At 64.0% G+C, this 56,004-nt stretch carries 53 protein-coding genes and 6 pseudogenes (1 of these 59 cut by a window edge); 34 read left to right on the top strand and 25 right to left on the bottom strand.

From position 1 onward, the window contains the following. The 7 genes from RE429_RS24540 to RE429_RS24510 all read right to left on the bottom strand — a co-directional run. Positions 1 to 97 carry the 5' portion of a DUF4142 domain-containing protein gene (locus RE429_RS24540; RefSeq protein WP_414474378.1) on the bottom strand. The gene continues 470 nt to the left of window position 1, outside the view, so only the first 97 of its 567 coding nucleotides appear in the window; its start codon is at positions 95 to 97; its stop codon lies beyond the left edge, outside the window. A gap of 60 nt (positions 98 to 157) precedes the next feature. Beyond that, positions 158 to 1,384, bottom strand: coding sequence for an IucA/IucC family C-terminal-domain containing protein (locus RE429_RS24535; RefSeq protein ID WP_414474377.1), 1,227 nt, complete (start codon positions 1,382 to 1,384; stop codon positions 158 to 160). A gap of 75 nt (positions 1,385 to 1,459) precedes the next feature. Then, positions 1,460 to 2,470, bottom strand: a complete 1,011-nt coding sequence (locus RE429_RS24530; protein WP_414474376.1) for a YncE family protein — start codon at positions 2,468 to 2,470, stop codon at positions 1,460 to 1,462. A 9-nt stretch (positions 2,471 to 2,479) separates the two neighbouring features. Next, complete coding sequence (locus tag RE429_RS24525; protein WP_414474375.1) at positions 2,480 to 3,400, bottom strand: DUF1259 domain-containing protein; 921 nt, start codon at positions 3,398 to 3,400, stop codon at positions 2,480 to 2,482. An 86-nt stretch (positions 3,401 to 3,486) separates the two neighbouring features. After that, positions 3,487 to 4,614, bottom strand: coding sequence for a chromate transporter (locus RE429_RS24520; protein WP_414474374.1), 1,128 nt, complete (start codon positions 4,612 to 4,614; stop codon positions 3,487 to 3,489). Between the two features lies 1 nt (position 4,615). After that, the gene (locus RE429_RS24515; protein WP_414474373.1) at positions 4,616 to 5,440 is read right to left on the bottom strand and encodes a chromate resistance protein ChrB domain-containing protein; all 825 of its coding nucleotides are present in this window, start codon (positions 5,438 to 5,440) and stop codon (positions 4,616 to 4,618) included. A 375-nt stretch (positions 5,441 to 5,815) separates the two neighbouring features. Next, positions 5,816 to 7,126 carry an NRAMP family divalent metal transporter gene (locus RE429_RS24510; protein WP_414474372.1) on the bottom strand — a complete coding sequence of 437 codons (1,311 nt, stop codon included), beginning with the start codon at positions 7,124 to 7,126 and terminating at the stop codon, positions 5,816 to 5,818. 119 nt (positions 7,127 to 7,245) lie between these two features. On the opposite strand from RE429_RS24510, the gene RE429_RS24505 reads away from it, so the two are divergent. The 6 genes from RE429_RS24505 to RE429_RS24480 all read left to right on the top strand — a co-directional run bounded on the left by RE429_RS24505 (position 7,246) and on the right by RE429_RS24480 (position 11,079). Next, the gene (locus RE429_RS24505) at positions 7,246 to 7,662 is read left to right on the top strand and encodes a VOC family protein (RefSeq protein ID WP_414475907.1); all 417 of its coding nucleotides are present in this window, start codon (positions 7,246 to 7,248) and stop codon (positions 7,660 to 7,662) included. A 31-nt stretch (positions 7,663 to 7,693) separates the two neighbouring features. Continuing rightward, positions 7,694 to 7,900 (top strand): VOC family protein, encoded by a 207-nt coding sequence (locus RE429_RS24500; RefSeq protein WP_414474371.1) that lies wholly within the window; start codon positions 7,694 to 7,696, stop codon positions 7,898 to 7,900. Positions 7,901 to 8,469: 569 nt separating this feature from the next. Beyond that, positions 8,470 to 8,958: an Hsp20 family protein gene (locus RE429_RS24495; RefSeq protein ID WP_414474370.1), complete on the top strand. Its 489-nt coding sequence runs from the start codon at positions 8,470 to 8,472 to the stop codon at positions 8,956 to 8,958. A gap of 76 nt (positions 8,959 to 9,034) precedes the next feature. Beyond that, positions 9,035 to 9,301, top strand: coding sequence for a hypothetical protein (locus RE429_RS24490; protein WP_414474369.1), 267 nt, complete (start codon positions 9,035 to 9,037; stop codon positions 9,299 to 9,301). Positions 9,302 to 9,312: 11 nt separating this feature from the next. Then, positions 9,313 to 9,705, top strand: a complete 393-nt coding sequence (locus RE429_RS24485; RefSeq protein ID WP_414474368.1) for a hypothetical protein — start codon at positions 9,313 to 9,315, stop codon at positions 9,703 to 9,705. 303 nt (positions 9,706 to 10,008) lie between these two features. Beyond that, positions 10,009 to 11,079, top strand: a complete 1,071-nt coding sequence (locus RE429_RS24480) for a sensor histidine kinase (protein WP_414474367.1) — start codon at positions 10,009 to 10,011, stop codon at positions 11,077 to 11,079. Between the two features lie 460 nt (positions 11,080 to 11,539). Here RE429_RS24480 and RE429_RS24475 read toward each other — a convergent pair whose 3' ends face one another. From RE429_RS24475 to RE429_RS24460, 4 genes are all read right to left on the bottom strand, one after another. Next, complete coding sequence (locus RE429_RS24475) at positions 11,540 to 12,034, bottom strand: hypothetical protein (RefSeq protein ID WP_414474366.1); 495 nt, start codon at positions 12,032 to 12,034, stop codon at positions 11,540 to 11,542. A gap of 128 nt (positions 12,035 to 12,162) precedes the next feature. Next, complete coding sequence (locus tag RE429_RS24470; protein ID WP_414474365.1) at positions 12,163 to 15,237, bottom strand: efflux RND transporter permease subunit; 3,075 nt, start codon at positions 15,235 to 15,237, stop codon at positions 12,163 to 12,165. After that, a complete protein-coding gene (locus RE429_RS24465) occupies positions 15,234 to 16,313 on the bottom strand; it encodes an efflux RND transporter periplasmic adaptor subunit (protein WP_414474364.1) in 1,080 nt (359 codons plus the stop codon). The genes RE429_RS24470 and RE429_RS24465 overlap by 4 nt, the downstream gene beginning before the upstream one ends. After that, positions 16,310 to 17,416 carry an efflux RND transporter periplasmic adaptor subunit gene (locus RE429_RS24460; RefSeq protein ID WP_414474363.1) on the bottom strand — a complete coding sequence of 369 codons (1,107 nt, stop codon included), beginning with the start codon at positions 17,414 to 17,416 and terminating at the stop codon, positions 16,310 to 16,312. The genes RE429_RS24465 and RE429_RS24460 overlap by 4 nt, the downstream gene beginning before the upstream one ends. A 384-nt stretch (positions 17,417 to 17,800) precedes the next feature. On the opposite strand from RE429_RS24460, the gene RE429_RS24455 reads away from it, so the two are divergent. After that, positions 17,801 to 18,445 carry a TetR/AcrR family transcriptional regulator gene (locus RE429_RS24455; RefSeq protein ID WP_414474362.1) on the top strand — a complete coding sequence of 215 codons (645 nt, stop codon included), beginning with the start codon at positions 17,801 to 17,803 and terminating at the stop codon, positions 18,443 to 18,445. Positions 18,446 to 18,497: 52 nt separating this feature from the next. On the opposite strand, the pseudogene RE429_RS24450 reads toward RE429_RS24455, so the two are convergent. Beyond that, a pseudogene (locus RE429_RS24450) lies at positions 18,498 to 18,801 on the bottom strand (SDR family oxidoreductase); the annotation flags it as partial. Between the two features lie 397 nt (positions 18,802 to 19,198). Between RE429_RS24450 and RE429_RS24445 the strand changes: the two are divergent. Continuing rightward, on the top strand, positions 19,199 to 20,182 hold the full coding sequence (locus RE429_RS24445; protein WP_414474361.1) for an ABC transporter substrate-binding protein: 984 nt from the start codon (positions 19,199 to 19,201) through the stop codon (positions 20,180 to 20,182). 112 nt (positions 20,183 to 20,294) lie between these two features. Next, a complete protein-coding gene (locus RE429_RS24440) occupies positions 20,295 to 22,040 on the top strand; it encodes an adenylate/guanylate cyclase domain-containing protein (RefSeq protein ID WP_414474360.1) in 1,746 nt (581 codons plus the stop codon). Between the two features lie 30 nt (positions 22,041 to 22,070). On the opposite strand, the gene RE429_RS24435 is transcribed toward RE429_RS24440, so the two are convergent. Continuing rightward, the gene (locus RE429_RS24435; protein WP_414474359.1) at positions 22,071 to 23,048 is read right to left on the bottom strand and encodes an ABC transporter substrate-binding protein; all 978 of its coding nucleotides are present in this window, start codon (positions 23,046 to 23,048) and stop codon (positions 22,071 to 22,073) included. Between the two features lie 191 nt (positions 23,049 to 23,239). Between RE429_RS24435 and RE429_RS24430 the strand changes: the two genes are divergently transcribed. Then, positions 23,240 to 24,220, top strand: a complete 981-nt coding sequence (locus tag RE429_RS24430) for an ABC transporter substrate-binding protein (RefSeq protein ID WP_414474358.1) — start codon at positions 23,240 to 23,242, stop codon at positions 24,218 to 24,220. Positions 24,221 to 24,586: 366 nt separating this feature from the next. Here the strand turns inward: RE429_RS24430 and RE429_RS24425 are convergent. After that, a pseudogene (locus tag RE429_RS24425) lies at positions 24,587 to 25,894 on the bottom strand (alkaline phosphatase family protein). Positions 25,895 to 26,398: 504 nt separating this feature from the next. On the opposite strand from RE429_RS24425, the gene RE429_RS24420 reads away from it, so the two are divergent. Then, positions 26,399 to 27,031, top strand: a complete 633-nt coding sequence (locus RE429_RS24420; protein ID WP_414474357.1) for a tyrosine-type recombinase/integrase — start codon at positions 26,399 to 26,401, stop codon at positions 27,029 to 27,031. Positions 27,032 to 27,310: 279 nt separating this feature from the next. Here RE429_RS24420 and RE429_RS24415 read toward each other — a convergent pair whose 3' ends face one another. Together RE429_RS24415 and RE429_RS24410 are read right to left on the bottom strand one after the other, a co-directional pair. After that, positions 27,311 to 27,721 (bottom strand): hypothetical protein, encoded by a 411-nt coding sequence (locus RE429_RS24415; protein WP_414474356.1) that lies wholly within the window; start codon positions 27,719 to 27,721, stop codon positions 27,311 to 27,313. A 285-nt stretch (positions 27,722 to 28,006) separates the two neighbouring features. Then, entirely contained in the window at positions 28,007 to 28,480 is a 474-nt protein-coding gene (locus RE429_RS24410; protein WP_414474355.1) for a pyridoxamine 5'-phosphate oxidase family protein, read from the bottom strand. Positions 28,481 to 28,814: 334 nt separating this feature from the next. Between RE429_RS24410 and RE429_RS24405 the strand changes: the two genes are divergently transcribed. The 12 genes and pseudogenes from RE429_RS24405 (at position 28,815) to RE429_RS24350 (ending at position 37,010) form a co-directional block, all read left to right on the top strand. Beyond that, complete coding sequence (locus RE429_RS24405; protein WP_414474354.1) at positions 28,815 to 29,681, top strand: peptidyl-prolyl cis-trans isomerase; 867 nt, start codon at positions 28,815 to 28,817, stop codon at positions 29,679 to 29,681. Beyond that, on the top strand, positions 29,678 to 30,661 hold the full coding sequence (locus RE429_RS24400; RefSeq protein ID WP_414474353.1) for a HupE/UreJ family protein: 984 nt from the start codon (positions 29,678 to 29,680) through the stop codon (positions 30,659 to 30,661). The genes RE429_RS24405 and RE429_RS24400 overlap by 4 nt, the downstream gene beginning before the upstream one ends. Positions 30,662 to 30,726: 65 nt before the next feature. Beyond that, a complete protein-coding gene (locus RE429_RS24395) occupies positions 30,727 to 32,661 on the top strand; it encodes a DUF3604 domain-containing protein (protein WP_414474352.1) in 1,935 nt (644 codons plus the stop codon). A gap of 597 nt (positions 32,662 to 33,258) precedes the next feature. Continuing rightward, entirely contained in the window at positions 33,259 to 33,468 is a 210-nt protein-coding gene (locus RE429_RS24390) for a cold-shock protein (RefSeq protein ID WP_414474351.1), read from the top strand. Positions 33,469 to 33,579: 111 nt separating this feature from the next. Then, a pseudogene (locus tag RE429_RS24385) lies at positions 33,580 to 33,807 on the top strand (hypothetical protein). A gap of 399 nt (positions 33,808 to 34,206) precedes the next feature. Continuing rightward, complete coding sequence (locus tag RE429_RS24380) at positions 34,207 to 34,416, top strand: cold-shock protein (RefSeq protein WP_134499935.1); 210 nt, start codon at positions 34,207 to 34,209, stop codon at positions 34,414 to 34,416. A gap of 108 nt (positions 34,417 to 34,524) precedes the next feature. Next, positions 34,525 to 34,725, top strand: a complete 201-nt coding sequence (locus RE429_RS24375; RefSeq protein ID WP_414474350.1) for a hypothetical protein — start codon at positions 34,525 to 34,527, stop codon at positions 34,723 to 34,725. Between the two features lie 45 nt (positions 34,726 to 34,770). Then, entirely contained in the window at positions 34,771 to 35,118 is a 348-nt protein-coding gene (locus tag RE429_RS24370) for a DUF6481 family protein (protein WP_414474349.1), read from the top strand. A gap of 65 nt (positions 35,119 to 35,183) precedes the next feature. Continuing rightward, complete coding sequence (locus RE429_RS24365; RefSeq protein ID WP_414474348.1) at positions 35,184 to 35,393, top strand: hypothetical protein; 210 nt, start codon at positions 35,184 to 35,186, stop codon at positions 35,391 to 35,393. Continuing rightward, positions 35,390 to 35,683, top strand: coding sequence for a hypothetical protein (locus tag RE429_RS24360; protein ID WP_414474347.1), 294 nt, complete (start codon positions 35,390 to 35,392; stop codon positions 35,681 to 35,683). Before RE429_RS24365 ends, RE429_RS24360 begins: the two co-directional genes overlap by 4 nt. A gap of 51 nt (positions 35,684 to 35,734) precedes the next feature. Next, a complete protein-coding gene (locus RE429_RS24355) occupies positions 35,735 to 36,040 on the top strand; it encodes a hypothetical protein (RefSeq protein WP_414474346.1) in 306 nt (101 codons plus the stop codon). A 289-nt stretch (positions 36,041 to 36,329) separates the two neighbouring features. Then, positions 36,330 to 37,010: a hypothetical protein gene (locus RE429_RS24350; protein WP_414475906.1), complete on the top strand. Its 681-nt coding sequence runs from the start codon at positions 36,330 to 36,332 to the stop codon at positions 37,008 to 37,010. Between the two features lie 48 nt (positions 37,011 to 37,058). Here the strand turns inward: RE429_RS24350 and RE429_RS24345 are convergent, their stop codons facing one another. The 3 genes from RE429_RS24345 to RE429_RS24335 form a co-directional block, all read right to left on the bottom strand. Beyond that, on the bottom strand, positions 37,059 to 38,711 hold the full coding sequence (locus RE429_RS24345) for an ATP-binding protein (RefSeq protein WP_414474345.1): 1,653 nt from the start codon (positions 38,709 to 38,711) through the stop codon (positions 37,059 to 37,061). Continuing rightward, positions 38,708 to 39,532: an alpha/beta fold hydrolase gene (locus RE429_RS24340; RefSeq protein ID WP_414474344.1), complete on the bottom strand. Its 825-nt coding sequence runs from the start codon at positions 39,530 to 39,532 to the stop codon at positions 38,708 to 38,710. The genes RE429_RS24345 and RE429_RS24340 overlap by 4 nt, the downstream gene beginning before the upstream one ends. Positions 39,533 to 39,959: 427 nt before the next feature. Then, positions 39,960 to 40,883 carry a LysR substrate-binding domain-containing protein gene (locus tag RE429_RS24335; RefSeq protein WP_414474343.1) on the bottom strand — a complete coding sequence of 308 codons (924 nt, stop codon included), beginning with the start codon at positions 40,881 to 40,883 and terminating at the stop codon, positions 39,960 to 39,962. A 119-nt stretch (positions 40,884 to 41,002) separates the two neighbouring features. Here RE429_RS24335 and RE429_RS24330 point away from each other — a divergent pair. From RE429_RS24330 to RE429_RS24320, 3 genes and pseudogenes are all read left to right on the top strand, one after another. Beyond that, positions 41,003 to 41,413, top strand: a pseudogene (locus tag RE429_RS24330) (tautomerase family protein); the annotation flags it as partial. Continuing rightward, entirely contained in the window at positions 41,405 to 41,815 is a 411-nt protein-coding gene (locus RE429_RS24325) for a cupin domain-containing protein (protein WP_414475905.1), read from the top strand. The pseudogene RE429_RS24330 and the gene RE429_RS24325, both read left to right, overlap by 9 nt. Then, positions 41,812 to 42,384, top strand: a complete 573-nt coding sequence (locus RE429_RS24320) for a DUF4865 family protein (protein WP_414474342.1) — start codon at positions 41,812 to 41,814, stop codon at positions 42,382 to 42,384. The genes RE429_RS24325 and RE429_RS24320 overlap by 4 nt, the downstream gene beginning before the upstream one ends. 35 nt (positions 42,385 to 42,419) lie before the next feature. Here RE429_RS24320 and RE429_RS24315 read toward each other — a convergent pair whose 3' ends face one another. The 3 genes from RE429_RS24315 to RE429_RS24305 form a co-directional block, all read right to left on the bottom strand. Continuing rightward, entirely contained in the window at positions 42,420 to 42,575 is a 156-nt protein-coding gene (locus RE429_RS24315; protein ID WP_414474341.1) for a hypothetical protein, read from the bottom strand. 93 nt (positions 42,576 to 42,668) lie between these two features. Beyond that, positions 42,669 to 43,322: a cysteine hydrolase family protein gene (locus RE429_RS24310; RefSeq protein WP_414474340.1), complete on the bottom strand. Its 654-nt coding sequence runs from the start codon at positions 43,320 to 43,322 to the stop codon at positions 42,669 to 42,671. Positions 43,323 to 43,456: 134 nt separating this feature from the next. Continuing rightward, on the bottom strand, positions 43,457 to 44,401 hold the full coding sequence (locus tag RE429_RS24305; RefSeq protein ID WP_414474339.1) for a LysR family transcriptional regulator: 945 nt from the start codon (positions 44,399 to 44,401) through the stop codon (positions 43,457 to 43,459). 31 nt (positions 44,402 to 44,432) lie between these two features. Between RE429_RS24305 and RE429_RS24300 the strand changes: the two genes are divergently transcribed. The 4 genes and pseudogenes from RE429_RS24300 to RE429_RS24285 all read left to right on the top strand — a co-directional run bounded on the left by RE429_RS24300 (position 44,433) and on the right by RE429_RS24285 (position 47,461). Next, a complete protein-coding gene (locus RE429_RS24300; protein WP_414474338.1) occupies positions 44,433 to 45,410 on the top strand; it encodes a quinone oxidoreductase family protein in 978 nt (325 codons plus the stop codon). Between the two features lie 52 nt (positions 45,411 to 45,462). Continuing rightward, entirely contained in the window at positions 45,463 to 46,386 is a 924-nt protein-coding gene (locus RE429_RS24295) for a DMT family transporter (protein WP_414474337.1), read from the top strand. A gap of 98 nt (positions 46,387 to 46,484) precedes the next feature. After that, positions 46,485 to 47,206 (top strand): annotated as a pseudogene (locus RE429_RS24290) (GNAT family N-acetyltransferase). A 9-nt stretch (positions 47,207 to 47,215) separates the two neighbouring features. Then, positions 47,216 to 47,461, top strand: coding sequence for a DUF1272 domain-containing protein (locus RE429_RS24285; RefSeq protein ID WP_414474336.1), 246 nt, complete (start codon positions 47,216 to 47,218; stop codon positions 47,459 to 47,461). Here RE429_RS24285 and RE429_RS24280 read toward each other — a convergent pair. Continuing rightward, entirely contained in the window at positions 47,458 to 48,411 is a 954-nt protein-coding gene (locus RE429_RS24280; RefSeq protein ID WP_414474335.1) for a LysR family transcriptional regulator, read from the bottom strand. The two genes, RE429_RS24285 and RE429_RS24280, sit on opposite strands and share 4 nt — an antisense overlap. A gap of 157 nt (positions 48,412 to 48,568) precedes the next feature. Here RE429_RS24280 and RE429_RS24275 point away from each other — a divergent pair, with 157 nt between their 5' ends. The 4 genes and pseudogenes from RE429_RS24275 (at position 48,569) to RE429_RS24260 (ending at position 51,399) form a co-directional block, all read left to right on the top strand. Next, the gene (locus RE429_RS24275) at positions 48,569 to 49,201 is read left to right on the top strand and encodes a glutathione S-transferase family protein (protein ID WP_414474334.1); all 633 of its coding nucleotides are present in this window, start codon (positions 48,569 to 48,571) and stop codon (positions 49,199 to 49,201) included. Positions 49,202 to 49,268: 67 nt separating this feature from the next. Next, complete coding sequence (locus RE429_RS24270; RefSeq protein WP_414474333.1) at positions 49,269 to 49,841, top strand: cysteine hydrolase family protein; 573 nt, start codon at positions 49,269 to 49,271, stop codon at positions 49,839 to 49,841. 121 nt (positions 49,842 to 49,962) lie between these two features. Then, positions 49,963 to 50,332: pseudogene (locus RE429_RS24265) on the top strand (RidA family protein). A gap of 128 nt (positions 50,333 to 50,460) precedes the next feature. Further along, complete coding sequence (locus RE429_RS24260; protein ID WP_414474332.1) at positions 50,461 to 51,399, top strand: alpha/beta fold hydrolase; 939 nt, start codon at positions 50,461 to 50,463, stop codon at positions 51,397 to 51,399. Positions 51,400 to 51,917: 518 nt separating this feature from the next. Here the strand turns inward: RE429_RS24260 and RE429_RS24255 are convergent. Then, entirely contained in the window at positions 51,918 to 53,828 is a 1,911-nt protein-coding gene (locus RE429_RS24255) for a response regulator (RefSeq protein WP_414474331.1), read from the bottom strand. Positions 53,829 to 54,553: 725 nt separating this feature from the next. Next, positions 54,554 to 55,549 (bottom strand): phasin family protein, encoded by a 996-nt coding sequence (locus tag RE429_RS24250; RefSeq protein WP_414474330.1) that lies wholly within the window; start codon positions 55,547 to 55,549, stop codon positions 54,554 to 54,556. Between the last annotated feature and the right edge of the window lie 455 nt (positions 55,550 to 56,004).

The following is a 56,004-nucleotide window of genomic DNA, read 5'->3' as shown; positions in this document are numbered from 1 at the left end:
CCGCAACCGCAGCAAAGGCAAGACCTGCACGCAACGCCCGAGCAAGGAATCCGTAGCGGCTGTTCATGATGTCACTCCACTTGGCGACCTCGATCATGGTGGCGTCCTCTGCGCTGTTCATCGATAGCCCTTGTCAACGGCGACGGCGATATGGACGCTATCGCCAGACAGATGGCTGCTGCATGTCTTCGAGCATGACATTCCGGCCCGGCGGGACTTCGTTCCGGAACTTGAACATCGTCCGGGCCGGAAAGGACCGGCCCGCGTCCGGGAAGGAGCGGTGAAAAACCTCGCGGACCTGTGCTCGCACGATTTCCTCATCGACTCCGTAGTAGCTTTTGAGGATGCCCGCGACGTAACCGAAGAAGTGATGACCGATGAATTGGTCATAGACGAGGCTGTAATGCTGCTTGACGGCCTCGTCCGTATCGGCCGCCATGCCTCGTCCGAGGAACGGTATCTCGAGGCCTGCCCGATGCCTCGCGCCGGGGTCGACCCACACATCGAAGTCCCGATGGACCACTCTGCGCGGGACGAAGTCCCGATCAACCTCGAGAAGCGTGTTTTGCGCATGCGACTCCAGGAGGATACCCCGCTCGCGGGCGACCCTGGCCCAGCATTCGACGACGGGAGCGAATACCCGGTTGATAACGAATGGCACGGGTTCCGCAGCCAGCCGGTCGATCATCTGCACGAGCAGAGGCGGTGCATCGGGATGGTTCAGGTCGCCGGCGTACAAGGCGAAGCACGGAATGAGAAACCTGCCCGTGACGAAGGGACGGGGCCACGTCTCCCTTATCAGGAACCCCCACGATTGTTCGTCCGCACCGAACGCGATGCCGAGCGTGTCGGGCAGGTACGCGAACTTATCGAACCGCAGGTTCGCGAGATCGCGGGACACCGCGACGCTGTTGTGAATGTTCTTCAACCGAAGCTCCCGGTTGAACCGCGAGATTCGGACCGGGTAGTGAAGCTTGAGGAAATGACCGGGAACATTCTTCGGAGGCTCCAAGGCGAGCACGGTTCGGGTCGAGGCTGTCGGGGCGACCCGAATGGGCGTATCCCGCGGGAGCGCGCGGATGTCACCGAGGCCTTCGACGGTGTCATTCGCCCATGTTTCCGGGTGCACTGCAAACAGCACTCCTTCCGGCCTGATGAAATGGTGCAGAAGTGCGGGTGCCGGATCGGCCTGGAAAACCGAGACGCGATCCCGTGGGGCATTGAAGGTCACGAGGTCGAACCACGGCGTGTCGCTTTCGGGCCGATAGCGCGGTGCCGCCTCGGTCCGGCCTGCAAGCGGGCTGTAGGTCCTGGCGCCCTCGTCGACATATCTCTCCATGTAAAGGAGCGCTTGATCACCCTGGGTGACAGATGCGAGGTCCAAGCGATGTCTCCCCATCTCTCATGGGATATTTCTCGCGTCACGTCGTAGGACGGACGCGGGCCATGGCCGCCCCCCTCAGGAATCCGGCCGGTAGACCCAGATCGCCGCCGGCTCGTGAGCGCTCGCGCGCACGGCGAGGAACAGGCGATCCAGTTCGGGAACGAACAGCACTGTCCGCGCTCCGGACGCGGTAAGCAGATGGGCGGTCCGCCGGAAGCTGCCTTCATCCCGCTCGAAGATGTCGAGATAGCCTTCGCCACAGCTCACGTAGACTCGGTGCCGCTTTGCATCCACGAACACGTCGTCGGCATCCCCGCATGTCGTCGCGCTCGCGGCGGAAGCCCCATCCTGCATCGAATAGGCCGTCAGCAGGGCCGGATTGCGGAACACCACGAGGACCTGCCATGAAGCCTCGTCGAGGATCATCGGGAAATTCGCACTTGAGCGCCCGGTCCGCCACTTGGCGACCACCTTTCTGCTCTCGCGGTCGGCCACCTCGATCGCATGCGCATCGGGGACGTTGACGAAGATCCGGCTGCCGCCGCTCTCGAGCCTGAAGCTCTCGGGATTTCCATGCAATGCGATCTCGCCGACCTTTCGGTTTTCTTTGGCGTCGATGATGGCCAACGCTCCTGCGCCGTAGCCGACGATCACCCGATTGCCGGGACTGTCGATCCGGACGTTATCCGCGTCGTCGCCGAGTTCCAGACGCTTTGCCTCCTTGAGATCCTCTCCGTGGAACAGCCGCACCGATCCGTCGCCGGCGTTGGCGACGTAAAGGGTGTCGGTCGAAGCGTCATAACCGACACCCTGCGGCTCCTTGAGGCCTCGAATCCGACTCGCCACCTTCGAGGCGCCCAGGTCAATGATCCCGACGCTGTCGTTGCCGAGCTCCGCCACGAAGAGGCGCTGCCGGGCAAGGTCAACCGCCATATGGTCGATCCGCCCCTTAACGTCGCCGAGTGGGATCTTCGCCTCAAGTTGCAGGGGCATGGGCTCGGCCGCGTGTGCAGCCTGTGGCATGACCGCGGTCGAGACCACCGTCCCCATGAGGGTGCCGACGACGTGAAGGAAGATCCCTCTCACCGGTCCCACCTAATCCTTCGCGGTCTTCACCTGGTCGAGGGCGGCCCGCAGTCCCTTGGCGACTTTCGCGGTGTCGTCATTGGCCCAGAAGTGCATGAAGAACAGGCGCGGCTCGTCATTGAGCATGTGGTTGTGCACGGCCGTCACCTCGATCCCGTTCGATTGCAGGGCCTTGATGACCGGGTTCACCTCGTTCGCGGTGAGCACGAAGTCACCCGTGGTCGCCGCTTTGCCCGGTTCAGTTGGCTGGATGTTGATAGCGATGGCCGAACCCATGGATTCCGGCACCTCCATGCCGCTGTCCTTGACCGCCTCCGCCCGGCGCACGTTCACCTGATAGACGCCGCCATTCACTTTGCCCTTGTGCCCGAGCGTCTGGTCGAGAACGGCCGTATCGAGATCGACCTTCTGTGCGATGGACCCCGTTGTTGACGCCTGTTCGGCCGCTTGCGGCGAGATGCCGGCGGTCTCGGCCCCGAACGGCGTCTTGCTCGCGCCAAGCGCCTCCTTCAGGGTCGCGGTCAGCTTCGCGGGATCACCTTGGCCGTGCACGTGCATGTACATCGTGGCGGGCTCGGCACGCAGGAGATGGTTGTGGAGGGCCGTGATCTCCACGCCACCCTGCTCCAGGCGCATCAGGACCAGGTTGATCTCCTCCTGCGTGAGAACGAGGTCACCCATGACCATGACCTCGTTACCTATCGGCTTGAACGCAAGCCACGACCCGAGGGCCAGGGCGGGCTTGATCGCCACCCCATCGAGGGTGACGTTGAGGTCGGTCCGCGGCAGGCCCACACGGTACACGCCGCCGGGCATCTCGGTGCCCTGCTTCCCGAGACCGCTGGCGATCTCCTGCTGCCAGCCTTCTGCGCTTAAGGCAGGCGTGCCGACAAGTAGTCCAAGAACTGCAACGCTGGTCAGGATCCGCATCGTGCTCTCCCTGTGTCGCCCCCGTTTCTCCCGCCCATGGGCGGCCTGCGCCCGGACGGGCTCTCATAGTCGTGTTTCGTCTCCTCTCATGAGATCGCTCCCAGCAGGTAGAGAACGATGCCTGCGGCGGAGGTCGCCGCGAGGGTCGGCACCATGCCGACCTTGAACCGGAACATCGCGATCACCGCCACGACCGAGAGCAGGAACGCCCAAATGTTGACGCTCTGGAAGACGGGAGCATCGAACTGCACCGGCCCCCAGGCAACCGGGTGCACCTGGGTGATGATCGTATGGATGGCGAACCAGATCGCCAGGTTGAGGATCACCCCGACCACGGCAGCCGTGATGGCCGACAGGGCGCCGCTCAGGGCCTTGTTGTCGCGCAGCACCTCGATGAACGGCGCCCCCACGAAGATCCAGAGGAAGCACGGCGTGAACGTCACCCAGGTTGCCAGAAGCCCGCCGAGCGTGCCGGCCACCAGCGGCGGCAATATCCCGGGATCGCGGAAGGCCGCCGTGAAGCCCACGAACTGGAGCACCATGATCAGCGGGCCCGGTGTGGTCTCGGCCATGCCGAGGCCGTCGAGCATCTCGCCGGGCCTGAGCCAGCCGTAGTGCTCGACCGCCTGCTGGGCCACGTAGGCCAGCACCGCGTACGCGCCACCGAAGGTGACCATGGCCATCTTCGAGAAGAAGATTGCGATCTGGCCGAAGACGTCTCCCCGACCGAGGCCGAGCATGACGCGGTTCTTGAGCGACCGTCTGCCGATCCGCACCAGCGCCTCGAAGACGATGGCGAGGACGGCCGCCTTGAGGCCGAAGAACAGGGCCGAGACGATCCCGACCTTGCCGAACAGGGCATAGATCCAGCTCAGGGCCATGATGGCCACGATGCCGGGCAGGATGAACAGGCCGCCCGCAATTAGGCCCCCGCGGGTCCGGTGCATGAGCCAGCCGATATAGGTGGCGAGCTGCTGGGCCTCGGGGCCGGGCAGGAGCATGCAGTAGTTCAGTGCGTGCAGGAACCTGTGCTCGCCGATCCAGCGCTTCTCCTCGACCAGGATGCGGTGCATGACCGCGATCTGGCCCGCCGGTCCGCCGAAGCTCAGAAGGGCGACGCGGGTCCAGACCCCGAAGGCCTCCCGCAGGCTGACGCCATGCGAGGGCACCTCGCGCCGCGCACGGGGCGGCGCGACGATCGAAGCGTCATCCATGTCAGGCTCCCGACTTCCGAACGGGCCAGTTGTGGGTCTCATCGGTCGCATCGCGGCACCAGCGGTAGAACGCGTCGTAGAGAGCCATCCCGGCCTCAAGCTGCTCGAGGTCGTCGGCGTACATCCGCGACAGCCCGAGCGAGGCCGCCAGTAAGCCTGCCGCCTCGGGTGCAAGGTCCGGTCGCGCCGTGTCGGCACCGCGCACGATTGTGGCGAGCCGCAGCAGGGCTTCTGTCGCGAGCCCGAACTCCTCGACCATGGTATCGAAGGTGCATCTCTCGCCGCGATGGCTCCAGAACACGTCTGCGCCCTCGATGTCAAAGGGGGCCGCCCCGAAGCGCTGCGCGACGCCGGGAACCTCGGACGGGGTCACGAACAGGAAGACGGCCTGCGGATCGACGAAGCGGCGGATCAGCCACGGGCAGGCGATCCGGTCGACCTTCGGGCGCGCTCGCGTCACCCACACGGTGCGGCCCTGTGCATCGCGCGGCGGTAGCACCGCCTCCGGTACCATCGGCAGGCCGGCCTGTGCCCACGCCAGGGCACCGCCTTCCAGGGAATCGGCCGGGATGCCCTCGTGCCGGAGCCAGGCGGCGACGCCCTCACTGAGCTTCTGGCCCTTCTGGCAGATGACGATGGCCGATCGGCCGCTGAACTCATGGGCCCAGTCGGCGGCGGCCTGCCACGGGCGGCGGATCGCGCCGGGGATCAGGCGCGGGTCGGCGGCGAAGTCCTCCTCGGTTTGGATGTCGATGAGGGCCGGGCACCGGGGCGTGCCGATCAGGCGGGCGAGCTTGTCGGTGGAGATGGTGGTGATTGATGGCATGGCAATGCGTCCTTGCTGAAGGTGAGCCGGACGCGATGCTTGGGCTGTCGCCTCATGAGGGGATCGCTACCCCCATGAATTCAGTAGATGTCCGCAGATGGCATTTTGTCAACAACCTCGATCCGGCGCGACAGCGAGTAACCCGAGACGCAAGCACCTCTTGATTCCGACCATCGTTCTCGTTGTTCGACAACCAGAAGGCCGAGAGTCCGGAATGGGTCAATCTGAGCCGCAACCGTGGACGTGTGAATGTCAGCTTACGCCATGATCCCGGAAATACGGCTAAGGTTGGTCCAGTGCCAATTTGAGAGATTCCGGCATCGCAGGGTAAGCATTGTGCGCAGATCAACCCCGGCGGCGACTCGCCTCTTCCTTTCAGAACGATGTGACCACCATGGCGACGGCGGCCAGCGCCATCACAGCCGTTGCTGCCCAGCCGAGCCCTTTGAGCCAGCCGTTCACGGTGAACGCGCCCATCACCTCGTGCCTGGCCGACAGGAGCATCATGATCGCCATCAACGGGACCGCCACGATGCCGTTGATGACTGCGCTCCAGTACAGGGCCGAGATCGGGTTCACGGGCGTGAAGTTCAGGATCACGCCCAGCACCGTGGCGACGACGACCATGGCATAGAACGCTTTGGCCTCCATCGGCTGTCGCGCCAGTCCGACCGGCCACTTGCGCGCTTCGCCGATGGCATAGGCGGCGGACCCCGCCAGAACCGGAACCGCCATCAGCCCGGTGCCGATCACGCCGAGCGCAAAGATGGTCTCGGCCGCGGCTCCCGCGATCGGCCGCAGCGCCTCCGCCGCCTGGGCCGAGGTCTCGACGTTCGTGACCCCATGGGCATGCAGGGTCGCCGCCGCGGTGATCATGATCGCCAGCGCGATCAGGTTGGAAACCGCCATGCCAGCGAGGGTATCGAGTTGGATGCGCCCGAGGGCCCACTCCCCCTGCTCGGGTGCCCTGACGAGCGGCTTGCGCCTGGAGACCTCGCGCACGTCTTCCGCCTCCTGGCTCGATTGCCAGAAGAACAGGTAGGGGCTGATCGTGGTGCCGAACACGGCCACGATGGTCGTGAGAGAATCTTTGCTCCAAGGGTTCGCCGGGACGATCAGACGGGTCAGCGCCTCGCCCCAGGACACCTTCACCATGAACAGCGTCGCCACATAGCTGAGCAGGACCAGGGCCAGCCACTTCAGGACTGCCACATAACGTGTGTACTGGAGGAACACCTGGAGGCCCGCCGACACCGCCGCGAACAGGAGCACGTACAGGAATACCGGACCGCCGAACACGAGTCGCGTCGCGTCGGCCATGGCACCGAGATCCGCGCCGATGTTGATGATGTTGGCGATCAGCAGCAGCAGCACGATGCTTTGCAGCAGCCAGTTCGGGTAGTACTGGCGCAGGTTCCCGGCGAGGCCCCGGCCGGTCGTGCGGCCGATGCGCCCGCTGATGATCTGGACGGCGCTCATCAGCGGGAAGGTGAGCAGCAGCGTCCAGTTCAAGCCATAGCCGAACTGGGCTCCGGCCTGGCTGTAGGTGGCGATGCCGCTCGGATCGTCGTCGGACGCGCCGGTGATCAGCCCCGGCCCGAGAACCTGGAGAAGACGCGGCTTGCTCGGGCCAACGACGGGGCTTGGAGCGACTTGGTCCGAGGACCGATCCACTTTGTCCTGCATGCCACGCCTACGCTCACGCTGTCGGGGAGAAACGCCCAACAAGCTTGATCGTTGCACGACACCTGCATTTGACGACGGATCTGCCAAATGCGAAGCGCGGATTGGCCCAGCTCTCAGTAATGGTCCAAAGCAGTGCAGACGACCAACGACGGAAGGTCAGCAGCAGGGTCAGCACTGCCGATCTTATGTATGCCACTGACGTCGGCTTACTCCGGACGAGCAGACCTCAGCCCGGGCTCGACAGCTATCTCGCAATGGCGAGTTGCTGGGGCGGTCCAAGCTTCGTCATGGTGGCAAGTAGACGCCCAGCCCTCGCGCACTTCGAACGGAGGGCGTCCACTCAGGAGATGATCATGGAAATCGACAGCCTCAACCATGTGGCGCTCCCGTGCACGGACTTGGAGCGCTCCCGTCAATTTTATCAGGAAGTCTTCGGTCTCGTGGAAATCCCCCGCCCCGCCCCGCCCTGCCCTGCCGATTGCCGGAGCCTGGTTCCGGGTCGGCGATCGCCAAGAACTGCATTTGGTTGTTGGTGATCGGCAGGCAACGTTCCGAGGCACGAAAGGGATGGATACCAATGACATCCCCTTCGCCGTTCGGGTGAACGACTACGGGGAGGCTCTGGAAGCGCTCAGGGCCAAAGGGTACCACGAGGACGCGAGCCCTGGCGATCCCATGGGCATCAGGACCTCGGTGCGTGTTGGATACCCGCAGATCTACATTCTTGATCCTGACCGCAACATCATTGAGATCAATGCCCCGAGCGCCGACTAACAGTCCCTCCACCGCTATGCATTTGCGAGGTTTGAACTGTCATGATGCTTCTCTGCATGCTCAATCATGCAGGGCAGCTTGGGATAACGGGAGGTACGGCAAGCGAAGTGAAGGTCCGCTCACGCCGGGAATTCGGAAATATGGCTAAGGTCGGCCCGGTGCCATTCGCGGTCGTTCAGGAGGATTGCATGTAGGCCTTTCTGGCATTTGCCGTTGCGACAGAAATTGTAGACAGAAAGGCTTATCGGCGCGCCTTAACCCCACTGATCCGGACTCCTGGACTTTACTCCAGTCCCCGTCGAGCCAGGGCTCCTAGATTGCAGCGCTGGAACCACGAGTGCATCCGCCTCACCATACCGCCTCCGTGGGATCTCGATGAGCCGTGTGATCCGTTCGAGTGACCCTAAAAAACTCAGGAGGCTTGGCGTTGTGTCGGTAGGGTGGACGGGCTTGACGACGCAAAATCCCGTTCCTAACTTGATGAGCGCCAAGGCTCAGACGAGCTTGGCACACGGGCGCCGGCGGTGTCCGGCGCTCTCGGATCCATGTTGCTCTAAGAGGATGTGGCTATGAGAACTTTCGACTTCTCCCCCCTGTACCGCTCGACGGTCGGATTCGACCGCCTGTTTGACATGCTCGATCAGACCACCCGGGTCGAGCCCATGACCAACTGGCCGCCTTACAATATCGAGAAAGTGGGCGACGACCAGTACCGGATTACCATGGCGGTGGCCGGTTTCTCCCCGGATGAGATCGAACTCACCCAGCACGGCTCCGCCCTCCGGGTGACGGGACACAAGGGTTCCGAGGAGGACAGGCAATATCTGCATCGCGGCATCGCCACCCGCGCCTTCAAGCAGACGTTCAACCTCGCTGACCACGTCAAGGTGACGGGCGCGAGCCTGGAGAACGGGCTGCTCACGGTCGACCTGGTGCGCGAGGTGCCGGAGGCCTTGAAGCCACGCCGGATCGAGATCGCCACGAACAATCAGCCTGTGATGGCGCAGGATAACGCGAAGCAGATCGAGCACGGACCACAGGAGACCAGGGCCGCGTAAGCGAGCTGGCAGCAAGAAGTAACCTCGGGCGCCTCCTGCCCGAGGCTGGACTGTTGGCAGAACTCAGGAGGAATCGATGCAACAAACCTTCAGAGACGACATCGCGAGCGAACTCACGGTTCCCCGTCACAGACCCAGCCGCGGGTTCACGCATCCGCACCAGGTGCTCGGGCATGCACTCCTGTCGAGAGGCCAGAAGCGGGCCTTGCTTGCCGAATGGGCGTCGGACGCCTGTTCGGTCGAGGGCCGACCTGGATGGCGGCAGATCCCTGGTTCCGGCGCCGCTGTCGTGATCGACGACATCCTCGATGCCCTCAGGGCGCTGGACCAGAGCCACAGTTGACGGAGCGTGGGATGAGAACCGAATTCTCTGTCCCTCCCGCCCCAGGCGCCATCACCCGGTTGCCTTGGCTCCGCGCCAACGCTCGTCGACGCGAAGTCCGTGCCCCGCCCGACCTGGATCGCGCCCTGGTGACCCCCGCGTCCGTGTTCGCGTCACCCGCCGATGTGGTACGTCATCCCCGTCTCACCCTCGATGGCAAGCGTGAGATCCTGTGGCGCTGGGCCTGGGACGAGTACCTCCTCGACCTGGCTCTCGCCGATGGCATGCCCGAAGGCGAGCCGCCGCGTCTGCCGGAGGTGAAAGCGGCCTTGCGCCTGCTGAACATCGAATGGAGCCCGGATCCGGCCGCGCCAGCGATGCCAATCCCGCAGGTCGAGCAGCACGAGCTTTGCCTGGCAGCCTGAGCTCAAGGCTGCGTGTTAGAGCGCCCAAGCAAGCACCGTGCTCGACGTACGCTCCTCCGAGGATCGCCGGCTCGGTCACTCGCGCTATGTTTGGAACTCGGACGTTACATTCAGAAGCGCCCGATCGGGGCCGCCGCTGATTGGCGCTCGGAACAAACTTCTCTATTTCTGAGTTCTCGGACTGCCCAGGTTCACCCTTGCGACCGGGGCAGGAATCGATGTGTATACACCAGAGCACCCATGCCGGAGCCTACACCACCTTCCAAGCGCACCAGCTCCCGCCGCACGCCCGCGGGAGACCTAGTGAATGCTATCGAGCGCCTGGCGAGCGCGGGCGAGATCGAAGATGTGGTCGAGGTGGTCCGATCGACGGCGCGCCGATTGATTGGATCGGATGGCGTTGCGGTTATCCTGCGAGAGGGCGACGCCTGCCACTATGTGGAGGAAGACGCGGTCGGCCCGCTCTGGAAAGGCCGCAACTTTCCGCTTGCCTCGTGTATCAGCGGCTGGGCCATGCTCCATCGCCAGACGGTTGTGATCGCCGACATTCGCCGTGACGAGCGGATCCCGCAGGACCTCTACCGTGAAACCTTCGTGCGCAGCCTCGTGATGGCGCCTGTGCGGTCTGAGGACCCGATCGGCGCGATCGGCGCTTACTGGGGCCAGGTCTATGAGCCAACACCTGACGAGGTCGAGACCCTGGAAACCCTCACCCGGGCGACCGCGACCGCGATGGAGAATGTGCGCCTGGTGAAGGCACTGTCGCGAGCCCTGGAGGAGGCGGAGTTCGCGCGTGACGAGCTTCGGCACCGGGTGAAGAACGCCTATACCGCCACCGAGGCACTCGCGAGGTTGACCTTGCCGCCGGAACATGCGCGAGCGCTCTCTGCGCGGATCGCCGCTCTGGCTCGCGCACATGATCTGCTGGATCGGAAACTGGCGCACCAGGACCAGATCACGTTGGGCGAGCTCGTAGAGGCCGAACTCGAACCCTATAAGGTGGACGCCCCCGGACGGTTCACCGTAGTGGGCCCGGTGGTCACACTAGCGGGCCCGCAGGCGCTGGCTCTCGGCCTTGCTCTCAACGAACTCGCGACGAACGCGCTCAAATACGGCGCGCTCTCTGTCCCGACGGGCCGGTTAGAGGTGAGCTGGAGACGGGATGCTCAGCATCTGGTGCTGGAGTGGAGCGAAGCCGATGGACCGATGGTGAGAGGCGCCGCGCTCGAGAGCTTCGGCTCCCGATTGCTGAGGCGGTTGGTGGAGGGTCAGCTCGGCGGTTCATTGCGTCGGCACATGGAGAGTTCCGGCGTGACTTGTGTCATCGAATTTGCTGCACCACTTATGATCGGCTCCGACCGAGTCGACACGTAGCGGCCACAGTCGACCAACGGGACGGGAAAAGCAGCCGTGGCATAGCGCAATCAGCGGCTCCACGGCACCCGAACAACGGGGCATTCCGTCCACAACGGGCTGGACTTCGGCGACAGTCTGCGCCCCAAGGTGGCGCTCGTATTGCAACGGCCAGTCTCATCCTGGAGGACTGGCCAGCCGGTGCGTCGCTGATGATCATTGCACGCAAAAGGGTCCACATGCCTTCAATCGCAGGACAGAACCGTGGTCTGGGAAGGTCTCCTTCGGGTCAAACTGAGCCACTGGACATGACTGTCTGAAGGTCCGCTTGCCGCAGGAAAGCGGTTCCTCGATCTACTTCCGCCCCGTGCCAGCTTCGGACCTTCGACTATGCCATAGCGTTCAATGCTGTGCCCATACCGGCACTGGGACCGATCTCAATGGGCCGCAAGCGTCGGGTGTCCTCCTGCGCTCCAGTTATCTACTCGCCCCGCTTCACCCGAACCCACTCCCGTTTGAGGATCGCTTGTGAGAGCTGGATGATGTCGCGACTGATGACATCGATGCACTCCTCGATGTCCCCGCCGGGCGAGGATGACCGAAGCTGGTCGACCGCCTCGCTCATCAGCGCCTTGAGCTGCTGATGATCCTTCTCCAGCGGGTTCAACATGAGCTCGGTCTTGGACACGGTCCGCAGCAGGCTCTCCACCCGTCTGAACAGCTCGGGATCCCGGGCGATGACGGTGCCGATCGGCTCCTCCACGGTGTGGCGCACGGCTGCCGTGGTGAGAAGCTGCGAATTGAGGTTCGCCACAAGGTCGCACATCGTCTCGATCCACCTCTGGCGATTGACCGACAGCACGTTCGCCTTGAACTCGATTTTCGCGTTCCTCGTGTTGACGAACGCGCCAGCAATCGAGGCGATCATCGCATTGCTGGCAAAGACCAGGGTGATCCACTGTGGGTTGATGTCCATGTTCGTTGTCCTCGGGTGTGGGCTTTCGTAGTTCCTTCAGCCTGGATGTCGGGCGTCGGCTGGCTGGGCAACCGGACCGGGAACGAAGGGCCGCGGTCCGTGATGTCAGCCCGTTGGCTCATCGTGCCCTATGCCGCCTCCGCCAGCGGTTCTTTCCGGGACAGGAAGGGCGCCTTGATGCGGAACCAGGCCACGTACAGCGCCGGCAGGAACAGGAGGGTCAGCAGCGTGCCCACGATGATCCCACCCATCATCGCGTAGGCCATCGGGCCCCAGAACACCTCACGCGAGATCGGGATCAGCGCCAGGCTCGCCGCCGCTGCCGTCAGCAGGATCGGCCGTGTCCGGTGCATGGTCGCCTCGATCACCGCCTCCCATGGAGCCCAGCCCTCACGCCGCAGGTCCTCGATCTGCACGATCAGGATCACCGAGTTGCGGATGAGGATCCCGACCAGCGCCAGCACGCCCAGGATCGCCACGAAGCCCAGAGGAGCTCCGCTGGGCAGCATCGCCGCCACCACGCCGATCAGCCCAAGCGGCGCGACCGCCACCACCAGGAACAGTCGCGAGAAGCTCTGGAGCTGAACCATCAGGATCGTCGCCATGATGAACAGCATGAGCGGTACCACCGCTGCGATGGGCCCCTGGGATTTGGCGCTCTCCTCCACGGGACCGCCCACCGCCAGCCAGTAGCCGGCCGGGAGCGTGCGGACGAATTCCTGCACCTTGGGCTCGAGCTGCCGGACAACCGTGGCCGGCTGGGTCGCATCGGCGATGCTGCCCCGGACCGTGATCGTCGGCAGCCGGTTGCGGCGCCAGATAACGGGTTGTTCGAGCTCGTAATGGAAGGTCGCGACGGCCGCCAGCGGCACGGACTGGCCGTTCCGGCCTGGCAGTTGCAGGTTCTGGAGCGTCTCGATCGACTGCCGCTCCGCGGAGCGCGCCCGATCCACCACGTCGACCAGATAGATCGAATCACGCACCTGAGTGATGCTGGTGCCACCCACGATGCCGTTGAGCGCGCCGGCGATGTCCTGCGAGGTGACGCCGAGCTGGCGGGCCTTGTCCTGGAGCACGTCCACCTTCACCACGCGGGCGGGCTCGTTCCAGTTGAAGCCGACGTCGGTAACCAGGGGATGCTCGCCGACGACCGCCGCGAGCTGCTGGGCCAAGCCCCTCACCTTCTGGACATCGGGTCCACTGATCCGGTACTGCACGGGGCGTCCGGCCGGCGGCCCCAACGCCAACAGGTCCACGTACACATCCAGACCGGCAAAATCCTGTCGGGCCAAGGCCTTGATTTTGGTCCGGACACGCTCCCGGGCCTCGATGCTTTTGGTTACGATGACGATCTGGCCGTAATTGGCGTTCGTCGGCTGTGGGTCAAAGGAGAGGATGAACCGCACAGCGCCCTGGCCGACATAGGATGACCAGTGATCGATGTCGGGGTCGCCCGCGAGCTTGGCTTCGAAGCGGTCCATCTGCGCCTTCGTCTCGGCGATCGAGGCGTTCTGCGGCAGGGTGAAGTCGACGAGGAGCTCGGTGCGGTCCGAGGACGGAAAGAATTGCTGTTCCACGAGCCGCAGGCCGTAGAGCGAAGCGCCGAACAGCACGACCGCCACCGCGATGGTCATCCAGCGCCAGCGCATGGCGCCGTCGAGAACGTGCGAGAACATCATTCCAAGGCGGCTTGGCTCGCCGTGATGCTTCATCATCGTTTTCGGAAGCAGCGTCACACCGAGCAGGGGCGCAAACAGCACCGCGACGATCCACGACAACAACAGCGAGACCGCGATCACCACGAACAGTGTGAAGGTGTACTCGCCCGCATTGCTGCTGTTGAGACCGACCGGGATGAAGCTCGCAACGGTGACGAGCGTTCCGGTGAGCATCGGGAACGCGGTGGAGGTGTAGACGGCGGTGGCGGCCTTGCGCAAGGTGTCGCCGGCCTCCAGCCGCGCCACCATCATTTCGACCGCGATCATGGCATCGTCGACCAGAAGGCCGAGCGCGATGATGAGGGCGCCGAGCGAGATGCGCTGCAACGAGATGCCGAGATACTGCATGACCATGAAGGTCATGGCGAGCACGAGCGGGATCGACAGCGCAACCACGAGCCCGGCCCGCAGCCCCAGGCTCACGAAGCTGACCACCAGCACGATCGCCACGGCCTCGAACAGGGCCTTGGTGAAGCCGCCGACCGCCTCCTCGACCACGACGGGCTGATCGGCCACGAGGTGCACGCCGACGCCGATGGGCAGCTCACCGACGATCCTGTCCATCTGCTCCTCCAGCGCCTTGCCGAATTGCAGCAGGTTCGCACCGGTCTTCATGCCGATCGCGAGTCCGATCGCGGGCTGGCCGTTGAACCGGAACAGCGCCTGCGGCGGGTCGACGGTGCCGCGGCTGATGGTGGCGATGTCGCTGAGGCGGAAGAAGCGGTCGTTGATGCGCAGGTTGAGGTTGCGCAGGCTCTCCTCCGAGGTGAACTGTCCCGTCACCCGGACGTTGATGCGCTCGGGGCCGGCCTGGATGACGCCGGAGGGCGTGATCGCGTTCTGGGCCTGGAGCGTGCGGACGACGTCCTGCTGGCTGATGCCGAGGGCGGCGATCTCGCGCGTCGAGAACTCCAGGAAGATCACTTCGTCCTGGGCCCCGATCAGGTTGACCTTGCCGACGTTGGGGACTGTCAGCACCTTGGCCCGCACGTCCTCGACGTAGTCGCGCAATTGCCGCTGCGTCAGGCCATCAGCGGTGAACGCGTAGATGTTGCCGTACACGTCGCCGAAGTCGTCGTTGAAGAAGGGTCCGACGACGCCCTGGGGAAGGTCCCGCCTGATGTCGCTGACCATGTTGCGGACCCGCACCCAGATGTCCGGCACGTCACGGCTTTTGACGGTGTCCTTCAGGTTCACGTAGATCACGGTCTGGCCCGGCGTGGTCTGGCTGCGGGTGTAGTCGAGCGCGTCGAGCTCCTCGAGCTTCTTCTCGATCCGGTCGGTGACCTGGCGGGCAGTGTCCTCGACCGTGGCGCCGGGCCACTGGGCGGCGATCACCATCGTCTTGATGGTGAATGACGGATCCTCCTCGCGCCCGAGGGTCACGTACGCGAGGATGCCGGCGATGGCCGACACGATCATGAAGTACCAGACGAGGGAGCGGTGCTCGAGCGCCCAGTCGGACAGGTTGAAACGGCGGTTCATGGCAAGGCCTCGTCGGCGATCGTGACTGGCTGGTTGGGGGTCAGGTTGTTCGCACCGGCGGTGACCACGCGCATGCCGGGCGTGAGCCCGTCCAGGATGCGAATGGTGGATCCGCCCCGTGCGGCGACCGTCACCTCTCGGGTCGATACCGTTCGGGTGGCCGGGTCGACGGCCCAGACCATCGTCCTACCGTCCCGCTCCAGCAGGGCCGAGGACGGCAGGTCGATACCCGGCGAAGCCTGCGTCGTGGCGGTGGCCGTGACCGTCGTTCCGAGCCGGAAACTCTCCGGCGGACTGTCGAGGGTGATCCGCATCCGCCGCGTGCGGGTGGCGGGATCCGCCTGCGGGGCGATCTCCCGCACGGTTCCGGCCGCCCGCACCGAGGGATCCAATTGCAGGGCGATCTCGAAGCGGGCTCCGGGTGGGAGCCCCTGCCCGATGCTCTCGGGCAGGTCGACCACCGCGTCGCGCACGTCCGGACGCGCCACGGTGACGACCGTCTGTCCCGGTTGGATCACCTCGCCGAGTTCCGCCTCGGTGGCCGTGATCACGCCGTCGAAGTCGGCCCGGAGTTCGGTGTAGCCGAGTTGCTCCACGGCCTTGTCGAGGTCTGCCCTAGCGCGGGTGACACCCGCCTCCGCGGTTTCGCGGGCCTGCCGGGCGGCGTCGAACTGGGCCTGGTTGGCGATCTTCTGCTCGAGCAGTGTACGCTGGCGGGTCTCGGTGGCGGCGGCATTCTCGAGGCGGGCGGTCGCGCTGGCGAGGTCAGACTGCGCCGAGCGCACCGCAAGCTGGAAGGCGACGGGATCGAGCGTCGCCAGCCGCTGGTCCTTCCTGACGACGTCGCCGACATTGACGTCACGGCTGACGATGCGGCCGAGCACCCGGAAGCCGTGGTCGGATTTATAGCGGGGCTCGACGGTTCCAGCGAAGCTCGCGGTCCGCCCAGTCTGCGGGGTGACAACGACGGATAGGACGGGTCGGGGCGTCGGCGCCTCGGCGTGCTTCTGGTCCTGGCAGGCAGCGAGGAGGCCGACCGCGCTCACGGCAATGGAGGGGATCAGGATCGATCTCATAGGGCGGCTCCTTCGGCGAACGCAACCACCTGCCGGGGCCGCAGGAACTGCGCCCCACCGGTCACGACGACGTCGCCGGGCTCGAGGCCTTGCCGCACGATGACCCTTCCGGTCTCGTAGCCTTCGATGGCGATTGATTTCAGCGACACGGCCCTGGTCCGAGGGTCGACGGTCCACACGGCCGGGTGCCCGTTCTCGCTGGAAAGGGCGCTGGACGGCACCGTCACGAGCCTTCGGGGCTGGAAATGCCCCTCCCCGGCGACGGCGGCGCCGAGCGTCATGGCTGGCGGTGGATTCTCGATGCCGACCTTGACCCTCACGGTGCCGCTGGACGGGTCCACGGTCGGGGAGATCTGGCGCACGCTGCCCGTCGCGCTGACGGTCGGATCCGACACCAGCGTCAGCGCGACGGCGGGCTCGGCAGGTTCGTGGGTGAAGATCGACTCGTAGACCTGGAACACCGCGTCGCGCGGCCCGTCCTGGGCGATCGAGAAAACGGTCTGGGCCGATTGCACGACCTGCCCCGTCTCAGCCTTGCGGGCCGTAATGACGCCGGCGGCGCCCGCCCGCAGGACCGTGTCGGAAAGGTGGTCGCGGGCGGTGCCGAGCTGGGCCTTCGCATTGTCGAGCGCGGCCTGGGCCGTACGATAGGCTTCTTGGGCCTGGTCATGCTCTCGCTTGGTCGTGTAGCCCCGGGCGAGCAGCGCCTCCTGGCGCTCGTATGTCGAGGTCGCCTGGCGGAGCGTGGCTTCGGCAGCCTGAATGGCGGCCTCGGCGGCGGTCAGCGTTGCCTGTTGCTGCTGCGGGTCGAGTCGGGCCAGCACCTGGCCGGCGGTCACGTGATCGCCGACATTGACCAGGCGCTCGCTGATGCGACCAGCCACCCGAAGGGACAGATCGCTCTCGACCTGAGCGCGGACCTCGCCCGTCAGTCGAACGGTCGGCGCATAGTCAACCAGGGTGACAGTTTCGACCCGCACCATGGTCGGAAGGCTCGCTGGCTGGCCCGTCTGTTGTTGGCACGAGGCGAGACCCAGGGTGATCACCGCCACTGAAGCTGCCGAGGCATAGCGGCAGGTGTCGGCACGGAAGCAGGAAATCATCGATCCACTCGGCTGTTTGCACGGCTGGTTGCGGAATCGCGGGCGATGAGGTGGCAGGCCCCCCTCAAATCCCACATGGCTCCCGTGACGCGACCGGTTGCTGCCGGCAGATTGGGCCACAGAAGCGAGGCTGTTAGGCGTTACGACGCCAACCTCGATCACATCGGGACCTTCTTCGGACCGGCTTCCGAAGGAGACGCAAGCACACAGGAACTGATCGAATGCCGGTTGCATTAGAGCCTTCCATCCGAACGGCCGAATCGTCGGCGGTCGCTGAGGCTGGGAGCGGGCGTATCGTGGCGCCCTATCTCATATTGAACATTTAGGTCATTTCGACTATATGGTCAATACGAAACTTGAGAAATCGTGGAGTGAGGCTTCCGTATGGCGAAGATTGACGCGGCCCGCAGGGCAGAGATCGGTCGGGAGAAGCGGGCCAGGACCCGGGCGCAGATCCTGGAGGCGGCCTCGATTCTTCTCGCGGAGCGGCCGCCCGAGGCGCTCACGGTAGATGCCATCGTCGCGGCGGCGGGCGTCGCGAAGGGGACGTTCTACTATCACTTCCAGAGCATTGAGGAGCTGGCCGCCGCGGTAGGCGCGAAGCTCGGGGAGAGCTTTGACGATCTGTTGACCGCCGCCAGGCTTGAGCTGCCCGATCCCATCGCGCGCCTGTCCTTTGCCTTCACGCAATTCCTGGAGCAGGCGATCTCGGACCCTGTCTGGGCTCGGCTCGTGGTCCAGAGCGCGCAGGCTTCCACGGAATTCGCTCGCGGCATTCGCACCCATCTCAAGGCCGATCTCACTGAGGCGATTGACCAGGGCCGGCTGAGTGTGCGGGACGTGGAGCTGGCTGCCGACATTGTCATGGGTATTTGGCTTCAGGTCGTGCGTGGCAGTCTGGAGCGACGGGCGGCAGCGGACTTGGTGGGCCAAGCTCTCCATGCCGTGCTCCGAGCCCTCGGCGCGTCCCAGCCTATGAGGGAAGCTGTGTCCGACAGGGTTGGTCAGACAAGCCAGGGAACGACTTGATCACGCCCCTTGACGAGGGGATGTACCCCAGCCGGTATTTGGGCTCGGCCAGTCACTCTGCCGTCCAGCCGCCGTCCATCGAGAGGTTGGCGCCGCTCATCTGGCTCACCGCTTCGGAGCACAGGAAGACAGCGAGCGACGCGACCTGCCCGACGGTCACGAACTGCTTCGTCAGCTACGCCTCCACCATGATTTCGCTGATCACCTGCTCCTTGGTCATGCCGTGGGCCTCATAGTGTCGGAGACCTGCCTTTTCACCAGAGGCGTCCAGACATAGTCGGGGCTGATGTAGTTGACCGTGAAATCGTTGTTGCCAACTCCAGCGCCACCGTCTTGGTTAGGCCTGTGATGCCGTGATGCCAATTCGCCACGCGACGCTTCGCTTTGGCGATAGGGGGACCATGTGCCCCTTACGATGGACGAAGCCCCACTTTGTCGGGAAGTATAGCGGCGATCATCTCGACCATACCCGGCTAGCAAGGTCTGCGCAGGGTCAAAATTTCACGTTCCGGCCGCTTCACGAACGTCGGCACTTGAGTGTCGAAGCGGACCAAACGCTTACGTCTCAGGAGTGCCAAGAGGCGACGCTTGACCTTCGAATCCTGACTGGCAGCAGCCATTCAAGCGCTACAACCGAGGTCCGTCAGAGGCCCTCTCCGGAAGGGTGCTCCGCGACAAGGATAAATCACTGGCCGGGAGCAATGCGCGCCCTCATAATTGGCAGGATGCGGCAGCAACCCGATGAGGGCCCCCATGATCGCTCCGCCCCCTGCCGTGACCCGCCGCGCGGTCCTCGCCTTTGTTGCGACAGCCGCCATAGCGCCCGTGGCCGGACAGGAGCCTCCCCTGGTCGCATGGCTGTCCATCTACTCCCTCAACCAGGTTGACCGGTATCTGCAAGCCTTCCGCTCCGGACTTGCTGTGCAGGGCTTCACCGATGGGCGCAATGTTCGGCTCCTCGCCCGCTCGGCCGACGGCGACCGGGGCGAGCGTTTCGCCAAGGTCGTGGCCGAGATCGTCGCGATGAGACCCGCCGTGATCGCCACCCAGGGCGGTGCCATTTACGGGGTCCGCGACATCACCGCTATTCCGGTGGTGTACGGCTTCAGCGGGGACCCCGTTATCGCGGGGCTGACAAGTGACCTTGCGCGCCCGGGACGCAACCTCACCGGCATCACCTTCATGGCGGCCGAGCTGAATGCCAAGCGTCTGGAACTCCTAAGCGAGGCGGCCCCCAATGTCAGACGGGCGGTGCTCCTGGGCGATCCGATGCACCCCGGATACGAACTGGAGGTTCGCACCTCCGAGCGGACCGCCCATGCCTTGGGCATGCAGTTGGAGTGGCTGCCGACCCGGAGCGTGGCGGAGGTCCGCCAGACCCTCGTTTCGCTCGACGCCGCCCCGCCGGACGCCCTGGTGTTCCTTCCTGACAGCGTCATGCTGGAGAGCCGGAAGGACGTTGTCGAATTCGCGCTCCGGCACCGGATTCCTGCACTTTCGGGCTGGACCGAGTTTGCACAGGCCGGCGGACTTCTCTCGTACGGACCCAACCTCGCCGAGAGCGTCCGCCGCGTCGCCTACCTGACGGCGCGGATCCTCCAGGGTGCCAAGCCCTCGGATCTGCCGATCGAGCGGCCGGAGACCTTCGAGTTGGCTGTCAACCTAAAGACTGCAAGAGACATCCAGCTCGACATTCCGACGACCCTGCTGGCCCGTGCGGACGAGGTCATCGAATGACAATGGCGCCGCTTGCCTCAGCAGCTCTCTTCACCGTGGGAACGTCTTTTAAGGATCGCCTCTCGGAGAACCTGCGACCCTCGTCCCGCGGGATCGGCTGAGGCCCGGTGCCATGATCAGGCGGCGTCTCCGGCTTCGTGGCCTCTTCCAGAAATACTTTCTCGTGTTGTTCCTGGCCGTGGTCATTCCGCTCGCCGCCAACGGCCTCAGCGAAGCCTGGTTTGGCTACCGCGACCAGCGTGCGCGACTGGACCAACTGCTCGGGGTCGAGGCTAGGTCGGCCGCCTCCAAGATCCAGGGCTTTCTCGACGGCATTACCAATCACCTTGGCTGGCTGGTCCAGCTTCCCTGGACCGAGGAGCCGGACGAGCGGCGAAGGGTCGATGCCCTGCGCCTGCTGCGCCAGGTGCCCGCCATCGTCAGCCTGACCCTGGTCGACGGGACCGGACGCGAGCGGTTGTACGTGTCGCGGATCGGCCTCAACCGGATTGAGAGCCGCACCGACCGTTCGGGTGACCCGGCCGTGACCGGAGCCCACTCCGCTCGGATTTGGTATGGTGAAGTCAGCTACTATAGGGGTTCCGAGCCCTATCTGACCGTTGCGATCTCCGGCAACCGTCCCTCGGTCGGCATTGTCGTCGCCGAGGTCAACCTGAAGCTGATCTGGGACGTAATCTCCGCGATCAAGGTCGGCGAGACAGGCTTGGCCTTCGTGCTGGATGGGCCGGGCCGGCTTGTCGCCCATCCCGACATCAGTCTCGTACTGCGAGGAGCCGACGATGAGACGCTGGGCCCCTTCCGGGCGATCCGACAGACCGTCGTGCGTGCCGGCGCAGGTTTCGCCACGAGCCGGGATGCCCACGGCCAAGCCGTTGCGGCTACTGCTGCTCCCGTAGCTGGCTCCGACTGGACCGTCGTGGTCGAGCAGCCTGTCTCAGAGGCGTTTGGGCCGATCTATGGGGCGCTCAGGCGGACAGGCGGCCTTCTTCTCGCCGGAGCCGTTCTCGCCGGTCTGCTCGCCTATACCCTGGCGCGCCGGATGACCGAGCCGATCCGTCTGCTTGAGGAGGGAACCGAGTGCATCGGTCTCGGACAGTTCGAGCATCGCATCGACATCAGAACAGGTGACGAGCTTCAGCGGCTGGCTGACAGCTTCAATACCATGGCGGCCGAGCTCGCCGTCTCACAGGAACGTCAGGAACGTATCGCCAAGCTCAAGCGCTTCCTGGCACCGCAAGTGGCCGAACTCGTCGACCGCAAGGGTGATGACGGCGTGCTCGAGGGCCGCCGCGCCGAGGTGGTGGCGGTGTTCTGCGACCTGAGAGGTTTCACCACCTTCTCGGCACGAGCGGAGCCTGAAGAGGTCATGAGCGTGCTTTCCGAGTACTACGAGGCGCTCGGCCGGATCATCACCAAGTACGCAGCAACCCTCACCAGCTTCTCGGGAGATGGCCTGATGGTGCTTGTCAATGCGCCGGTTCCGGTCGCGGAGCCGGCGCTCCGGGCTGCGGACCTTGCCGTGGAGATGCAGAGGAGCGTGCAGGGCCTCATCATGGGCTGGCGGGAGCGCGGCCACCGGATCGGGTTCGGAGTAGGGCTTGCTATGGGTCCAGCCACAGTCGGACGGATCGGATACGAGAGCCGGCTCGACTACACAGCTATCGGCAGTGTCGTGAACCTCGCCGCTCGCCTGTGTGCATCGGCGGCGAACCGGGAAATTCTAACCGACGAGAACACTGCCGAGGCCGTGAGGGGCAAACGCGCCCTGATCCCGCTCGGGTCGCGCGCCCTCAAAGGATACGAGAGGGAGGTGCCCGTGTTCGGCATCTCCGTGGAAGAGCACCCCTCGGCCGCGTAGCCTTGGCCTTCGGCAGAGGTCAGCCGAGCCCTATTCGATGACCTCATCCGCACGTGCGAGCAGGGTTTCAGGGATTGTCAGGCTAAGGCCCCGGGCGGCCTTCACGTTGATGGTCAGTTTCAACCGGGTCGGCTGCTCGACCGGGAGATCCTCGACCCTAGCGCCCTTGAGGATCCTGTCGACATAGGACACAGCCCGACGGAAGAACTCGGGAAAGTCCTGCCCGTAGGACATCAGGGCGCCATGTGGGAGCATCTCGGCGACATTGACAAGGATCGGGAGCTTGGACGTGAGGGCCAGATGCCCAATCCGTGCCCGCTCATTGAACAGCATTGGCCCCGGACCGAGGATCGCGGCGTCGACCCCATCCTCTCGGAACCTCGCGAAGGCCTGGGCAATGTCGTCCGGGATTGCTGCTTCCTGAACCACGGTTGAAACGCCAAGAGCCGCCGCTGCCTTTTGGGACGCCGTCAGGAAGCTCTGAGCTGCGGGTTCTATCAGGTCAGCAAGCAGCCCGACCCTAGTCAGCGGACCGATTGCCTCCTTCAGGAATTCCAGACGTTTCCCGCTCAGGTCGATTACGATCAGCGACAGCCCCGTGAGGTTGCCCCGAGGCCGTGCAAGATTATCGACGAGGCCTGTGCCGATAGGGTCCGGCACGACCACGAAGACGGTCGGGATCGTGTTCGTTGCGCGCTTTACCTCCCGTGCGGAGCGCGCCGTGACGGCAATGATGGCATCAAGCTTCTGGCCAGCGAGTTCCTTCGCGAACCTCTCAAAGAGAGCGGGAGTCTCGGCCGGGAAGCGATGCAGAAGTTCGATGTTCCGCCCCTCCACGTACCCCAGGTCGCGGAACGCCTTCTGCATCACACTCAGATAGACCTCTTCTTCCTGAGCGCTTCCGGCGTGCCACAGAACGCCGACAGTGGGCGTACGCATCTGAGCGTTGGCCGTGAGCGGCCAAGTGGCCGCGCCGCCCATGACGGCGATGAAATCCCGACGGTTCATCAGGTTACCTTTCTCGCACGAGAGGCCCCCTGAGAGGGAGTATACATTGGAGAATATGCGGGAGGCAGCCCTTCGCGCGCGAGGAAAATCACCCACGAGTTCCCGATATCCCTTTATAGACCCGGCCTCGCCACATCACCTAGGCTGGTGTAAGCTGGCTCTTTGAGCCACTTGGCCCCATGGGATGATCGATGAGGCGGCGGGAGTTCATCGCCCTGCTTGGCGCTGCGACCGCGTGGCCGCTTCTCGCGCACGGGCAGAACACGCCCGCCGCTGTTATCGGCTTCGTTCATAGCGGCTCGCCCGAACCCGCAGCAGATGCCGTGGCTGCGTTCCGCGGCGGCCTCGCGGCGCTGGGTTACATCGAGGGCTTGAACTTGGCCATCGAGTACCGCTGGGCGCATGACGACTATGACAGGTTGCCGGCCCTCTTGGCGGACGTGGCGAACCGTCCGGTTGCCCTGATTGCGGCAGCCGGCGGGCCCGTCACAGCCCTGGCGGCTAAGTCCGTGACAACGACCCTGCCGATCCTCTTCTCTGGCGTTACAGACCCTGTGGGAAGTGGCCTTGTCGCAAGCCTTAACCATCCAGGGGGCAACATCACGGGAACAGCGGGGCTGACAACCGAGCTTGATCCCAAGCGCCTCGAGTTTCTGCGCGAGCTTGTGCCGAACGTCTCTCGGATCGGTGCGCTGATCAATCCGAACCGGCCCGATGTCAACGTCCAGCTCAAGGGGCTGATGGCTGCGGCACACGGTTTGGGAATGGAACCCGTAGTCCTTCGTGCGGGTAACAAGCGCGAGTTGGAGGACCTGCCTCAGGTGCTCCGCGAGCATCAACTGCAAGCGGTCCTGGTCACGGCGGACCCATTCTTCGTTAACCAGCGCAAGCTGCTTGTCTCCCTTATGGCGCAATCCTCCATGCCGGCCATGTATCAGTGGCGCGAGCTGGTACTGGACGGCGGGCTCATCAGCTACGGTGCAAGCCGTTCCCAGGCCTACTATGAGGCAGGGGTTTACGCGGGCCGCATCCTGAAGGGGGAGAAACCGGCGGCCTTGCCAGTGTTGCAGCCGACCAAGTTCGAATTGACCATCAACCTGAAAACGGCCCGGACACTTGGCCTTGACGTCCCATCCTCCCTTCTCGCCCGTGCCGACGAGGTGATCGAGTAGGATCTCACGCGGGAGCGCGATCAGATTTAGAATGCGACATGTGCAATCGAACATCGGAATATCTGCGCAGGGTCAAAATTTCACGTTCCGGCCGCTTCACGAACGTCGGCACTTGAGGGTCGAAGCGGACCAAACGCTTACGTCTCAGGCGTGCCAGAAGCGGGCGCTCCAATATTCGAGAGAGCCGCCCGATATGAATAGCTGTGAAGCAGAAGCAGGACTTAGCTTCTGATGTCAGTCTGCAATACAATCGCGCATGGGTGGCGAACGTCTTCCTGGGGGCGGACACATTGTGCCCACCTCCAATTCTCCCATCTCGGGCATCCTTGATGCACGACCGAGCCGCACGATGCCGTGCAGACGATCTCATCCGCCAAAGTCAAACACTTTCGCCAAGCTGTCCACTGCACCGTAGCGTGCACTCGGCAAGGGCGCGAGGTGATGGCGCTCGCCGATCAGTTTCAGAATCGATGTGGTGTCGTACTGGGTGTGGTCGATCGTTCCCTTGCGGGCAAACGGCGATACCACAATCGTCGGCACACGTGAGCCGGGCCCGAAGAAGTCGGCTCGTCCTCCGGCCGTTGCCGGTTGCGGCGGCGCGACGTGATCGTAGAAGCCGCCGTTCTCATCGTAGGTGATGATGATCGTATAGGAATCCTTCATCGGGCTCTCCTCCATGAGCCTGACAATGCGTCCGACCTCTTCGTCCGCCGGGACAAGGCTGGCATAGCCGGGATGCTGGTTCAGCACACCGACTGGCTTGTAGAAGGAGACCGGCGGCAAGGTGCCAGCCCTGATGTCGGCTTCGAGCTGCGCGGCGTCCTTCAGGTGCCTGTTCCGTTCGCTGCGACCAGTCTCGTTGGTGGGATCAAATCGGATGAAGTAGGCAAACGGCTGGTGGTGCCATTGGAAGGACAGATCGTTGAGTTGCTTGTCCTCGTCCGGGGTCCGGCTCTTGATGGCGAGGCTCCAGCCGCCCGAGTATCAGGTCCAGTCAACTCCCTTCTCAGTCAGCTTGTCCCCGATCGTCGGCGCCGACTGAGGCGGTAGGAGATCCCCGCCCTGTCGGCCGTTGTTGAGAAAGATCGACTGTGTGGTGTTGACGGCATAGTCACCATCCCTCGCCGTGGTCACCTTGCGCTCGCGAACCACAGCACCTTCTTCGTCAATTTCCGAGCGCAGCTCCCTGGGAGGATTGGGCCAGGCAGGAGCACAGCCACAGACGAGCCAGATGTGGTTCAGGAACGAGCCGCCCAAGGCTCCCTGGAAGAAGTTGTCGAGCAGGGTGTAGCGCTCGGCGAGCTTCCAGAGGTTGCTGTCCTTGAGCGCGGCCGCGCTGTAGTAGCCCATCGTCAGTCCCTTGGCGTCCGAGTACTGGGCAAACCAGTCGTTCTTGCCACCGTGGATCTGGGTCCGGTGAGTGTAGAAGGCATGGATGAGATCCCGGGTGTGCGTGGCCGTGGTCACCCCGGGCCGGATGCCTTCGATGGCGAAGGGCTTGTTCGGCAGATTTGCGAGAACTGCCATTTCTCGCAACTCGGGCGGGTTCTTGGGAATGTTGAAGGGTTTGTCGACCGCCGGCAGCATGGCGAACGGCGTACCGTCGCGATCGCGCTGGATAGCACCGTCTCCGGCGTTGGCGATGCCATTCGCACCCGGGAACTCGCCGAACATGTTGTCGAAGCTGCGGTTCTCCAGATAGAGCACCAGAATGTGGGAAAGCTTTTCGAGCCCCTGCGGGGATTGAACCAGCGCCGGAGCAGCCATGGCGCTCCAAGCGCAGGCCGCGGTTCCCACCAGAGATAACCGAAGTTTCATGAGCGTTCCTCCCTGATCTCTCCTTCTCCTTGGAGAGATGAGAATAAGCTAAGCCGGCTTCGAGTTTGGAACTATCCCTCCTCCTCATCAGGGCTATGGACCATCAGAGAGATGCATCAGAAGAGTGCTGCTCCAAATCTTGATCACTCCGTGCCCTTGGACGCCCCGGACCGAGGTCTTGGAGGCGGTTTGCAGAGCTCGAAAGTCAGCTCGGGGTCAAAAGCACGGGATTGACGCATAGAACGGGACGTCCGGCTTACCTTGGGAAGCTGACGAAAACACCAGGAGGAGGACTCAGTTTGGGTTTTGTCGGCAGAGCAGCCGAGGTTCATTGCGGGGCTTCGCTTCAGGAGCACTGCAATGCACGACAGGATTACCGACCATCGTCGCCAAACGACAGCACCGTGGAACCAGGGCAAGCTAATTGGCCCCAAACCACCTCTGAAAGCCAAAGAGATCTGGTCCGTTCGGGTCAGGCTCCAAGTAGCGCATCGCGTCCGGGATTTGGCCTTGTTCAACTTGGCCCTCGACAGCAAGCTGCGAGCCTGTGATCTCGTCGCGCTTCGGGTCGACGATGTAGCCCTCCATGGCCGGGTGGGGTCTCGCGCAACGGTTATGCAGCGGAAGACAGGCCGTCCCGTTCAATTCGAGATTACGGAGCAAACCCGTGAAGCTGTAGCGCACTGGATTGAAAAGAAGAACCTGCATAAGGGTGAGCCGCTGTTCCCGAGTAGGGTCAATCGGCGAAAACCAATGACGACGCGCCAGTATGCCCGCCTGTTGGCGTCCTGGCTTCGTGCGATTGGACTGGATCCCCTCGCCTACGGCACCCATTCCCTACGGCGAACCAAAGCGTCGATGATCTATCGGAGAACCGGTAATCTCCGGGCCGTTCAGCTCCTGCTGGGTCACACCAAGATTGAGAGCACTGTTCGGTATCTTGGAATCGACGTCGACGATGCCCTTCTGATTGCGGAACAGGTTGAGATCTGACCGCCTGGGGCGGCCCGCCACCGAGCCGCCTCAGAGCTTACCGAGGATCGGATGCAACGTCCGGAATTGAGGCTGAAACAGCTACGAGACAAACGACAGAGACATGCCATGACCGGACTTCCGCCCATGCTGAAAGCGCGGGTCCTCGTGAAGGGCAATGAAGTGCTATGGCACCTAAAAGCATCCGCACAGGACGCCCACATGCCAGGGCCGCGGCAATGTCAATCCGAACGACCCCATCGAGGTTCTGAGCAAGGCTGGTACACCCGACCTGCGGGATCACGTATGGTTCAGATCATGCGGTATCGCCCGGATGAGCGGGAACCCTGCGAACACAAGCTGTGCGGCCAATCCGATCAGGGCATCGATCTCGCGATAGATCGCAAGGTGTTCGGCCATGGACCTGCCGAACGCGATCATCGAGACGGTGAGCTCGGCGACCATGAGACAACCGAAGGCAATCGCTCCCATCGCCAGACGATCCTGCCACGCCGAAGGAACGGCGAACAGCCTAACCGCCCATCCGCAAGCAAGCCACGAGGCCCCTAACATGACGGGGATCTCGACAGCGACGGCTCCGACCGGACCAAACCATGGCACCAGGGCGAGGATGCGCACCGCGCCGAGAAGGAAGCCCAAGCCGAAGACTACACCGAAGTAGGCGACCCCGGCCTTGATCGCTCGCCTCATGCGCCGAGATCCAACGACCGGCGCACCGTACGCCTGATGGCTTCGTGAGACGTTTGCATCCTTGCGGATCTCCCTTCGCGCCGCGACAGCATACCCATGGCCTGCCGCAACCGCGATGCCGACGGGCAGGGACCTTTCGCTTTTCGTGAGTTAAGGGTGGATCCTGTTACCTCTTCTAGAGAAGAGCATGGACACTCGCCCCACTTCTGGCCTCGTCGCTGCCACCCGCATCACGCGGGCGGATCCTCAACGCCCGCCAGTCAAATACAAGGATACAAGAACATGTCAGGCGCGCTGCGGTGCCGGTCCGCAGGTGACGAAGTCCGTGTGCCCGAAGCCCTCGGAGTAATCGAGTACGGAAATAACCGTCGGCGTCACGCAGAAGATGCGGACGTCCTCCGGACCCGGCATCGGCCCCGGCAGGGAGGCCTGCTCGGGATACTTCCGCACGAGCATCTGCATCACCCTGCCCGCCTCAGCCAAGTCGGTCACCGCCTGCGCATGCCCTGCCATCGACAGGCCGGTGATCGCCATGATGTCCGACGTGTCGTGGTCGATCGTCAGCGACACCCGGTCATCCCGCGCCAGGTTCGCGGCCTTCTGGCTGTCCAATCCGCACAGGAAGTAGAGGCTGAGGCCCTCGTTCGCGTAGCCGACGGTCGTCGCCTGCGGCCAGCCGTCCGGCCTGAGGGTGACCACCGTCATGATCCGGTGCTGGTTCAGCAGCGTGAGGATCTTTCGTCGGATGTCCTCGTCCATCTGTCGCCCCTTCATGATGAGCTATCCAATACATACCACCAACCTGACAGCCGTCAGGTCATCTCGCGTTGACGCAGATCAACACCGCCAACGTCGCGGGGGCGAGACTACCCAGCCCAGGGCAGGGCAGACAGTGAGGCGTCAATCAGAGCTGCTGGCAGTGGCGTCCTGAGTTCCGAGGGAACATAGACATCGTGTGAGCGGCTCCTCAGGAGTACGCGACGCCCGATGGCCCGCCGATCTGTCCGTTATCCCGAATTGCCAGCCAAGTGGCCGAAACGGTCAAGCAACGGCCTGAAATCCGCGCTGATACTCATGGTGACCGAGAGGGGCCATGAGGCTGCCGAGGGAACCCCTGCTGCATTTTCTCACCTTGGGAGGCCTGCTGTTTGCCGCCCATGCCGCGCTTCGTCCCAGCGAGCAGGTTGTCCCATTGGTCCCAGTCGTCCGAATCACCGCCGCCGATGCCGACTGGCTGAGGGAGATGTGGACGCGCCAGTGGCGGCGCCCGCCCACGGATGAGGAACTCTCGCGCCTTGTCGCGGACTACCTCAAGGAGGAGGTGCTCGCCCGCGAGGCGAAGGCGCTCAACCTCGATGTCGGCGATACCGTCATCCGCCGCCGGCTGGCGCAGAAGATGGCCTTTCTCCTCGACGACACGATCCGCGTTGCCGATCCGCCTGAGGCCGAATTGCGCGCCCTCTACGAGGCGCACCCGGAGTTTGTTCTCACCCCGCCGCGGGTCTCGTTCTCACAAGTCTTCTTCCGCCGCGAGAATGGTGACGATCGCGCCCGCGCGACCCTCGCCGCCTTGTCCAACGGCGCCATGGACCTGGAGGAGCAGGGCGACAGTCTCCTGCTCGGCGACAGCTTCGCGGACCAGGACGAGCAGACGCTCGGCAACCTGTTCGGTCCCTCGTTCGCGCGGACCGTCGTCGACCTTCCGGTCGGGCGCTGGTCGGGCCCTGTCGAGTCCAGCTACGGGCTGCACCTGGTCAAGGTCACGGCGGTGTCGCCATCGCAAGCGCGCCCCTTCGCCGAGGTCCGCGTGCGCCTGGCGGAGGTATGGCACCGCGAGCGCCAGGAAGCGGCCGAGGCGCAGCTTCTCCGGGGGCTGATCGAGAAGTACCGGGTCTCCGTCGACGCCGCCGTGCGTCCGTTCCTAGGGCCTCTCGCCGGACAGGTGGAGGTCCGGCCATGAGATGGCTTCCGGTCCTCGCCGCCCTGGCCACGTTCCTGCTGCCGTCCGCCATCCAGGCGCATGAGGTCCGACCCGCTTATCTCGACCTGAACGAGGATCGGCCCGGAGAGTTCAGCGTGCTGTGGAAAACGCCAATGGTAGGCGAGATGCGCTTGGCGCTGAACCCCACCTTCTCCGGCCCGGTCGAGCCCCTGACGCCGGTCGCCGCCCGGGGGACGGGCGATGCCGCCGTGCAGACCTGGCGCGTGCGGGCTGACCACCTGCGCGGCCAGATCCTGCGCATCGAGGGGCTGGAGGCCACGCTCACGGACGTGCTCGTTCGCATCGCCTTCGCCGACGGCAGCACCTGGGTCGAGCGGCTCACGCCGCAGCGGCCCGGCTCCCTCATCCCCGCCCGACCGACCCCCTGGAACGTGGTGATCACCTACTTCGTCCTCGGAGTAGAGCACATCCTCACGGGCATCGACCACCTGCTGTTCGTGCTGGCCCTGCTTCTCCTCACACGGGGAACGTGGCGTCTCGTGAAGACCGTGACGGCCTTCACCATCGCCCACAGCATCACGCTGGGCCTGGCGACGCTCGGGATCGTCCATGTGCCCCCCAAGCCCGTGGAGGCGGTGATCGCGCTCAGCATCGTGTTCGTGGCAGCCGAGATCCTGCACGCCCGCCGGGGACAGGTGGGGCTGGCGGCGCGCATGCCGTGGATCGTCGCCTTCACCTTCGGCCTGCTGCACGGGTTCGGGTTCGCAGGAGCGCTGAGCGCGGTCGGCCTGCCGGAAGGGCAGATTCCCGTGGCGCTCCTGTTCTTCAACCTTGGCGTCGAGGCGGGCCAGTTGCTGTTCATCGCGGGTGTGCTGGCCGTTGTGGCCGGGGCGAGGCGGATCCACATGACATGGCCGCGCTGGGCCGAGCTGGTGCCGCCCTATGCCATCGGCAGCGTGGCGATGTTCTGGTTGATCCAGCGTGTGGCCACCTTCTGATCGGGCGGGGGCTGTGCGCCGATGTGAGAGGTCCGGTCGCATCGGTCGAGCTAATGGAGGACAACATGGCAAGGGTGACATTCGAATGTTCGGTTCTGACGATTCTGATGGCGCTCGGCCTGATCGCGTCGGCGAGTGCCCAGGATGCCGGCTCCCCATCCAAGGAGCAGATCGAGAAGGCATTGCCGAAGCCGCCGTATTCTCCCTACGCCAACCGCGACTTCCCCACGCGGCCGTTCTTCGGCGATACCCATCTTCATACCGCGTTCTCCTTCGACGCCGGCGCGTTCGGGGCGCGGCTCACGCCGCGAGACGCTTATCGTTTCGCCCGAGGTGAGCAGGTGACGGCCTCGTCCGGCCAGCCGGTGAAGCTCTCCCGTCCGCTCGACTTCCTCGTGGTCTCCGACCATTCCGACAACATGGGCTTCTTCCCGGACCTGTTCGCCGGCAAGCCCGAGGTTCTGGCCGATCCGACAGGCCGGCGCTGGTACGACATGATCCAGTCCGGCAAGGGCGCGGATGCAGCGATTGAGATCATCACGGCGTTCTCGCACAACACCTTCCCGAAGGATCTCATGTATCTGCCCGGCACACGTCCGTATCGCGGCGCCTGGCAGGAGACGATTGCGGCCGCCGAGCAGTACAACGATCCCGGCCGCTTCACCGCCTTCATTGGCTACGAGTGGACCTCGAACACCAGCGGCAACAACCTGCACCGCAATGTCATCTTCCGCGACAACGGCGACCGGGCGAGCCAGGTCGAGCCGTTCACGGTGTATCCGCCCGGGAGCGACAACCCGGCGGAGCTCTGGAAGTGGATGCAGGCCTACCAGGACAAGACCGGCGGCAGCGTGCTGGCCATCGCGCACAACGGCAATCTCAGCAACGGCCTGATGTTTCCCACCGTCGAGACCTTCGGCAAGAAGCTGGACCGCGACTACGCCGAGACGCGGATGCGATGGGAGCGGCTTTACGAGGCCACGCAGACCAAGGGCGACGGCGAGACACACCCCTTCCTGTCGCCCAACGACGAGTTCGCCAACTTCGAGCGCTGGGACTTCGGCAATCTCGACGGCAGCGTCGCCAAGACCAAGGAGATGCTGGAGTTCGAGTATGTCCGCTCGGCCCTGAAGAATGGCCTCAAGCTCGGGCAGACGCTCGGGGTGAACCCCTACAAGTTCGGCCTCGTCAGCGGCAGCGATGCGCATACGGGCCTGACCGCTATGGAGGAGGACAACTTCTTCGGCAAGACGACGCCGCAGGAGCCCAGCCCGGAGCGGATGCGCAACACCTTCTTCGAGAACCCGCAGACGCACATCAAGGTCATGGACTGGCAGGTCTCCTCCTCGGGCTATGCCGCCGTATGGGCCAAGGAGAACACGCGGGCGTCGCTGTGGGACGCGATGCAGCGCCGGGAGACCTACGGCACGACCGGGCCGCGGATGATCGTGCGCTTCTTTGGCGGCTGGGACTTCATCCCGCAGGACGCAACCAGTCGCCTTCCCGCCTACACCGGCTACACCAAGGGCGTGCCCATGGGCGGCGAGTTGCGAGCCACGCCGCAGGGCAAGTCACCCACCTTCCTGGTGGCGGCGCTGAAGGATCCGCTCGGGGCCAACCTCGACCGCTACCAAGTCGTGAAGGGCTGGCTGACGAAGGATGGCGGGGTCGAGGAGAAGGTCTATGACGTCGCCTGGGCCGATGCCGAGCGGCGCAAGCCCGGCGCGGACGGCAAGCTGCCCCCGGTCGGCGACACGGTCGACGTGGCGAACGCCACCTGGACGAATACGATTGGCTCGCCCGAGTTGGCGACGGTCTGGACGGACCCCGACTTCGATCCGAGCCAGCCGGCCTTCTACTACGGCCGTGTGATCGAGATTCCGACGCCGCGCTGGACCGCCTACGACGCGAAGCGGTTCGGAACCACACCTTTGCCGGGCACCCCGATGACCATCACGGAGCGCGCCTACACCTCGCCCATCTGGTACACGCCAGGGTGAGCAGGGTTCGCGGCCATTTGGTGAGGCACCCTCAATTGCTTCATCCCACTGCTGGGCAGAGGTCCGCTCAGGGTCCAGGCTGTGTGAAAACTCAAATCAGCTTCACTTTACCGAACTATTTATACAAGTCTGGACTCTTCTACCGTGATTTCCCCGGCCAAATGGGGCTTGCGCGAAATAGGATTGCTCCAAAGGGCAACGCGTCGGCGTTTTCACACAGGCTCGGTCGATGCTGTTGAAAAACTCTCGTTACCTCGCTCTCAATAGCGACAGCATACTTGATGCAGTGGCCGGTCAAGTGGCTCTATACGACCTGTAGAAACCCAGGGTCCCGCGGGCGAGTTTTTCAACAGCATCTGCCATCAGCCGACCTTCCGGTATTGTACAGCTTGGCGGTAGATGTAGGTAGATCGGACCACCGCCTTGTAGCGCCTACGAAGCCGTCCTATCGTCCCGATATCGAGACTGGTCGACGACTGAGCTGTTGTGCCTTACCGTGCATCTGCACGGGCGATCTCCCCAAGTATCGATACTCATCCAGCCAAGGCGCTGACGCATCTTGGCTTAGATTGCTCATCAATAAGAAAGGAGCTCCCCATGGCGACAGGTACGGTGAAGTGGTACAACGAAACAAAGGGCTATGGCTTCATTCAGCCTGACAACGGCGGCAAGGACGTGTTCGTCCATGCATCCGCGCTGGAGCGCACCGGTCTGCGTGGTCTGGTTGAGGGGCAGAAGGTTTCCTATGATGTCGAATCCGACCGCCGCACAGGCAAGGAATCGGCAGGGAACCTGAAGACGACTTGATCAAACCCTCCGGTCATTAATTTCGCCAGAGAGGCCGCTCCGACTTGGGGCGGCCTCTGCGTTTTGGCCTATGAGGCATCTCGGTACGTAAAGCTATGCAAAGGAACACGAATGGCCCGCAAGAAGTCAAAGCCCGTTGAGAGCGGCTATGCCCTCTTCGACGTTCTCTAAGAGGATGGCTCCCGCAGCTCGAACCGGCGTGTCCCGCGCTCCCTTCTGGGTGGGCTCGACGGCGATGAGCCGGCCCGGGAAGCCATCGTGGAGCAGGACAACGCCGTCGCGGAGAAAGCTGGTCGCCCCCGCGTTCCGATCAAGAAGATTGCACGATCACCGGTGTAGCCTGAACCGCCCCGCCGCTCGGGGAGCGGAGCTCAGTTCGCCCGGCTGATGCCTGGCGCAGAGCACTCCCTCTCCGCGATCATAGTCATTCCCGGTGAGATCGGAAGATTCTGGGCAGGCCGTTGGAAATTTTATTGGCGTTGTGGGAAAGCAAAACAGGGAAGCAAGTCCTTCTGCCGCCCTGTTCCTCGAGCAATCCCAGTCCGTCCTCTTGTAAAAATCCCACTGATCCCTATATTCTTATTATCGACTTTGGCCGGACAATCGGGCCGTTTCGCTGTTGGCACTGCCAGGCGCACGTTCAGACACTCTTTCCAAACATCGACGAACCGAGTTGAGGGCGCGCTTTCGCGTGCCGTGGCTCACGCGCATCTGCAACAACCGCGAAAGGTTATTCCCATGATCATGGGTACAGTGAAATTCTATAACGACATGAAGGGCTTCGGCTTCATCCAGCCGGACAACGGCGACAAGGACGTGTTTGTCCATGCCACCGCCCTCGAGCGCGCCGGCATGCGCAATCTCGTCGAAGGCCAGAAGGTCTCCTTCGACACGGCCGAGGATCGCCGCTCCGGCAAGATCGCCGTCAACAACATCCAGAAGGCCTAAGGATGTTGGGGCGCGACCCATATGCGCCGTCTACGGAGCCGCTCCCGGGTGGAGCGGCTTTTTCTTTGCAAAGCTCCATCGGCCAATGGTCAAGCTGAAGAGGAGGCAATGAACACGTTTCGCAAAACCCCTCCTGCGAAGTCAGTTATGTTCCTGGTGAACTATGACGATGGTCGCACCGCCTATCTGTGGGTCGACGATCCTGCCAGGGCGACCGATACCTGGGCCGTTGGTGTGATTGCCCAAGCCCAGCAGGAGCAAGGCACGCTGCCGGAAGGCACCATCACCAGCATCAGGCGGGTCCGCTAGCCGACACAGGTCTGATGAGACAGTTGCATGAGATCGATGAGTGGAATGAAGCAGAAAGATTTTAGCGAACGGCTGAGCGCCGCCAGAGACGCGAAGCAGGCGATGGCCGCCAAGTTCAATCAGCGGCCAGGGCTGGACGATCCGGCCGTTGCCGAACAGCGGGCCGCCCGGGCGGCCGCAAGCGCCGCGCGGGATGCTCGCATCGCTGAACGAAAGGCCCAGCGCGTTGCCGAGAGCGCCCGCCTTGTCGCGGAGCGTGAGGCCCTTGCAGCAGAACAAGCCGAGCAGGAAACGCGCGCTGCCGCCGAAAAGGCAGCGAACGAGGTCAAGCTGGAGGCTGAGCGCAAGGCCGCCCGTGACGCTCGGTACGCGGCCCGTAAAGCACGGAAGTAGCGCATACATCCAGCGGTGTCGCAGACGCGATATCTATCCGGCTCAACCAGCCTCAAGAGAAAAGAATGTCTCACAAGTATAAAGTTCATCAGTTGGTCCGCATCACCCATCCGAATTTCTCGGATAAGCGTGCAAATTCTAGCGGCATCTACGAGGTGACCCGCCTCATGCCGGCCGATCAGACCGGTGAAGTTTCGTACCGCATCAAATCGGCCGGCTTCGGCGAGCGCACCGTGCGCGAGAGCGAGATCACTGCAAGGATCTCCGAGATTTGAACAGCGGCGAAGCCTTCTTCAACGGATCCCAGATTTACGAACCGGTCGCGCTGCTTCGACGGGGCAATGAGATCCTCTACGTCGCTCGGGTTGGCATGAAGGCTTCACGGCAGTTTATGATCCTGACGCCCACCGGCGGGTCGGCATGGCCGCATGAGCCTCTCGGCAGCCTCTCCGACGTCGCCTGGGCGCTTCGAGCACATGAATGGCACGACGTGACGCCTGAACCCGTTGGACAGAATGAGCGGTTGGCCAAGACCCTGGCCCGCCTACTGATTGAACGTGCTTAGGTTATCGAGTTACCAGTGGATGCATTGGTAACAACACGGAGGAACGAGGCTATGGCTGATCAACCGACCAACCTTGATTCGCATCGCGGAATGGCGGCCCAAAAGGCCACTGACCTCCGACGTCTCCGGGCAGAAGTCGAAGCCGATCAGGAAGCACTGCGTAGCAGACAAGCCGCCCTCGAGGATCTGCTGGCAGCCGCACCCGCCACCGATTGGCACGAGGCGGTTGAGAAGGCGCGCTATCTGCTTGGCCTCCTCGCACAGAGCTTGGATGCAAGCGATCTACGCCGCAGCAAGCTGATCGACCGCGTGCTGGCCGATTTCGACCATCTGCTGGGAAAGTCGACCCACGACTGACATGATCTCACCCACGAACCGCCTGACAAGCGGAAGCTCGCCGTGGCCAGGGGCGAACAGCGCAGTAAACGCGACGTAAAGAAGCCGAAGAAGGCTCCCCCGGCCTCACTGTTGCGCCGTCTCGCATCGCCCTGTGAATGCACGGGCTCGATGCATTGATTGGACAGAATCGCGAGCAAAAGGACGTGACGCGCGGGCCAAAGGCATGGGCGAGCGTGTGTCTATTGATCGGCGTTCCCGACACGTGCATGGTCCCGCGAAACAGGGAGTGCTGTCCGAAGAGCTTTTCATGATTCCTTGGATCTTACTCGACACGGCAAAAGTTCCGGGCGACCGGGGCGACTTGCGCCTCAAGAGGCGTGGGGCCGAGTTCTCCATCATGCTGGGCAGCAACGAGTTGATGAACAGCCGCCTCAGTGGCTCCGAGGAGGCGCTCGCCAGATTAGCTTGCCTGAAACTTCGGGGCCACGAGCGTCCACAAATCCTGATCGGTGGGTTGGGGATGGGCTTTACACTCCGCGCTGCGCTCGCTGAACTGGGACCCGATGCTCAGGTCACTGTGGCTGAACTGGTACCCGCGGTCGTGGCATGGGCCCGTGGTCCCATGGCCGAAGTATTCGGCGATTGCCTTACCGATCCGCGCGTCAGCCTCGTCGAAGGGGATGCCGGCGGCCTGATAAGATCGAGCCGGCCCGCTTACGATGGGATCCTGCTGGATGTCGACAACGGGCCCGAAGGGCTGACACGCCGGGCCAATGACAGCCTCTACGACTTGTCGGGGCTTCATTCCGCTCGGACAGCACTGACCCCCGGTGGCGTCTTTGCCGTGTGGTCATCGGCACCGAATAAAGCCTTCGCCCAGCGCCTGCGCAAGGCGGGATTTGGTGTGGATGAGGTCAGCGCTCGCGCCCACGGAACCCGCAGGGGCGCAAGACACACGATCTGGATTGCGACCAAACAGGGTGGCTAAGCTGCGTCGCAGGCTCAAACCTGGCGAGGCAGTGCCACGTGTCCTTCGCTATTTGGCCGGTGTCCGCTTGCGCAGCTTGCGGGATGCCTTGCGAAGTACGCGTGACAGGGCCTCAACGGAATAGGGCTTCTGCAACAGCTCGAAGCCGTGCCCTCCCTCAGCGAGCACATGGCTGTATCCGCTCGTCAGCACCAGCGGCAGATCGGGGTAGAGCCGTTGCACGTGGCGCGCCAACTCCACACCGTTCATGCCCGGCATTACCACGTCCGAGAACACAATATCATGGGCGCCCGGCGACGTCGCCAGCTCGTCGAGCGCGGCTTGTGCATTCTCGACCCACTTCGTGCGGTAGCCCAACTCTTCCAGGGTCTGCGTCACGAAGGTGCCGACGTCGCGGTTGTCCTCGACCACCAGCACACAGGTGCCGTACCCGTCTTCGGTGGTCTCCTTCTCTGGGGCGGCCGCTCCGAGAGCGGCTAGGACGCGGGGCAGGTACAGCGTGAATGTGGTGCCTTGGCCGACTTCACTCTCGACGATCACCTGTCCCCCTGACTGCTTGACGAACCCGAACACCTGGGACAATCCGAGGCCGGTGCCCTGGCCGACGCCCTTCGTGGTGAAAAACGGCTCGAAGATCTGGTCAGTCTGATCCGCCGGGATGCCTGAGCCCGTGTCGGTGATCGAAATGGCCACGTAAGACGCCTTGACCGCCGCGTGTCTCCGGACGGCGGGCATTGTCTCGGCCGGCCAGACGGTGATCGTGATCTGGCCCTCACCGTCCATCGCGTCACGCGCGTTGACCACGATGTTGATCAGCGCCGTGTCGAACTGGCTCGGATCGGCGCTGATGAAACACGGCTCATCGGGCAGGTAGGTGATGATCTGGATCCGTGTCCCGGTCAGCGTACGGACCATGTCGCTGAGCATCCGAACGGCCTGTCCCGCATCGAAGGTCTCCGGCTTGAGCGCCTGGCGCCGGGCAAAGGCGAGAAGCTGGCTCGTGAGCTTGGCGGCCCGGTCCACGGTATCGGAGATCGCAGCGACATAGCGAGCCCGCCGCTCCTGCGACAGGTTCGGTCGCTTGAGGAGATCAGTTGACGATTTGATGACCGTGAGCAGGTTGTTGAAGTCGTGCGCCACGCCCCCGGTGAGCTGGCCCACCGCCTCCATCTTCTGGGATTGGCGCATCGCCGCCTCGGCTTTCAGGCGCTCGGCGACCTCTTGGGCCACCCTCTCCTCCAGAGTTTCGTTCAGACGCTGGAGCTCTTCAGCGGTCTGCTCGGCCTTTTGGCGCGCAAGAAGCAACTCCCGCTCGTATTGTCGCCGGTCGGTGGCATTGAAGAGGGTGATGCGGTTGACGACAGGGTTCCCGCCCGCGTCCCGCTTTTGGACGGCATTGGCGAGAACCGGCAGGGAGCGTCCGTCGGCGCCGATCAGATCAAAGGCGATCTCGTTCACAAATCCCTGTATCCGCAGGAGCGGCGCGAAATGGGTGTCGTAGAAGATCCTGTCGCCGATGCTCAGAAGGTCCTGGAAGCACTTGTTGCCGACAAGGTCCTGCCGCTTCATACCAAGCCAGGTGAGGCAGGTTTGGTTGGCTCTGATGATGGTGCCATCCGGCAGGGTCGAGAGGTAACCGCAGGGGGCGCTCTCGTAGAGTTCCTCCGGAGTTTCGATGATCGCCTTTGGGTCTATGCTCACTCTGCCGCCGTCGTGTTGGGCCCTGAACCGCGCAGAAAGGTCTCTATGGCGGCAATCGTCTCCTCTGGGGCACTCAGGTTCGGGCAATGGCCTGTCGCCTGCATCAGAACGAACTCACTGCCCGGGAGGGTCTGATGCACGTAGCGCCCGACCGCCTCGGGGGCAATCACATCCTGCGAGCACTGGAGGATCAGCGCCTTGGTCGTCACCTTCGGCAGATCCGCCCGGTTGTCCGAGAGGAAGGTCACGCGGGCGAAGTGCTTGGCGATCTCGGGATTCGTGCGGCAGAAGCTGTTGGTGAGTTCCTCGCCGAGTTCGGGACGCTCCGGGTTGCCCATGATGACTGGGGCCATGGTGCTCGACCAGCCGAGATGATTGCTGTCGAGGACATCGAGCAGACGCTCGATGTCCTCCTGCTGGAACCCGCCGACATAATCGCCGTCGTTGATGTAGCGGGGCGAAGGGCCGATCAGGATCAATCGGCTGAACCGCTCGGGCTCCTGGATGGCGGCCAGAGCCCCAATCATGGCACTGACCGAGTGGCCGACGAAGATGACGTCCTTGAGGTTCAACTCGCGGCAGATCGCCAGGACGTCATCAGCATAGCCCTGGAGGGAACCGTATCGGGCTTGATCGAAAGCGGCAGCATCGGACTGCCCGTGTCCAACATAGTCGAAGAGGATGATCTTGTAACGGTCCTGGAAAGCAGGGGTGATGTAGCGCCACATGTTCTGGTCGCAGCCATAGCCGTGGGCGAAGATCATGGGCTGCTCGCCATGGCCGAGAATCTTAACATTGTTTCGCTGAAGAACGAGAGACATGGCGCTTGATGCAAATTGAGAGACCAACAGGCAAGAACGCTCACTGATTGGGGAAGCGGGTTACGAGCCGTGCAATTGAACTCCACTAAGTAGATACGCTGACTCTCATTTCAACGCACAAGGATTGCACATCGGCCATTCCGTACTGAGTGAGTTTTCGTCTGCCGAGACCTGGTGTTCGCTGCTCAAGGTAAAAAGCAAAGGTCCGGATCGGGTCAAAATTTCACGTTCCGGCCGCTTAACGAACGTCGGCGCTTGAGTGCCGAAGCGGACCAAACGCCTACGTCTCAGGAGTGCCATTTCCCGACATTAGCCTAAGTAGCGGATTGAACGATCTTACCCTCTGCCCATCGGACAGGGCTGCCCGTCATGGTGTGTTTCCTGATCCTGTGCCGCCCTTACCATCTCGCGAGGTTTACGCGTTGGCTTAGAAGGATTGTCGAGTTGATGCATCAAGCCGGATCTGCCGTGTGACCTCTTCCATGACGGAGTGCTGCACGATCTGCGCCAGGCGAGCCACTGCGGGACTCGGATCAGCCTCGCCCCGGTGCAGGACCAGATCGAGCTTGGGCAATCCGGGTAGGCCCGTCGCCGCCGAAGTCAATGGGCGAACCCGAGGCGAGAGGCCCAGCGGGGTGCGCACTGTCAGCCCAAGTCCCGCAGCGGTCGCGGCCCACAATCCAGAGAGGCTCGGACTGACGAACGCCTGTCGCCAGGCGAGGCCCGCCCGGTCGAGGGCTTCCGTGGCCGCAGTCCGGATCAGGCATGGCGCCTCGAGGGAGGCGAGCGGCACCGGATCTCCGCTCGTTATGCTCCACCCAATGTCCCCGTCCGCCGGTCCGATCCAACACATGGGGAATTCGGCGATGGTCTCATGGAAGGGCGTCGCCACCCCGCTACCCCAGGCCAGGGCGAGATCGAGACGGCCCGACACGATCCGGTCCATCAACTCGGCATTGCGGACGACGCGTGCCTCGATCCGGACCTTGGGATGGGCCCGTGCGAACCGCCCCAGAACCTCGGGTAGCAACGACTCGCCGAAATCCTCCTGCATGCCGAGCCTGATCCATCCTTCAAGCTCAACTCCCCGAACTGCTGCGGCGGCTTCGTCATTGATCTCGAGGAGGCGGCGTGCATAGGCCAGCATCGTCTCGCCCGCCTCCGTCAGTACCAGACCCCGCCCTGCCCTCCGCAGCAGGGCCGTGCCTGCCTGGCCTTCCAGCTTCTGGAGTTGCGTACTGACCGCCGATGTCGAGCGGCCCAACCGCTCGGCGGCCTTGGCGAAGCTGCCCAACTCAACCCCGGTCACGAAGCTGCGGAGCACGTCCAGGTCGAAGGTGACATGGCCCATTTCAATCATCCCATTTTTCAGGATTATTCGTTCATATATTTCTGATTTTACGGACTACCGTCGCGTGCGAGAGTTCGGGTGTCAAGGCCGCTGAGCGGCTGAACACAAGGATGAACCCGATGCCTTACGTTCGCATGTCCCTCCTCAAGGGGAAGAGCCCGGATTACCTGCGCGAACTGTCCAACAACGTGCACCACGCCCTCGTCGAAACCTTCGACGTTCCCGCCGACGATCGCTTCCAGGTCATGCACCAGCACGAGCCCGGCGAGCTGATCTTCGATCCGACCTATCTCGGCGGCCCGAGGTCGGATGATTTCGTGCTGATTGCCATCACGGCCGGAAAACCGCGGTCGGCCGAGGTCAAGAAGGCCTTCTATAAGCGCGTCGTCGAACGGCTCGGCCAGTCACCGGGGATCCGCCCGGAGGACGTGATGATCGTCATCACCACGACTTCGGCCGAGGACTGGTCCTTCAGCAGGGGCGAGATAGTTTCAGGCGATAGCGCCTGGGCCCGGCCCGCAGTGAATGGCGCATCCAACCCCGAGCGGATAACGATCCGTCGTTCCGGAGAGAGGCTCACGCGTTCACCGGCCGGTGTGTCCACGGCGCCGATGCAGGTCGAACCGCTTCTGGACGGCAGCCGCAATGGCGAGAACACGGCGATGCGCGCGATTCTCGATCCCGGCACCATCACCAACTGGCATGCTCATCCACGCGGGCAACTCCTGTATGTCCTGTCTGGCACCGGCCCCGTGCAGTCGGATGGCGGCCCGCTCATCACTGTCCATCAGGGCGACTCCGTCTGGTTCGCCCCCGGTGAGCGCCATTGGCATGGCGCGGATCCCGACGACTCCTTCAGCTACATCAGCATCCAGGCCGTGCAGGAGGGCCGGGCCGTTGAATGGTTCGAGCCTGTGGAGATCCGGTCATGATCGCGATGCAGTACAGTCTCGCCCTCCCGGCCGATTACGACATGGAGATCATCGATCGCCGCATCCAGGACAAGGGTCCCCTGCTCAACGGGTTCCCGAACCTGAAGTTCAAGGCCTACCTCAGGGCGGCCAGGGGCGATCTGGGGAGCCACGAGAACCTCTACGCTCCGTTCTACGTCTGGGACAAGGCGGAGGGTGCAAGCGACTTTCTGTGCGGCCTCGGCTTCCAGGCGCTTGCCAACGACTTCGGCTGGCCGAGCGTCAGGACCTGGATCGTGTGGCAGGCCCGTGTTGCTCCGGGTTTCAGGGAAGCGAAGTTCGCCACCCGCGAGATCCTCCCGATCGAATCTCATGCGCTGCTCGAGGAAATCCGGCGGCGGGACAGCGACGAGGCGCGCAGGATAGTCGAGAGCGGCGACGTCCTCGCGGCGGTCGCGGGTTTCGAGCCGACCACGTGGACGCGTGTGCGGTTCAGGCTCTGGGACAAGCTGCCTGAGACGTGTTTAGGCCGCAACGTTCAGACATACCGCGTCGGACATGTTGCAACAGGCAGGCCCTCTCCTGGCTAGACCATGATCGCTGGCCCCCGAATGGGTGCTGCCCTTCAGGACGAGAAGCTGCGTGCGCAGGGGCCGGACCGGCGCGGATCCTCAAGGCGGATGAGGTGCAGGCTCGGTTCCAGGGCCACCAGGGACACCGCTCCACGCGAATGAACCCAAATCCATCGGCAATGGCGATCAGCGATGAGCTTCACCCGCATGGCAGCCTCCTCGTCATCGTCCAGGAGCGCGACACCAGCCCCGCGTCCTTGCCGCCACCGATGCAGCCGCCCCATCGTGCTGCCGATACCGCATTAGGTCGATATGGCCTTGCAGCCGGCCTCCGGGTGCAAGGCCCGGGCAAGGGCCTCGGCATCGGGCACGACGATGGCGAACCTGTCGGCCAGAGCCGCGAGCGTTCCCTGCTGCACCACCTCGGCCGGGACGATGACCCCGCCTCTCAACGGCGACGGCAGGTCGCGCGTTGCCGTCGCGGACGCCACGACCGTGGTCCTGTAGCCGAGATCGAGGGCGGCCCGCACGGTGGAGCTCACGCACATATGTGTGGCAAAGCCCGTGACGATGAGTTCCCGCCGACCCGTCGCCTGAACCCGATCGTGCAGATCCGTCCCGGCGAAGGCGTTCGGCAGGGATTTTGCGATGACAGCCTCGTCGGCATCGGGCTCGAGCCCCGCGATAATCCGCACGGCCGGACCGCCGGGATCGAACAGCGGCGCACCCGGACGGGCATGGTGGACGACGTGAAACACGGGCATGCCATGGCGGCGGGCGAGGTCCAGCAATCGCCCGATCTCCGTGACGGCGGCCTCGATCCCAGCGAGTGGCAAGCCGCCGTCCGGCAGGTACTCGCGCTGATGGTCGATGAGCACGAGGGCGACATGATCGGGGGAACCGGGCGTGGACGGGGCCCCCGCAATCTGACGAAGGGATCTGGGTGTCGGGGACATCGGTGTTCTTCTGTGGTGGGTGTTGATAGGACGGAGACGAAAGGCTTCTGTCCCATTCCCCTTATGACACCGACCCTGGCCGTCTGCCCTGAGTGTTTGAGCGAAGTTTCTGGGCGTGAATGCACAGAGTGGCGTCATTTCCCGGGATCGTTCCCTTCCAGCAGGGCCCGTTCGCGCCCCAGGATCTCGACCAGCACGTCCATGACGGCGCGCACGCGCGGCGAGCGCCGGACGTCCTCGTGCACCACGAGCCAGAGATCGCGCCCGGGCACCCCTTCCCGCTGAACGCAGACGAGGTCGGGGTCGCTGCCGGTCACGAAGAACGGCAGCACTGCGGCTCCCAGGCCTGCCTTGACGGCTGAATGCAAGCCGACGAGATCGCTCGTGCGGAAGACAAGGGGCCGTCCTTTCGCAAAGTGCCGCAGCCATTGCTGCTGGGGCACGTGCTCCAGGCTCTCCTCGTACCCGAGAAGATCCAGGGCATCAGGCTCCCGCCCGCCGGCATGGGCACGCGAGGCAAAGAGTCCGTAACCGGCCGTGGCCACCTTGCGGGTAATCAGGGACGAGCCCTCGGGCCGCGCCAGCCGAAGTGCGATGTCCGCCTCGCGGCGCGTGAGGCTCACGGAGACGTTGGAGCCCGACAGTTCCAGGACGATGTCGGGATGCCGTTCGCGCAGCAATCCGAGACGCGGCGAGAGGAACAGGCTGGCGAAGGCCGGCGGTGCGCTGACCCGCACCGTCCCGGACAATCCGGGTCCCCGTCCCTGAACATTGCGCTGAAGGGCAAACACATCCTCCTCCAGGCGGGCCACGTGCTCCTGCACGTGCTCGCCCTCGGGCGTGAGCACGTACCCGCGCGGCAGCCGGTCGAAGAGACGGATGCCGAGTGCCTCCTCGAGCGACGTGATGCGCCGGGCCACGGTGGAGTGGTCGACCCGCAGCGTGCGTGCGGAGGCCGACAGGCTCCCGGTGCGGGCCAGTTCGGCGAAGTACCTCAGGTCGTCCCAATCCATGCTGCGCAAAAATCCCCAGATACCCGGCAGCAATACCGAATAGCAGCCAAGCTGATCCCAGGCCAAGACTGCATCTCCTCAATCCTGGTGACCAGACATGACCAACGTCGTTTGCATCCATGAATTCGGCGGCCCCGAGGCCCTCCGGCTCGACACCGTCGAGCTTCCCCCACCCGGTCCCGGCGAAGCGCTCGTGCGACAGTCCTTCGCCGGCGTGAACTATGTCGATGTCTACCATCGCACCGGCCTTTACCCGCTGCCGCAGGTCCCGGCGGTCCTCGGCGTCGAGGGAGCAGGCACCGTCGCGGCAGTCGGCCCCGGGGTTGATTCCGTCGCCGTCGGCGACCGCGTGGCCTATGCGGCCCTTCCGGTCGGCGCCTATGCGGCCGAGCGCCTGGTCCCGGCCGAGCGGCTCCTGCGCCTGCCGGCGACCGTCTCCGAGCAAGGTGCCGCCGGCATCATGCTGCGCGGCGTCACGGCCCATATGCTTCTTCACCGCACCTATCCGGTCGGGCCTGGTACCACCATCCTCGTGCACGCCGCCGCGGGCGGCCTGGGCCTGGTCGTGACGCAATGGGCGAAGCTGCTGGGCGCCACCGTGATCGGCACCCTGGGCAGTGCGGAGAAGGCGGGGATCGCCCGGGCCGCCGGCCTCGATCACGCGATCCTCTATCGGGAGACCAGCTTCGTCGAGGCCGTGAAGGAGCTCACGGGCGGCCGCGGCGTCGACGTGGCGTACGACGGCATCGGCGCATCGACGTTGCTGGAGACCTTCGATGCCGTGCGTCCGTTCGGCACCGTCGCGAGCGTCGGCCAGGCCGGGGGACCGATCCCGCCGATCGAGGTGGCGCAGCTCGGTCCGCGGCGCTCGCTGTCGCTCTCGCGGCCGAGCGTGTTCGGTTACATGACCGACCTCGACGCCTACCGCACGGCGGCGACCGCGCTTCTGTCCCTGCTCGAGCAAGGCAGGATCGATGTGCGGGTCGAAGCCGTCTACCCGCTCGCCGACGCCGCCCGGGCCCATGCCGATCTCGAAGGTCGACGCACCACCGGGTCCATCCTCCTCGCCGCCTGACCTGCATCCGGGCCCGGACGTCTCCGGGCCCCTGTCCTGTCCCGGAGTTTCCATGCCCTACTTCGTCGCCCTCGTGGCCAGTTGCGTTCTCGTCGCGGCCGCCCCACTCCTCGTGCGCTTCAGTTCGGTCGACCCCACCGCGACACTCTGGTTGCGCATGGTCCTCGCCGCGGGTGTGCTGATTGCCGTCACACCCGCGCGACAGGCACACACAGAGCCCCTGCGCGGTCGCGATTACGTTCTCCTGGCCGCGGCGGGCCTGCTCTCAGTCGGCGACATGGCGGCCAATCACTGGGCCGCCGTTGAGACGACGGTCGCGAACGCCGTCCTGCTGATGAATCTCTCGCCGGTGTTCGTGACCATCCTTGCCATCTTGTTCCTGCGGGAGCGTCCCTCCATGGGGCAGCTCGCCGGATACGGGGTGACGGTCGGTGGGGCCGCGCTGATGACCGGGATTTCGTTCGAGGGCTGGCGATTGGGTCTCGGGGAAGGCCTCGCGCTGCTGTCGGCCCTTCTCTACGCGGCCTACTTCCTCGTCGTGAAGGATCTCCGCCGGCGGGTGTCGGCCACGCGCATCATGCTGTGGACGAGCGGGATCGCGGCCGTCGTTCTCGCACCGGTGGCAATCGGCTCGAGCGATCCGCTTCTGCCCCCAGCGGCCCTTGGCTGGCTGCCCATCGCCGCGATGGCGCTTGGCGTGCAGATCGGCGGCCATGGCCTGATGGCCTATGCGATGCACGGCCTGCCGGCATCGTATGCGTCCACGACCGCGCTCGCCCGCCCCGTGCTGGCAGCAGGTACGGCGTGGCTTCTGTTCGGGGAGGCGATGGGCCCGTGGCAGATGGCCGGAGCGGTTCTGGTCCTGGGCGGACTGGCGCTCGCTGCACGACGTCCCCCAACAGCCGACCCAGCCAGGACAAGCGCCGCTCCGGCGCCTCCCATGAGGACGTTGCCAGTCGCACGCCGTGGCAGGTGAGCAGGATCGTTCCGGCGGATGGAATGCAGAATTCCGCGCTGTCGCGGTTCCGCGATGCGGGCCAAGCAGGTTATCCCAATGGAGCGAGGGGATCGACGATGTCGCTGACGGATTGGACACCGCGGCCGCGGCCGCACCGGATGAACTTGGACGGAGACTACATCCGCCTTGAGCCGCTCGAACCCGCGCGGCACGGGGACGAACTCTTCGAGGCCGGCGCCGGTCCGGATCGTGACATGCTCTGGCGCTACCTCGCGGATCGTCCCTTCCCGGACCGATCCTCGTTCGAGCCATGGCTGGCACGGGCAGCCGCGTCGGAGGATCCTTTGTTCTTCGCCGCCGTTGATCGGGACACCGGTCGCGCCGAAGGCCGTCTGGCGCTCCTGCGGATCGATCCAGGCAACGGCGTCGTCGAGGTCGGCCACATCCTGTTTGGCCCTCGCCTGGCGCGAAGCCGAGGCGCCACGGAGGCGATCTTCCTGCTGGCCAGATGGGTGTTCGACGTCCTGGGCTACGTCGTTTCGAGTGGAAGTGCGACAACCGCAACCATCGCTCCAAGCGTGCCGCGATCCGCTTCGGCTTCTCGTATGAGGGGCTGTTCCGGCAGCACATGGTGGTCAAGAGCGAGAACCGTGACACCGCATGGTTCGCCATGACCGACCGAGACTGGCCGTCGTGCAAGGCCGCGTACGAACAATGGCTGTTGTCGTCAAACTTCGACACAACAGGACGCCAAGTCCAAGCCTTGTCCAGCCTGATGGAGCGTGCCTCCAGCCGAGAGCCGGAGGCGGATGAGCCTCGCGACACCCCGGTCGACTGAGGGAATGCCATGTTGAGACTGAAGCCAAATTGCGAGTGCTGTGACCGGGACCTGCCGTACGACAGTTCCGAAGCGAGGATCTGCTCCTTCGAATGCACATTCTGCACCGCATGTGCCGAGGGCAGCCTCAAAGGCGTCTGTCCGAATTGCGGTGGCAACTTCGCTGCTCGCCCCGTGCGCCCTGCGCAGCTCTTGGACAAGTACCCGCCCTCCGTGGTGCGCGTGCATCGCACCGTCCCGTGCCCCTCTGATTAGGCCACGGTGCTTTTGCCGGAAGGGTACTGCCCGTTGCAGACCAATGCCTCTCGGCTATGGGTCAACACCCTAAGGGCGCTCAACCGCGGTGCCGCGAAGTCGATGAAGGCGCGGGCTTTCGGCGCCATATGCGGCGCGCTCGGCATCACGAGTTGGACCGGAAGGGGCGCTGGCTCGCACTGCGGAAGAAGCCTGACCAAGCGCCCGGCGGCGAAATCCTCCACCACCTGATAGGACAGCGCGCGCCCGATGCCTCGCCCCTCCCTGACCACGGACAGCATCGCGTCGACCTCGTTCATCGCCATCCTGGGGGTCAGGCGGATCACCTGTTCCCGTCCATCGACCTGGAACCGCCATCCTTGCTGGCCTGGCCCGTCGGTCGGGAATATCACGTCGTGCCTAGCGAGATCAGCCGGCCGGGAAGGCGCTCCACGCCGGGCGAGATAGGCCGGGCTCGCGACGAGCACCCGCCCGACCTCGCCGATCCGCCGCGCGACGAGGCCGGAATCTGCCAAGAATCCGATCCGCACCGCGACATCGATTTCATGCTCGATCAGGTCGAGGTTGCGATCAGACAGCGTCAGTTCGGCCCGCAGCGACGGGTACGCATCGAGGAAGTCCCCGATGACGGGGGCCACGTGGCGGCGCCCGAACACGACGGGCGCGGTGATGCGCAGGACACCCTGAAGAGGACGCCCTGAGACTTCCGCGATGGCGCTTTCGTAGCCGGCGAGCAGGCGCTGGGCATGCTCGGCAAAGTGCCGCCCAGCCTCTGTCGGTGCTAGGCGCCGCGTGGTGCGCTCGACGAGTCTGGTCGCGACCCTCTCCTCCAGAGCCACAAGCGTCCGTGTGACCGACGGTGGCGAGCGACGCAGCTTTCGGGCCGCTCCTGACAGGCTACCTGCATCCAGGATGGCGATGAAGACAGTCAGTTCGTCGAGGCGATCCATGATTGTTCCGAATTGTGAAAGGCTGAATTGCCAAGCCAGGCCATTCTTCTCACAAGGCGCAAGGATTATCCAGAAGGTGTTCGATCCGACCGGATGCACCAAGCCATGTGCGGTGCCGAATGTCCCAACCCTTACGTCGATCGCTGGAGACCAACCGATGTACAAGCTCTACTACTCACCCGGCGCCTGCTCGATGGCGGTTCATATCGTTCTCGAAGAACTCGGCGTGCTCTACGAACTGGAGCTCGTGTCCGTGCAGAGCGGCGCGACCTCCCACCCTGCTTATCTCGCCATCAACCCGAAGGGACGCGTTCCTGCTCTCGCCCGGGATGGCGAAGTCCTGACCGAGGTCAGTGCGCTGCTTGTCTACCTCGCCGACAATCACACGGAGCCCCAGCTCCTTCCCTCTGATGCATGGCTCGCAGGCCGATGCCACGAGTGGCTCTCCTGGCTTTCAAGCGAGGTGCATCCCGCCTTCGCCCAGGTGTGGCGCCCTGAGCGCTCCGTTGAGGCGACGGCCTGTCAGGCCGATGTGCAAGCCAAGGGGCGGGCGAACATCCGCGCCCGGCTCGAAGAGATCGAGGGACGGCTGGCAAGGACCGACGGATATGCGGTCGGCAACCAGTACACGGTGGTCGACCCTTACCTCCTCGTCTACTTCGGCTGGGGTCGGTACGTGGGCCTGGACATGGCCGAGTACCCGGCCTTCACCCGTCATGCGGCCCTCGTGTCGTCCCGGCAAGCGGTTCGTCGCGTCATGAAGCAGGAAGGACTGCTGAAGGCGGCCTAGGCCTGTGACCGTATCGTCGCCGCGCATCATTCAATCTCCCCATCTCGTCGCACAGGAAAGCAACCCAGTGAACACCCTGCCCCACAATGCAGCCCTCGTGGTCATCGATGTCCAGCAAGCCTTCGATCTTCCGAGATGGGGTTTGCGCAACAACCCGGAGGCTGAAGCCAATATCGCCCGCCTGATTGCCGCCTGGCGGGAAACCGGCCGTCCGATCTTCCACGTGCATCACGAGTCCTCGTCTCCGACGGGAGCGTTTCGGAAGGACGGACCAGGAGTGCGGACCAAGCCAGAGGCCCTGCCGCGTGAGGGCGAACGGCTTTACTGGAAGACGGTCAACAGCGCCTTCATTGGCACCTCGCTCGAGGCCGATCTGAGGAAAGCAGGAATCGGCACATTGGTGATCGTCGGCTTAACGACCAATCACTGCGTCTCAACGACCGCACGCATGGCAGGAAATCTCGGGTTCGCCACGTCCGTCGTATCCGACGCCACCGCGACGTTCGAGCGGATCGGCCTGGATGGTAGAATGAGGCCTGCGGATGAGGTGCATGCCTCCGCGCTCAGCGATATCGACGATGAATTCGCCAGCGTCGTCCCGACGTCTGCGGTCCTGGCCGCGGCGGCAGCAACGGCCTAGTACCCTGGCTACCCCAATGTCGTTCCAGTCCTCCTTATCAGACCGGAGGCAGCCGAGAGCGCTTGGGGGATCGGACCTGCATTGTCAGGATGGACACGTCAGTCTGGAAAGGCAGCATCGCATGAGACGGCTTATTGGCTCAGGATCGAAATTCGAACACGACATCGGCTACTCGAGAGCGGTCGTCGATGGCGACTGGATATTCGTCTCCGGCACGACCGGTTTCGACTACGGGTCCATGACGATCTCGGATGACGTTGTCGAGCAGACGGAACATTGGCCATGCTCTTGAGCAGGACGGAGCTTCATTCGCCGACGTTGTCCGGGTTCGCTATATCCTGCCCGAGCCCAGAGACTTTCCTCTTTGCTGGCCGTCCTTGCGCCGTACCTTTGGCGAAGTTCGTCCCGCGGCAACGATGATTGCGGCAGGCCTCGCGGATGCGAGAATGAAAATCGAGATCGAAGTGACTGCCCGTCGAGCAGGGGATTGACGGATCGCCGTGCCGCCGTTCGTCGGCCAGTGGCATCCCGGGTTCGCATCTCGTGTTGGAAATCCAACATGATTGAAGGAAGGGTCAGCGCGGTGAATCTGCCGCGATCGAAGGAAGGTTCAAGGGTCATGGGATCGCATACACAGGCATGCCACGGTTGGAGCCACGCCATCGGACCCAGCCATCAGGGGGCGCGGCTACACTATGTGCGGCAAGGCCACGGCGATCCTGTTTTGCTGCTCCATGGCTGGCCGGGATTCTGGTACGACTGGCGCCGTGTCATTCCAGGGCTTGCCTCGCTCGCAGACGTCATCGCGCCGGATCTGCGTGGGTTCGGCGACAGCGACAAGCCCGACCTTCCGCCGTCGTCCGGATATACCCCCGAGGTTCACGCGGACGACATCGCCAACCTGGTCGATCATCTCGGACTGGCTCCCGTCGTGGTCGTCGCGCACGACATCGGCGCCACGATCGCGCAGACGCTCGCACGCCGGTTTCCGCACCATGTGCGGGCACTGGTCCTGCTGAACCCGCCCTATCCCGGCATCAGTTTGCGCCGCTTCGAACCCCAGGCCCAGCGCGAGTTCTGGTATCAGCACTTCCATCAGTTGCCCCTCGCCGAGGAACTGGTCGGCCATAGCCGCGAGACGGTCGACGCGTACTTACGCTACTTCTATCGTCACTGGACGGGGCGGCAGGACATGCTGTCGGATGAAGAACTCGCCATCATCGTCGATGCCTACGCGCGCCCAGGCGCCTTCGCGGCCAGTCTGACCTACTACCGTGCACGGGCCGGGGCCAAGGATGCAAAGGCAGCAGGGATCCCGCTCGAGAAAATCGTGCAGCCGACCTCCGTCCTGTGGGGAGAAAGCGATCCTGTCATCCCGGTATCCTGGTCGGACCGGCTTGGCGACACGTTCGCCGACTTCACCCTGAGAACGCTTCCCGGAGTTGGCCACTTCGTGCCGTGGGAGGCGCCGGACGACGTGACCGAGGCTGTAACGCGAGTGCTCCACATCGGCGCATTGCCGACGGATGGGCACGAATGTATCGAAGCAGCTCCCTAAAACGGTATCCTCAGCGCCTCCGTTCCGAGTACCTCGACGGAACCTTGAGCCCGCGTTTGATGGTCTTGAGCGCGATCAGGCTCTTGTACTTGCACGCCACCGGCTGCTCGGTCATCAGCCGCTTGATGCAGGCATCGCGAGCCTATGAGGGCGAATACAACCGCATGCCGACGGGTATGTCATCACCGCCGTCCAAATCGACCGCATCCGTGCCGACGGATTGGCCTGGGGCCTGCTTCCGGCAGGATCATCAGGGGGGCCTATTTCTCAATTGTCCGTACAGCAGAATTCCCGATGGAAGCCATGGCGCAAGGTCTGAAATGGGTCAAACTGAGCCACTGGACATGACTGTCTGAAGGTCCGCTTGCCGCAGGAAAGCGGTTCCTCGATCTACTTCCGCCCCGTGCCAAGAGCTGCCCTTCCCACGGTTGGAGTTAAGGGGTCGACGCCGATCCAAGGAAGGCGCGCGCAGGTGCTTGCAGGCAGCGCAGCGTCCGGGCGTGTCGGTCGGCCCATCATCACAACTTGCGAAACGGCACGATGTTAACGGGCTCGCAGGCCGACCCGACGATCGACGCAATCGCATGCTCCAAGTCAGCGCTGCGGAAGGGCTTGGCCAAACGCGGGACGCCCAGTCCGGCCCGCTCCGGCAACTCGGCATGGCCGGTGGCCAGCAGGATCGGGAGCGTGGGCCATTCCGCTCGGATTCGCTCCGCCAGCTCCAGCCCCGTCATGCCTGGCATCGCATGATCGGTTATAATAAGGTCAATCGACATTCCTTGTCGCAGGATCCTCAGGGCCGCCTCGGCCGACGAGGCCTCCACCACAGTGTGGCCGAGGTCTTCCAGCATGGCGGTGGTCCCGGTCATCACCAGCGGATCGTCCTCGACCAGGAGCACCGTGCAGGTGCGATGCTCCGGACGGGCTTGCTCATCGCGGACCCCTGATCCCCTCACCACCTCACCTTGGGGCAGCCAGATCTCGGCCGTCGTGCCTTTCCCCGTCCCGCTCCGCAATGTCAGGGTGCCGCCCGATTGAACGGCAAGGCCATGGATCATCGAGAGTCCCAGACCTGTGCCCTTGCCAACCCCCTTGGTCGTGAAGAAGGGCTCGATGGCGCGGGCCAGCGTAGCCGCATCCATGCCCATCCCGGTGTCGCTCACAGACACGCACACATAGGCTCCGGGCTGAAGGCCACGCCCGTTACCCTCAGCCAAGTCGTCCTGATGCGCCGAGATGGTGATCCGACCGCTGGCCGGCATGGCGTCGCGGGCATTCACCGCCAGATTGAGGAGCGCCATTTCCAATTGGTTCGGGTCCACCTTGACCGGCGGCAGGCCCGTGGGAAGCTGGGTCACGATCTCAATGCTCGGGCCGAGGGCGCGGGCCAGCAGGTCGGTCATGCCGGCCACGAGTTGCGCCACGTCGACGGCTTGCGGCGTGAGGTCCTGGCGGCGGGAGAAGGCCAGCAGCCGCTGTGTCAGCGCTGCGCCGCGCTCGGCTCCCTGAAGTGCTCCCTCGAGCAGCCGTTTCGCCCGGTCGTCGTCTTTGATGCGCTTGCGCAGGAGATCCAGGTTGCCGAGGATGACCGCCAGCAGATTGTTGAAGTCGTGTGCGATCCCGCCCGTGAGTTGACCGATGCTCTCCATCTTCTGGGCCTGCAACAGGCGCTGCTCGGTCGCATGACGCTGTTCGCTCGCATGCCGAAGCTGGATGAGGGCCTCCTGTTCCGCCTGGGCGCGCCGGAGGGCCAGCCAGGAGACGAGCCACAGGACGAGGGCGGACAGGCCTGCCACCGCTCCGTAGACCGCCAGATTGCGGTACCAGTGTCTCAGCACAACCGCGGCATCGATGCCGAAAGCAACATAAACCGGATAGGCGCCAACATGGCGATAGGCAAAGTACCGCTCGCGCTGATCGATCGAGGAGATCCCGGACAGCACGCCCCCGTCAGGCTGGATCGCGATGCTGCGCATGAGGATGTTGTCCGGTCCAAGCCGGCTGGAGGCCGCCTGCGCGGGAGATCCAGCCAGGATCGAACCATCTTGGCGGATCAGGACTGCCGCATGAGGTCCGGGCGGGGCAGCCTCCTGGAAAAAGCGGGTGAAGTATTCAGGGCTGAGCGCCACGTGGATGATGCCGTCGAAGTGGCCGTCTGGGGTCGAGCGGCGGCGGCTGACCGCGAACGATGGCTTGCCGGTCGCCTTGCCCTGGAACGGCGCACTGATGTACGTGCCGGCATCACGCCCGCGCTGGGCCTGGAACCACTCGCGCTCGTCAATGGTGACATTGGGATCCCATGGCTGGCTGCCGGCGCGGACACGCCCTTTGGCGTCCGTGATCCAGATCGAGACTGCCTGCTCCAGGGGAGCCTTGAGCCGCTGGAGGAAAGCGCTGGTCTCGGGAGCTGCGATCTCGTCCCGGGACATGCCACGAGTGTAGTCCTCGACCCGCCCGATCGCCAGATCGCCAGATCGACGGTATCGAACACCTTGTGAGCGTGCTCGTGCAGGATTGCAGCCGTGCGGGAGATCGTCTCCTCGTTCTCGCGCAGGACCTCCGACCGGTTCCAGGCTGCGGCGGCCGCGAAGACGACCGCCGGCACGAGAAGCGCGGCAATCAGCAGCAGCCGGTGCAGGCGGACAGAGGACATCGACACGATGGATACCGAGCGTAGGTCAGGTGAGACGCGATCAAGAAAGGCCCCGGCAGATGCGCCGAGGCCCCGCGATCGGATCACATGGGGTCTTGGCAGGGATAAGGCAATCCGGGCGCACGCACCAGTCCGCCGGACAAGAAGCCTTCGGAAGCTGGATGGGCTGTCCGATGACTGCGGGACGTACGGGGCTTGGCCGCCGCATGGATTGATCCGTGGTTTTGCGCCACGCTGAAACCAGCCCATGGAACGGCGGTTCCCCTCGTTAATGTGTGTCGGTCCAAGCGGGTCAGATTACCTTGCCGGACTGGCCCAACACCAAGCTGCCGGGGCCCATCCAACGGTCTGTCCTGCCCCGACGCCGGGGCGCGGGGCCGGAAACGGTCGCCCCGGCGTGGCTCACGGACGCCCGCCTATTCGCACCCGCAGTGCTTTCCAACGCACCGCCGCGCCCGGTGTTCAGCCGGGAGCGGCGGTGTTGTTTCATCCAGCCGAGGTTCAGGCGACGCGGCGGATCCGCTGGGCGGATGTCTCGGCCTGGGCCGTCATCGTCCGCGTGGCCTCATCGGCTATGCGAATGGCGAGTTCGGCGAGATGACGACTGTTCTCGACCGTCTGCTCCAGGGTGTCGCGCATCAGTGAGCTTTGAACCGCCGCCAGGTCCGTGACCGACCGGCAGCGGGCCAGGGCATTCAGGTGTTCGAGGTTCTTCTGCCAGCGCCGCTGGCTCAGCTCGAACGCCTCACGGGAAATGCCCTCGAGGCCATGGGCCAGGGCAGTGCTCGACTGCGCGACGGTCCGGAGATTGTGCGAGGTCTCTTCCGTCTGCTCCTGCGCCTCCGCACCCGGATAGCCCAACATCTGCATGGTTTGCCCGGTCGAGCGGCGGGTGAGCTCCGAGAAGGCACCCAAGCTGGCCTCCAGCGCCTCCTGCATAGCGCGCGCCATGGTCTGGGCGCCTTCCATGCCAGCGCGCAGGGTGTCCGCCATGTCCTCCGTCACGCGCTGGACGGTTTCGACCTGCTCGCGGCCGCGGCGGGCTTCGTTGCGCTTCAGCTCGTCAAGGTTTGCCATCTCGTCCTCCACTTGCTCTGCGACCGCATTGGCTTCCTCGTCGCTCAGGACCTTGAGCATCGCGGGAAGCAGTTCCTTCCGGTCGTCTCGGATATGCTGCTGAAAGATGCGCCTCAGCTCGGCGACCTTGCCCAGGAAGTCGCTGCTGTTCTTCGGCATGCGCTCAAGTTCGGCTAGGAGCGCGCTGATTTCCCGATTGTCGTTGCTGGCCGCGTGCACGAGATCCTGCATTCCGTGCCGGCGCAGCACGGGAAAGAGATGCTCCTCCTCTAGGGCCGCCAAGAGCTCCAGCTCCTGCTTAAGATCTTGGAAGAGACGCTCACGAGTTTTGACTGCATTCTCCGACGTGGCGAGCAGCTTGTCGAAAAGCTCATTCGCCTTGTCCGGCGGGGCTTGGCTGAACCGTCTGGTCGTCGTCATCTGTCCTTGCACCTGTGAAATGACACGGTCCCAAGCTCTCGTGCTTGGGCCATGTGGCATGACATTAGTCCCGCTTGAACCAAAACGCGCCACACAGACGCCTGAGCAGACGGCGGTACTCTGTGCCTGCCGTCGGCTGACTCGTCTGGTGTCACGTTGCTACTGAAGTTCCAGGGCGCTTGACCCTGAGCCCTGGCCGCCCGCAGCACAGCCAGTGATTGCTTTTCACGATCCACGTTAAGTGGCGATCGCCCCTGATGTTCCGGCCCGTTCCGTCGCGAAGGCGAACAAGGCTGCGGCTGTTTAGAGATCACGGAAGACAATCCTGCGGGGCGATCCCACGGTGTCCCGCGCAATGCGGCGACGCAGAGGACGATCCGCTTCAACAACACCTTGGCGATCGGTCGCAAGACGAATCTCTCGGCATGCTCGCATCGATCGACTCGGCTCGTGCA

It is taken from the genome of Microvirga sp. M2, from assembly GCF_047497095.1.
Lineage (GTDB): Bacteria > Pseudomonadota > Alphaproteobacteria > Rhizobiales > Beijerinckiaceae > Microvirga.
The sequence above is the reverse complement of the archived record's forward strand: the minus strand, read 5'-3'. Positions and strand labels throughout refer to the sequence as shown.

Excerpts from the sequence above, each read along its gene's own strand:
- RE429_RS24525 (WP_414474375.1), bottom strand. The coding sequence starts at position 3,400 with ATGCGGATCCTGACCAGCGTTGCAGTTCTTGGACTACTTGTCGGCACG.
- RE429_RS24520 (WP_414474374.1), bottom strand. The coding sequence starts at position 4,614 with ATGGATGACGCTTCGATCGTCGCGCCGCCCCGTGCGCGGCGCGAGGTG.
- RE429_RS24515 (WP_414474373.1), bottom strand. The coding sequence starts at position 5,440 with ATGCCATCAATCACCACCATCTCCACCGACAAGCTCGCCCGCCTGATC.
- RE429_RS24510 (WP_414474372.1), bottom strand. The coding sequence starts at position 7,126 with ATGCAGGACAAAGTGGATCGGTCCTCGGACCAAGTCGCTCCAAGCCCC.
- RE429_RS24505 (WP_414475907.1), top strand. The coding sequence starts at position 7,246 with ATGGTCCAAAGCAGTGCAGACGACCAACGACGGAAGGTCAGCAGCAGG.
- RE429_RS24500 (WP_414474371.1), top strand. The coding sequence starts at position 7,694 with ATGGATACCAATGACATCCCCTTCGCCGTTCGGGTGAACGACTACGGG.
- RE429_RS24495 (WP_414474370.1), top strand. The coding sequence starts at position 8,470 with ATGAGAACTTTCGACTTCTCCCCCCTGTACCGCTCGACGGTCGGATTC.
- RE429_RS24490 (WP_414474369.1), top strand. The coding sequence starts at position 9,035 with ATGCAACAAACCTTCAGAGACGACATCGCGAGCGAACTCACGGTTCCC.
- RE429_RS24485 (WP_414474368.1), top strand. The coding sequence starts at position 9,313 with ATGAGAACCGAATTCTCTGTCCCTCCCGCCCCAGGCGCCATCACCCGG.
- RE429_RS24475 (WP_414474366.1), bottom strand. The coding sequence starts at position 12,034 with ATGGACATCAACCCACAGTGGATCACCCTGGTCTTTGCCAGCAATGCG.
- RE429_RS24470 (WP_414474365.1), bottom strand. The coding sequence starts at position 15,237 with ATGAACCGCCGTTTCAACCTGTCCGACTGGGCGCTCGAGCACCGCTCC.
- RE429_RS24465 (WP_414474364.1), bottom strand. The coding sequence starts at position 16,313 with ATGAGATCGATCCTGATCCCCTCCATTGCCGTGAGCGCGGTCGGCCTC.
- RE429_RS24460 (WP_414474363.1), bottom strand. The coding sequence starts at position 17,416 with ATGATTTCCTGCTTCCGTGCCGACACCTGCCGCTATGCCTCGGCAGCT.
- RE429_RS24455 (WP_414474362.1), top strand. The coding sequence starts at position 17,801 with ATGGCGAAGATTGACGCGGCCCGCAGGGCAGAGATCGGTCGGGAGAAG.
- RE429_RS24445 (WP_414474361.1), top strand. The coding sequence starts at position 19,199 with ATGATCGCTCCGCCCCCTGCCGTGACCCGCCGCGCGGTCCTCGCCTTT.
- RE429_RS24440 (WP_414474360.1), top strand. The coding sequence starts at position 20,295 with ATGATCAGGCGGCGTCTCCGGCTTCGTGGCCTCTTCCAGAAATACTTT.
- RE429_RS24435 (WP_414474359.1), bottom strand. The coding sequence starts at position 23,048 with ATGAACCGTCGGGATTTCATCGCCGTCATGGGCGGCGCGGCCACTTGG.
- RE429_RS24430 (WP_414474358.1), top strand. The coding sequence starts at position 23,240 with ATGAGGCGGCGGGAGTTCATCGCCCTGCTTGGCGCTGCGACCGCGTGG.
- RE429_RS24420 (WP_414474357.1), top strand. The coding sequence starts at position 26,399 with ATGCACGACAGGATTACCGACCATCGTCGCCAAACGACAGCACCGTGG.
- RE429_RS24415 (WP_414474356.1), bottom strand. The coding sequence starts at position 27,721 with ATGAGGCGAGCGATCAAGGCCGGGGTCGCCTACTTCGGTGTAGTCTTC.
- RE429_RS24410 (WP_414474355.1), bottom strand. The coding sequence starts at position 28,480 with ATGGACGAGGACATCCGACGAAAGATCCTCACGCTGCTGAACCAGCAC.
- RE429_RS24405 (WP_414474354.1), top strand. The coding sequence starts at position 28,815 with ATGAGGCTGCCGAGGGAACCCCTGCTGCATTTTCTCACCTTGGGAGGC.
- RE429_RS24400 (WP_414474353.1), top strand. The coding sequence starts at position 29,678 with ATGAGATGGCTTCCGGTCCTCGCCGCCCTGGCCACGTTCCTGCTGCCG.
- RE429_RS24395 (WP_414474352.1), top strand. The coding sequence starts at position 30,727 with ATGGCAAGGGTGACATTCGAATGTTCGGTTCTGACGATTCTGATGGCG.
- RE429_RS24390 (WP_414474351.1), top strand. The coding sequence starts at position 33,259 with ATGGCGACAGGTACGGTGAAGTGGTACAACGAAACAAAGGGCTATGGC.
- RE429_RS24380 (WP_134499935.1), top strand. The coding sequence starts at position 34,207 with ATGATCATGGGTACAGTGAAATTCTATAACGACATGAAGGGCTTCGGC.
- RE429_RS24375 (WP_414474350.1), top strand. The coding sequence starts at position 34,525 with ATGAACACGTTTCGCAAAACCCCTCCTGCGAAGTCAGTTATGTTCCTG.
- RE429_RS24370 (WP_414474349.1), top strand. The coding sequence starts at position 34,771 with ATGAAGCAGAAAGATTTTAGCGAACGGCTGAGCGCCGCCAGAGACGCG.
- RE429_RS24365 (WP_414474348.1), top strand. The coding sequence starts at position 35,184 with ATGTCTCACAAGTATAAAGTTCATCAGTTGGTCCGCATCACCCATCCG.
- RE429_RS24355 (WP_414474346.1), top strand. The coding sequence starts at position 35,735 with ATGGCTGATCAACCGACCAACCTTGATTCGCATCGCGGAATGGCGGCC.
- RE429_RS24350 (WP_414475906.1), top strand. The coding sequence starts at position 36,330 with ATGATTCCTTGGATCTTACTCGACACGGCAAAAGTTCCGGGCGACCGG.
- RE429_RS24340 (WP_414474344.1), bottom strand. The coding sequence starts at position 39,532 with ATGTCTCTCGTTCTTCAGCGAAACAATGTTAAGATTCTCGGCCATGGC.
- RE429_RS24335 (WP_414474343.1), bottom strand. The coding sequence starts at position 40,883 with ATGGGCCATGTCACCTTCGACCTGGACGTGCTCCGCAGCTTCGTGACC.
- RE429_RS24320 (WP_414474342.1), top strand. The coding sequence starts at position 41,812 with ATGATCGCGATGCAGTACAGTCTCGCCCTCCCGGCCGATTACGACATG.
- RE429_RS24315 (WP_414474341.1), bottom strand. The coding sequence starts at position 42,575 with ATGCGGGTGAAGCTCATCGCTGATCGCCATTGCCGATGGATTTGGGTT.
- RE429_RS24310 (WP_414474340.1), bottom strand. The coding sequence starts at position 43,322 with ATGTCCCCGACACCCAGATCCCTTCGTCAGATTGCGGGGGCCCCGTCC.
- RE429_RS24300 (WP_414474338.1), top strand. The coding sequence starts at position 44,433 with ATGACCAACGTCGTTTGCATCCATGAATTCGGCGGCCCCGAGGCCCTC.
- RE429_RS24295 (WP_414474337.1), top strand. The coding sequence starts at position 45,463 with ATGCCCTACTTCGTCGCCCTCGTGGCCAGTTGCGTTCTCGTCGCGGCC.
- RE429_RS24285 (WP_414474336.1), top strand. The coding sequence starts at position 47,216 with ATGTTGAGACTGAAGCCAAATTGCGAGTGCTGTGACCGGGACCTGCCG.
- RE429_RS24280 (WP_414474335.1), bottom strand. The coding sequence starts at position 48,411 with ATGGATCGCCTCGACGAACTGACTGTCTTCATCGCCATCCTGGATGCA.
- RE429_RS24275 (WP_414474334.1), top strand. The coding sequence starts at position 48,569 with ATGTACAAGCTCTACTACTCACCCGGCGCCTGCTCGATGGCGGTTCAT.
- RE429_RS24260 (WP_414474332.1), top strand. The coding sequence starts at position 50,461 with ATGGGATCGCATACACAGGCATGCCACGGTTGGAGCCACGCCATCGGA.
- RE429_RS24255 (WP_414474331.1), bottom strand. The coding sequence starts at position 53,828 with ATGTCCCGGGACGAGATCGCAGCTCCCGAGACCAGCGCTTTCCTCCAG.
- RE429_RS24250 (WP_414474330.1), bottom strand. The coding sequence starts at position 55,549 with ATGACGACGACCAGACGGTTCAGCCAAGCCCCGCCGGACAAGGCGAAT.